Origin of the sequence: Pseudomonas sp. SJZ103, assembly GCF_007828335.1 — a bacterium.
Lineage (GTDB): Bacteria > Pseudomonadota > Gammaproteobacteria > Pseudomonadales > Pseudomonadaceae > Aquipseudomonas.
Map to the genome: position 1 here is coordinate 111,382 of NZ_VIUN01000010.1, position 56,761 is coordinate 168,142.

The window sequence follows — 56,761 nt, forward strand, 5'->3', positions numbered from 1 at the left end:
TGCTGGTGCTGGCACCGCAGAAATTCCAGGTCGGCGACTTCTGGATCACCCTGGCGACCCTGATGCTGCTGGGCGGCGCCGTGGGTAAATCCGCGCAACTGCCGCTGCAAACCTGGCTGGCGGATGCGATGGCCGGTCCTACCCCGGTGTCGGCACTGATCCACGCCGCAACCATGGTTACCGCCGGTGTCTACCTGATCGCCCGTACCCACGGCCTGTTCACCCTGGCGCCGGACATCCTACACCTGGTGGGCATCGTCGGCGGCGTGACCCTGGTACTGGCCGGCTTCGCCGCGCTGGTGCAGACCGACATCAAGCGGATCCTCGCCTACTCGACCATGAGCCAGATCGGCTACATGTTCCTGGCCCTGGGCGTCGGCGCCTGGGACGCGGCGATCTTCCACCTGATGACCCACGCCTTCTTCAAGGCCCTGCTGTTCCTGGCCTCCGGTGCGGTGATCGTTGCCTGCCACCACGAGCAGAACATCTTCAAGATGGGCGGCCTGTGGAAGAAACTGCCACTGGCCTACGCCAGCTTCATCGTCGGTGGTGCCGCCCTGGCCGCCCTGCCGCTGGTGACCGCCGGTTTCTACTCCAAGGACGAAATCCTCTGGGAAGCCTTTGCCAGCGGTAACCAGAACCTGCTGTACGCAGGCCTGGTGGGTGCGTTCATGACCTCGCTGTACACCTTCCGCCTGATCTTCATCACCTTCCACGGTGAAGCCAAGACCGAAGCACACGCAGGCCACGGCATCTCCCACTGGTTGCCACTGTCGGTGCTGATCATCCTGTCGACCTTCATCGGCGCCCTGATCACCCCGCCACTGGCCGGTGTACTGCCGGAAAGCGCCGGCCATGCCGGCGGCGCCGCCAAGCACAGCCTGGAAATCGCCTCGGGCGCCATTGCCATCGCCGGTATCCTGCTGGCGGCCATGCTGTTCCTCGGCAAGCGTCGCTTCGTGACCGCCGTGGCCAACAGTGGCATCGGCCGTTTCCTCTCGGCCTGGTGGTTCGCGGCCTGGGGCTTCGACTGGATCTACGACAAACTGTTCGTCAAGCCATACCTGGCCATCAGTCACGTGCTGCGTAAAGACCCGCTCGACCAGACCATCGGTTTGATCCCGCGCGCGGCCAAAGGCGGTCACACCGCCCTGAGCCGTACCGAGACTGGCCAATTGCGTTGGTATGCAGCTTCCATGGCGGCCGGTGCCGTGCTGGTGATCGGCGCCATCGTTGTGGTAGCGGTCTGATATGAACTTTGCGAACTTGCGAAAGGAAACGAGCCCGTCATGATTCTGCCCTGGCTAATCCTGATCCCCTTTATCGGCGGCCTGCTCTGCTGGATGGGTGAACGCTTCGGCGCCACCCTCCCCCGCTGGATTGCGTTGCTGACCATGTCCCTGGAACTCGCACTCGGCCTCTGGCTGTGGGCCCATGGCGACTATTCATTTGCTCCGGCACCGGGTGTCGATCCGACGTTCGCGCTTGAATTCAAGCACGTGTGGATCCAGCGCTTCGGCATCAACGTGCACCTGGCCCTCGATGGCCTGTCGCTGTTGATGATCCTGCTGACCGGCCTGCTGGGTATCCTCTCGGTACTCTGCTCCTGGAAAGAGATCCAGCGTCACGTGGGCTTCTTCCACCTGAACCTGATGTGGATCCTGGGCGGCGTGGTCGGCGTGTTCCTCGCCCTCGACCTGTTCATGTTCTTCTTCTTCTGGGAAATGATGCTGGTGCCGATGTACTTCCTCATCGCGCTCTGGGGTCACAGTTCTTCGGACGGCAAGAAAACCCGGATCTACGCGGCGACCAAGTTCTTCATCTTCACCCAGGCTTCCGGCCTGATCATGTTGGTGGCGATCCTGGGCCTGGTACTGGTCAACTTCAACTCGACGGGCGTGATTACCTTCAACTACGCCGACCTGTTGAAAACCAAGATGTCCCTGACCACCGAGTACATCCTCATGCTGGGCTTCTTCATCGCCTTCGCGGTGAAGCTGCCGGTGGTGCCGTTCCACTCCTGGCTGCCTGACGCTCACGCCCAGGCGCCGACCGCCGGTTCCGTGGACCTGGCCGGTATCCTACTGAAGACGGCGGCCTACGGCCTGCTGCGTTTCGCCCTGCCGCTGTTCCCGAATGCCTCGGCCGAGTTCGCGCCGATTGCCATGACCCTCGGTCTGATCGGGATCTTCTACGGTGCGTTCCTGGCGTTCGCGCAAACCGACATCAAGCGTCTGATTGCCTTCTCGTCCGTTTCCCACATGGGCTTCGTACTGATCGGCATCTACTCCGGCAGCCAGCTGGCGTTGCAGGGTGCAGTGATCCAGATGTTGGCCCACGGTGTCTCCGCCGCCGCACTGTTTATCCTGAGTGGCCAGTTGTACGAGCGCCTGCACACCCGTGACATGCGTGAGATGGGCGGCGTGTGGTCGCGCATTGCGTACCTGCCGGCGATCAGCCTGTTCTTTGCCGCCGCCTCCCTGGGCTTGCCAGGTACCGGTAACTTCATCGGCGAGTTCCTGATCCTGATGGGTGCCTTCGTGCAAACGCCGTGGATCAGCGCCATTGCTACTTCCGGCCTGGTATTCGGTTCGGTCTACTCGCTGATCATGATCCACCGCGCCTACTTCGGCCCGGCCAAGTCCGACGCCGTCCTGAAAGGGATGGATGCTCGCGAACTGATCATGGTGCTCGGCCTTGCGGTATTGCTGATCTACATCGGCGTGTACCCGCAACCGTTCCTGGACACTTCTGCCGCGACGATGCATGGCGTGCAGCAGTGGTTCGGCACCGCCTTCTCTCAACTCGCTTCGGCCCGGTAAGAGCGCTATGGAATTCACGATCCAACACTTTATCGCGCTTGCGCCGCTGCTGATCACCAGCCTCACCATCGTGGTGGTGATGCTGGCGATCGCCTGGCGCCGCAATCACTCACAAACGTTCCTGCTGTCGTGCGCCGGTTTGAACCTGGCCTTGCTGTCGATTATCCCGGCACTCAAGGTCGCGCCACTGGCGGTGACCCCGCTGATGATGGTCGATGACTTCGCGCTGCTGTATATCGCGCTGATCCTCGTCGCCACCCTCGCCTGCGTCACCCTCGCCCACGCCTACCTCGGCGAAGGCGGCACCGGCTACCCGGGCAACCGCGAAGAGCTGTACCTGCTGATCCTGCTGGCTGCGGCCGGCGGTATCGTGCTGGTCAGCGCTCAGCACCTGGCCGGCTTGTTCATCGGCCTGGAACTGCTGTCGATCCCGACCTACGGCCTGGTGGCCTACGCCTTCTTCAACAAGCGTTCCCTGGAAGCCGGCATCAAGTACATGGTGCTGTCGGCTGCCGGTTCCGCGTTCCTGTTGTTCGGTATGGCCCTGCTCTACGCCGAAGCCGGCAGCCTGAGCTTCACCGGTATCGGTCACGCCCTGGCGGCCACCAACAGCCCCGCGCCGATTGCCCAACTGGGCCTGGCGATGATGCTGATCGGCCTGGCGTTCAAGCTCTCCCTGGTGCCGTTCCACCTGTGGACCCCGGACGTGTACGAAGGCGCCCCGGCGCCGGTGGCGGCGTTCCTGGCGACTGCGTCCAAGGTCGCTGTGTTTGCGGTGATGGTGCGTCTGTTCCAGATCTCGCCTGCCGCCAACACCGGCGTGCTGAGCAACGTGCTGACCGTGATTGCCATCGCGTCGATCCTGTTCGGCAACCTGCTGGCGCTGACCCAGAATAACCTCAAGCGTCTGCTGGGTTACTCGTCCATCGCTCACTTCGGCTACCTGCTGATCGCCCTGGTGGCGAGCAAAGGCCTGGCCGTGGAAGCCATCGGCGTGTACCTGGTCACCTACGTGATCACCAGCCTCGGCGCGTTCGGCGTGATCACGCTGATGTCCTCGCCTTATAAAGGCCGTGACGCCGACGCCCTGTACGAATACCGCGGCCTGTTCTGGCGCCGTCCGTACCTGACCGCCGTACTCACCGTGATGATGCTGTCCCTGGCCGGTATCCCGCTGACTGCGGGTTTCATCGGCAAGTTCTACATCGTCGCTACCGGTGTCGAAGCCCACGAGTGGTGGCTGGTTGCGTCCCTGGTGCTGGGCAGTGCCATCGGCGTGTTCTACTACCTGCGCGTGATGGTCACCCTGTACCTGATCGAGCCAAACCTGCGCCGTGTGGATGCCGAGCTGCACTGGGAACAGAAAGCCGGTGGTGTGATGCTGCTGGCTATCGCCCTGCTCGCCTTCTTCTTGGGCGTGTACCCACAACCGTTGCTCACCCTGGTGCAGCACGCGGTGCTGGGGGTTTGATCGCTTAGCGGTATGTGAGTCAACAGAAACGGCGCCTTCGGGCGCCGTTTTTGCGTTCTGGGCTGACCTGCAATAGCTCTAAAAAAAACGCCCCGAATGTTCGGGGCGTTTTACGTTGCAACCGCGTTAAAACGCGATGCCTACCTTGACCCCGTATTCATCCCGCTTGAGCCGAGTGTTATCGGCCACGTCGGAATCACCGTCCAGCTTGTATTCGGTGCGGGTGTAGTAAAGGCCCGCCATCACCGGCAGGTCGCCCTTCTGGTTCATCAGCAGGCTGACTTCGGCGTAAGGGTTGGTGCGGTCCTTGAGGTCTACGGTGTCGCTGCCCACGCCGTCCACCTTGAGCTTCGTACGACCATCAAGGGTGCGACGCGCACCCGCTTCAAAACGCAGCGTCATGTCATCGAACTGATGGTTGTAGCCCAAGGCGGCCTTGGCGAACGGCGACTTGTTGGTGAGTTCCATGTCGTAGTCGTTCGAGTCCAGCTCATAGCGGGTCCAGCTGTAACCGCCGCCAACGATCACGTCGACAAAGTTGCGCGCATCCAGCGCGGCACGCCAGCCGAGATCCAGGTCGGCCTGGCCTTCCTTGAGTGTGTTATCACTCTTTTCACCGTACTTGGCTTCCACGCCTGCCTGGTAGATAAAGCCCGACTCGGCGGTGAGCTTGTTGCCGAAGTTGTAGAAAAGGCCGGCTTCGGGCATGTGGTCCTTATCACTTTCACTCCCGCCTTCGAGCTTGAAGTCGTTGTAGCTGCCCAGAATCCCAAAGGTAGAAATCGGGTCAGTGGACGGTGCGGCGAACACCACGGCTGGCGCGGCGACCAGCGCCAGCAGTGAGGAATGCTTGAGGAAGTTTCCGAATAGTTTGGACATCGTTTACATCTCCTTGTCTGGTGGGCAAATTATTCAGGAAACGCTTCGAACCCGGGTTGGCACCAAAGGTTCGAAAAAATTTGCCCCCTCTTGGAGGTAAAACGGTTCAGCGATGGCTCTAGATCAATACTCCTGGCGGGCAGCCATTACCAAGCCATCAAGGGTTGAATCCAGCTGAGGGTGAACCGGCACGCGAATCCCAAAAGTAGTGCCCAGCACTCCCAGCAGTTCGTCGGCGCTCTGGATCACGCGCTTGTCACTCGGCCGATCCAGGTAGTGAATCGCATAATGGGCGTTGTTCAAGGTGTGGCGTTCGCCCGCTGCCAGGCGTGCGACTTTCAATTGGCCCAGGAACGGCGAACCTGGATGGGTAGAGACGTACCAGTTACCGATTTCGTAGTCGATGTCTGCCTGCACTTGCAGGTCGAACACATACAAGCCACGCCATTCCCCCGCGACCTCGGCCCACAAGGTGTAGCTGCCCTCCTGCTCATTGAGCGTCAGGCGATACGGCTCATGGGCCGTGGCCTGAACGGCTTGTGTGTGTGCAACTGCAACGGACTGCTGGGCACCATGCCACCAAAGCCGACGTCGGTGACGTAACGCACGCCGTCCAGTGTCACCAGGCTCAGGCGATGGGTACGCGCCGTGCGCGCCTCCGGTGGCCCGCCCATCACCACCCGGCCGGTAATGCCGCGTGCATCAAAGCCCAACTCTTGCAACAGCGCCAGGAACATCTGGTTCAACTCATAGCAATACCCACCCCGCCCCTCGAACAGGACTTTCTGCTCGACGCTGTGCAAGTCGATCGGCACCGGCAGGCGCAGCAGGGTCGACAGGCTTTCAAAGGCGAAGGTGCACACATGACGCAGTTGCAAATCCCGCAGGGTCTGCAGGGTGGGCGGTGGTGGCGAGTCGTAACCCAGGCGTTGCAGGTACAGGCGGCTATGGTTCAGGAGGGTCATGGCGCGATCCTTGGGCGCGGAAGGGAGGGGTCACTATGCCGCGCAAGCATGCAGATTGTCATTTTGAGTGAACCTTTTTAAACCGTTCCCTATCCATCTATAACAAGACAGGGAGGCAACATGAGTACCGCAAAAATCTACACCATCCACTACCAACTGCACGGTCAACCGAAGTCCTTTGTGGTGCGTGCCGAAGTGATGAACAACGCCGAGGCGTGGCACTGGGCGGCCGTTGACGCTGACATTGCGCATGTCAGCCGTATCGGCCGGGTTGGTCATGAACAGGTGAAAAAAACCACGCGCCCATGGGCAGAGAAGTACGGCATCACCGACGTCACCTGGATGCCGCCAAGATAAACAAAAGCCCCGCTCAATGGCGGGGCTCAGTTCATTTTTTCAAGTCGCCCAACGGATCGTAGGGCGGCTTTTTTTTCGCCTCTTCCTTGTCCTTTTTATCCAGCGGGGCGATGGCCGGACCTACCGGATCAACCTGCGGATCTGCCACATCCGGCGAGTCCGGATCAAATCCCAACTCATCCTTGCCGCTGGCGTGTTCGTTGGAGGGGGGTCCATCCGAGCGCTTGTTCATCATGGTCTCCTGTTATAGGGGGCGAGCTTTGTCGTGGAGATTTTCCAGGTCTTCTTCGACGCGCTCCACATCATCCTGTGCATCACGCTCTTTCGGGTCATTGGGGCGCAAGGCATCGTTGTCACGCTCTTCTTCACCGGGGGTGCGATCAGGGTCGGGTGTACCGGGCGGTGGCTGCTTGTATTCGGGCATGGTGGTTCACCTCAAAGGGAGTACACCGGTTTAGAGAAACTGCCCCAGATCATGGTTCAACTTGATTGCCCCACCGCTGACCGCTGGCCATGAGAAGATGCCACTCCCTACCCGCCCTGGAGACCTGGACCGGATGTTCGAGCTCAAACCCTGCGACCCCGTCACCTACCGCCAACAGACCCGCCGCAGCACGCTGATCGTAGCCGTGCTGTTCATGGCCTTGGCCATGCTGCTGTCGAGCCTGGCGGTAATGCTGTTCGGCGAACCCGGCGGTGACAACATGCGCTTCAATGTCGGCGGCGTATTCGCCGGGGTGTTGATTACCCTCGCCCTGGTGCGCGGCCCGTTCTGGAGCCAACCCTGGCTGGCGCCGGCCGTGTATGGCTGGCAGCTCAAGCGCAACCTGATGCGCGTGACCAATGTGATGCACACCGTCACAGAGCGGGTGCAGGCCAATGACCCGACGGCGATCAAGGTGCTGCGTTTCTACCATTTGGGGCTGACGCAGATGCATGAACTGGATGCCAACTCCAGCGCCCAGGCGCAGTTGGTCGGCGAAATGAACGCGCATAAAAACAAGATGCAGGCACTGGGGATGGACACCGAGCAGACCCGTTTCGATCCCACCTGGCTGGAAGGCTTGAAAAGCGCGTAAGTCAGTCGCCAGCCACACGCGTACGCCAGCAAAACAGCGCACTCACCGCAATCGCAGCGCCTGCCACGCCAAACACCAGGGGTGCCGAGGCCACCGGCAACAGCAGGCCCGCCAGCAGCGGCCCGAGGCCCGCGCCGATATCACGCCATACCGCGTTGGACGCCAGGGCCGACACCCGCATCGAACCGGGGTTGCGCTCGGCGACCAAGGTGGTCACCAGGGGCAGTTGCAACGCGCGCAGCACCAACACCGCTGCCGCGCCGACAACCACCCAATAGCTGCCGAACGCCGTCAAGGCCAAGGCACTCATGAACGAAAACAGCAACAACATCGAGGTGGCGCCAAAGCGCTGCGCCGCGCGGCCGCCCAGGGGGCTCAGGAGCATTTCCGAGACATAACGCAGGGCCATCAAGCCGCCCGCGATCAGCACCGCGTCGCCGCCGAGCAGCTTCTGCGCCTGGATCGACAGGCCGAAAATAAACAGTCCGTCCAGCGCCACGCCTTCGATAAACGACCACATCGCCACGCTGTCGGGCCATTGGAAGCGGCGCCCGGGGGTACTGTGCAAATCATGCCCGGCGCTGGGCAGGCTGCGCGCCATCCACAGCCCCACCAGGCAACAGCCGGCGAGGATCACAAAGATCGGTCGCGGCCCGGCCCACAGCGTCAGCCAGCCACCCAACGGCAACGCCAGCATCGGCCCCCAGGCGATCAACGCCCGCGATCGCCCTGCCCGCCGCGCGGCGCCCTCCGGTTCGGAGGTGGCCAATACCTGGGTCGACAGGTTCAACGCGGCAAAACACAGGCCCCACACCAGCCGCAGCCCCAACAATGCGGCAAAACCCGACAACACCGAATTACCCAGCGCACACAGCGTTGCGGCACCGGCGGCGATCATGCAGGTCAGGCGATCACCGTTGCGTGCGTAGAAATTCAGCACATGCCGGTAACCGAAAATCCGCACCAGCCGGTTGGCCGCCAGCAACACCCCGGCCTGGGCGAGCGTGATGCCGAAGGCCTGGGACTCCATGGGCAGCAGCAGATAGAGCAACACGTCACTGGGCAGGCATAAAGCCAGGGTCAACGCAGCGCGGCGGGAATGGGTATCAGCAGTGCGGAGGGCCAGGCTGGACATAAATCTGAAACATCCCGAAATATTCAGGTCGCCACGGTAGCCCTCCCGCCGCAGGTTTTACAACGGCTTTTTCCCGTAAGGCAGCAGACGCAGGCCGCTGGCCACGGCGCCCACCAGCGCAAACACACAACCCAGCCATAGCGCATACAGCGGGCCATTGCCCAGGGACAGGTGGAAACACAACGCCACCAACGACGCCCCCAGCGTCTGCCCCAGCAACCGCGAAATCGCCACGATGCCGCTGGCCCCACCGCTGCGCGCCAACGGCGCACTGGTCATCAAGGCTTTGAGGTTGGGCGACTGGAAGAAGCCGAAACCGGCACCGCACAGCGCCATGCGCCAGCCGATATCGAAGGCCGATGCGCCGTTGCCCAAGGTCGCCAACGCGGCCATCCCCACGCTCAACATCAACAGCCCGATACCACACAGCAGGCCCAGGGACACACGGTCAGCCAGGCGACCGGCGACCAGCGCCATCACCGCCACGACCGCTGGCCACGGCGTCATCAGGAATCCGGTTTCCACCTGGCTATGCCCCAGCACCGCCTGCAACAGAAAGGGCAGCGACACAAAGGCCAGGCCCTGGGCGCTGAAGGCGCAGATCGCCGTGAGGGAAGACAAGGCAAACACCGGGCGCTTGAACAGATCCAACGCCAGCATCGGCGCCGGGTGCCCGGCCTGGCGGCGCAGCAGCAAAGCGCCACATACCAGCGCCACCGCAATCAAGCCCAGGGTCAACGCCCCCTGCGCACCATGCACCGCCGTGCCCAGCCCCAGCACCAGCAAGGCGAACAAGCCGGCACACAGCATGGCCGCGAGGCGGTCGAAGGCATGCCCGGTCATCGGCAGGGTCGGCAATGAACGCAGGCCCAGTGCCAGGGCCAGCAGCCCCAACGGCACATTGATCAGGTACAGCCAGTGCCAGGTCGCCACCGACAGAATCGCCGACGCCGCCGTGGGCCCCAGGGTAAACGCCAGCCCCACCACCAGCGAGTTATAGCCCAGGCCACGCCCGAGCATTTTTGACGGGTAGATATGCCGCAGCAACGCCGTATTGACACTCATGATCGCCGCCGCCCCCAGCCCCTGCACCACACGGGCGGCGGTCAGGCTGACCAGCGAGCCGGCCAGCCCGCAAAACAGCGACGAGACGATAAACAGCAGCAACCCGCCGAGATACACGCGGCGGTGCCCGAGCACATCGCTGAGCGACGCAAACGGCAGCACCGTGGCGATAATCGCCAACTGGTAAGCGTTGACCACCCAGATCACCGAGGCGGAATCGGTGCCAATCCCTTCGGCCAGGGTCGGCAACGCCGTGTTGACGATGGCCGTGTCCAGCGTCGCCATGCCGATTCCCAGGGAGATCGCGATCACGGCTGGCAGGCGTTTATTGAGGGGCAGCCCATCGGCAACAGAAGACATGAACAATCCGGACAGTGTGGCGAAGGCGTCTAGAGTACGGGCAGATGGGGATTTTTTCAGTGGGGGATTGCGTGGCTGTCCGAATTTTCATGTTCAGCCACGATTACCAGGCAGAGACGCTCAGCCTGCCAGCGCACTCAGGTCCAGCCGCCCAGCGAGGGTCGGCGGGCACCAGTAGTAACCACCGGTCAACGGCGTGCTGATCCGATACAGGCCATCGACAATCCCGTCTTCCAACCCGCTCATGCGGCGCAGTTGCGCTTCGAACGCATCGAAGGAATGGCCGAATGCAAGGAACATCAACCCGGCCTGGCCGTTTTCGGCCCAGGGCATCGAGCGGCGCACCACGAAGGCTTCCGGGGTGAAGCTTTCCTGGGCGGTACGCTTGGTGTGGGCGGATTCGGGAGCGTCTTCCAGCTCTTCGTTGTCGCCATGCCGGCGGCCGATGATGTAGTCACGCTCCTGGGCGGGCAACGCGGCGAAACCATCGAGGTCGTGCTGCCATTGCTGGATCGCGGCGAAACTGGCGCCGCTGTCGGTCAAGGCGGCTTCAACGGCGGCGTCTTCGTGAGGGTTTTCGGTGCCGTCTTCGTAGTCGGTGAGGTCGAAGCCCGTCTTGTAGCGGAAGCCTTCGGTCGACTGCACCAGGCGAAACGCCGGGGCCAGGGCCTTCTCGAAAGCGCGACTGCGCAGCAGCAACTCGCCGCGATCGACGCCATGCAGCCACACCCACAGTGCCTGCTGGGTGGACGGGTTGTGCGCGCCCGGCGCGCTCACGGCAGGAAAGCTGCGCAAGCCATCAATCGTTGCACCCAGCGCGTTTACCAGCGGCTCGCCAAATCCGACCACTGCCGCCGAATCGGTCAACTGCACCAGCGCGTCCAGCGCAGCGGGCACGGCTGCCAGGGTATCCACGACAAAAAACAGATGGCGTGCCTGCAAAGGCACCGGTGCGGCAAGAATGCCCGGCTGGTACTGACTCATGTGAACTCCTTCAAGAAAGGCGCGCAGTCTACTATCTCGAAGAGCAGGCCACACGCTCCGGTGCGTACTGCAAAGCGCACAAGCCTTGCCATAGAGCCCTGTGTTGGGTGACTCTCTAGTCATATTTTGCAACTATTCCAGGGGAAGTGACATGACCACCAGCAACCTGCTCGACCAGCTGTTTCCCACCAGCGTCGCCGATATTCCCGAGCAATACCGCCTGGCGGCGCCCATCGAACAGCGTGATTACCTGGTCAACGGCCAGTTGCAGGTGTGGAGCGGCCCCTTGGCCCAGGTGCAGAGCCCGGTGCAATTGGGCGACCGCCGCGTGGTGATCGGCAGCACGCCGTTGCTGGACGCCGACACCGCCCTCACCGCCCTCGATGCCGCCGTGCGCGCTTATGACCGTGGCCAGGGTGAATGGCCGACGATGCGGGTGGTGGAGCGTATCCAGCACGTCGAGGCATTTTTGCGACGTATGCGCGAACAGCGCGACGCAGTGGTCAAGCTGCTGATGTGGGAGATCGGCAAGAACCTCAAGGACTCACAGAAAGAGTTCGACCGCACCTGCGACTACATCACCGACACCATCAATGCCCTCAAGGAACTCGACCGCCGCAGCAGCCGCTTCGAGCTGGAACAGGACACCCTCGGGCAAATCCGCCGCGTCCCCCTGGGCGTGGCGCTGTGCATGGGCCCCTATAACTACCCGCTCAACGAGACGTTTACCACGCTGATCCCGGCGCTGATCATGGGCAACACCGTGGTGTTCAAGCCGGCCAAGCTGGGTGTGCTGCTGATTCGACCGTTGCTGGAGGCCTTCCGCGACAGCTTCCCGGCCGGGGTGATCAACGTGATCTACGGCAGCGGCCGCGAAACCGTCAGTGCGTTGATGGCCAGCGGCAAGATCGACATCTTTGCCTTTATCGGCACCAACAAGGCCGCCAGTGACTTGAAAAAACTGCACCCCAAGCCGCACCGCTTGCGTGCAGCACTGGGCCTGGATGCGAAAAACCCCGGCATCGTGCTGCCGGAGGTGGACCTGGACAACGCCGTCAGCGAGGCCGTCACCGGCTCGCTGTCCTTCAATGGCCAGCGTTGCACCGCGTTGAAAATCCTGTTTGTGCATGAAGACGTGGTCGACAGCTTCATCGAGAAATTCAACCGCAAACTGGAGACCCTCAAGCCCGGCATGCCCTGGGAAGACGGCGTTTCACTGACACCGCTGCCGGAAGTCGGCAAGGTGGATTACCTCCGCGAGCTGGTGGCCGATGCGCAACAACACGGCGCCCAGGTGGTGAACGCCAATGGCGGTACCCGCCGGGGTTCGTTCTTCTACCCGGCGGTGCTGTACCCGGTGAACCCGCAGATGCGCGTGTACCACGAGGAACAGTTCGGCCCGGTGGTGCCCATCGTGCCCTACCGTGATCTGGAGACGGTGATCGAGTACGTACTCGACTCGGACTTCGGCCAGCAATTGAGTATTTTCGGCACCAACGCCGTGGAAGTCGGGCGCCTGGTGGACACCTTTGCCAATCAGGTCGGCCGCATCAATATCAATGCCCAGTGCCAGCGCGGGCCGGACACGTTCCCGTTCAACGGGCGCAAGAACTCGGCCGAGGGCACGCTGTCGGTACATGACGCGCTGCGCGTGTTTTCGATCCGCACCCTGGTGGCGACCAAGTTCCAGGACAGCAACAAGGCGCTGGTCAGCGACATTCTGCGCAACCGCGACTCAAGCTTCCTGACCACCGACTATATCTTCTAAGGGCAATACCGATCTCAATGTGGGAGGGGCGGTGCGACGTTTCGACTTGTCCCCTCCCACATTTGGATTGTGTACATCTCCAAAACCGAGGCCACTTTAGTACTGATGAACCTGCCACTCTTCGCCCGGCGCCTGCTGCGCCCCCTGCTCGACCCGTACCGCCGCTATCGCCACGCCAAGCTGATCCACGCCGTGCGCGTGTCCATTGGCCTGCTGGCGACGATCCTGCTGACCACCGGCATCAACCTGCCCCATGGTGAATGGGCGTCGGTGACCATGCTGATTGTGATCGGTGGCTTGCAGCACCACGGCAATATCGGCAAGAAAGCCGTGGAGCGCGCCTACGGCACCTTGATCGGCGCCAGCGTCGGCTTGTTGCTGGTGGTGCAACAGGCCTACTTCGGCCAACCGCTGTTGACTTACCTGTTGATGTCGGTGGTGTGCGGGTTCTTTTCCTATCACGCCATCGGCAAGGGCGGCTACATCGCGCTGTTGTCGGCGATCACGGTGTTTATCGTCGCCGGGCACGGTGACAATCCGATCTCGGATGGCTTGTGGCGCACGGTCGACATCCTGATCGGTATCGTGCTGGCCCTGGCGTTCTCCTTCGCCCTGCCGCTGTATGCGGTGTACTCGTGGCGCTACAACCTGGCCAGCGCGTTGCGCGACTGTGCCGCGATCTATAGCCGGATCATCAATGGCCAATCGGTCACTGACGATGAACACCTCAAACTGCTGAACCGCTTGAATGCGGCGATGCTGCAATTGCGCTCGCTGATGCCGTCGGTGTCCAAGGAAGTGCGGATTTCCATGACCGAACTGGACGCCATCCAACGGCACCTGCGCATGTGCATGAGCACCCTGGAGATTCTCGGCAACACGCGACCGGACCCGCGCGATGAACAGGCGATGGCGCGTATGCAGGTGATGCTGAAAGCCGAGCACCGGCAGATTCGAGTGCAACTGGTGGGGATGGCGCGGGCATTGAAGTCGGGGGTCACGGAGCGGCTGGAGCGGCCCAGCCCTATCACCGGCGGCGAGCCCACGCTGGATGCGCCGGTTTACAGTGCGCTGGATGGGTATCGATTGTTAACGGTGCAACTGGCGGCGAATGTGGACGCGATGCGCCAACGACTGGCCAAGAGCGCCGGGCGTTGGAGGATCTAGAAAGGTGGCCCGTTGACCTGTTTACTCACATCAACACTTTCACACTTTCTCTTACATATTTTTCACGTTTTATTCACATCCCGAGACGTAGTGTGAAGCCTCATCCGTTACAAATGTTGCACATCAAGCCCGCCGCCCCAGCGGGCTTTTTTTTGCCTGGGATTTGAGTTAGCGCGAGGCCTTCGCGGCCGGCGCGGCCGCTTGCTCACGAATGGCGCGCTGGGTATCCAGCACCTTGGCCAGCGCGTGTTCGGCTTCCGGGCTTTGCTGCGGCACACGAATCGCCGCCGAGACCAGGGTGATCAGCTTGGCCATCACTTCAGCGTCGGTCGCCGGGCGGCCCAGGCTCATGGAGTTCATCAGCAGGCGCAGTTCGGTACCCGCCATGACCCCGGAAATGGCCTTGAGGGCAAATTGCAGGCGCACTCCCAGCTCATTGCGCGGCAAGTCCGGCAAGGCCAGCGCGAAGGCTTCGAAGAAGCGCTGGAACACCGGCTGGTAATGCACCTTGAGGTATTCCTGGATAAACGGCGAGGTGTCGCTATACACCCGCCCGAGGAAACGGATGAACGAACGCCCTTCCCCACTGGCGCTGGCCGGGTCGCTGCGCTCCAGGCCCATGGCCGGAGCGAAGAGCACACCGAGCAAGGTGTCGCAATCAAGCGGGCCATCGGACTCGGCTTCACAACGCGCCAGCAGTTCCAGGCGCTGCTCGTTGAGCGGCTCCAGGCGTTGCATCAGCAGGGTCTTCATCAGGGAATCCTTGTCCCCGAAGTGGTAGTTCACAGCGGCCAGGTTCACCTGGGCGCGCTCGGTAATCTGCCGCAACAACACCGCGTCATAACCGTACTTAATGAAGAGAGCCTCTGTCGCATCCAGCAATCGAGTCTTGGTAACGTTTGGAGCGCTGAGTTTCTTCGCGACCATAAGGGTTCCACGGCGGAAATATTGTTTTAAAAAATAATTTGATTTTTTATACCGGTGCGGCCGTTCGAAAGCAAGTAGTGACACACCGCTATGCTATCCAAAGCCTTTGCCAATGGGCACTTTGAGGGCAGTCCCAGGTATTTTGGCAGCCCACCACACCGACGGGTGAAATCATTTCAAAGCGTAAAACCGCTCTACACCCACGGCTGGCGAAGCGCGGGGAACCCGGTTAGTATTCAAACAATATTTTAAAAACAAGAAATAAAACCAGTCCGAGACGCGAACCAGCTAGCTCCCGAACTTGTTACAAAGATTTACAAAGGGGGCAGGACGGCGGCGTCGAGACTGCAGGCGTAGTCACGATGACAGATACCCGCGCGCACCCAGGCTTGATTTCCCTGCAAGGTATCGGCAAGCGCTATCAGCTCGCCGGGCAGGAACTGACCATTCTCAATGAGGTGTGCCTGTCCATCGATCGCGGTGACAGCTGCGGCATCCTCGGCGCCTCGGGCTCCGGCAAAAGCACCCTGCTCAATATCCTCGGCCTCCTGGACTTGCCCAACAGCGGCCAGTACCACTTTGCCGGCCACGATATCTTCAGCGCCTCCCCGGACGAGCTGGCGGCGATCCGTAACCAGCAGATCGGTTTTGTGTTCCAGAGCTTCAACCTGCTGCCGCGCCTCAGCGCCCTGGACAACGTCGCCCTGCCCCTGAGTTATCGCGGCGTGTCCCGGCATGAATCAGTGGCGCAGGCCCTGCGCATGCTCGAACAGGTCGGGCTGGCGGAGCGCGCCCATCATCGTCCCGCCGACCTCTCCGGCGGCCAGCGCCAACGTGTGGCGATTGCCCGAGCATTGGTGGGCAAGCCTTCGGTGATCCTGGCCGACGAGCCCACCGGCAACCTCGACAGCAGCACCGCCCAGGACATCATGGACCTGCTCCTGGCCCTGAACCGCGAGCAACAGGTCACGTTGATCATCGTCACCCACGACCCGCATATCGCCGAGCGCCTGGAGCGCAGGATCCTGGTGCGCAATGGCGTGGTACACGAGGCCGACCGCCTATGAGCCTGCGGGTCGAACAGAGCTTCAGCCAATTGCTGCATGAAGCCTTCGTCAGCCTGCGCACCCTGGGCAAGCGCTCGGTCCTGGCCCTGCTGGGCATCGTCATCGGCAGTTCGTCGGTGGTGGCGCTGATCAATATCGGCCATAACGCGGCGGTGGATGCCGCGATGATTTTCAAGGACATGGGCACCGACACCCTGGTCGCCCAGTTCCCGCCCAAGGGCAGCAGCACCGTGCCGACGCCCGCGAAGCTCGACCTGGACGCCGTGCGCCAGGCCGTGCCGGGCATTGCCCATATCGGCGCACTGACCTTGTTCAGCGGGCCCATCGTGTTCCATGGCCGCACCACCAACGCCAACCTCGTAGGCAGCACACCGGACATCCAGGCGGCGATGCGCCTGGTGGTACGGCAGGGGCGCTTCCTGTCGAGCTTCGACGCCAACGAAACCTACGGCGTGATCGGTGACCAGGTGGCCCAGGCCCTCGGAACGCCGGGCGATCCGCTGCAACTGGGCGACCGCGTGCGCATCAACGACTACCTGTTCCTGGTGGTGGGCATTCTGCAGAACCAGCCCAGGGCAATGCTGATGCCGGTACAGGCCAACGATTCGTTGTTCATTCCCGCCGAAGGCATGCGCCGCATCTATGCCATGCCGCAGATCGGCAATGTGATCATCCGCGCCGCGCCCGGCCAGGACATGGAGCGCATTGCCAAGGAAGCCGCCAGCGCCTTGCAGACCCAGCTCACCGACCACACTGTCGACATCCAGGTGCCCCAGCAAATGATCGACGGCATGACCCGGCAAAGCCGCACGTTCGCCTACCTGCTGCTGGCCCTCGGCGCCATCTCCCTGGTCGGCGGCGGTGTGGGGGTGATGAATGTGATGCTGATGAACGTGTCGGAGCGCCGTCGTGAGATCGGCATTCGCATGGCCCTGGGCGCTCGCCAGCGCGACATCCGCAACCTGTTCCTGCTCGAAGCCGTTACCCTCACCGCCGTCGGCGCGCTGTGCGGCGCGGTACTCGGGATGACCGCCGCATGGCTCTATGCCTGGCTGTCGGGCTGGCTATTTGACCTGGCCGCTGCCGCCCTGCCCCTGGGGGTGGGCAGTACGTTGCTGGTGGGCCTGTTCTTTGGCATCTACCCGGCTGTCTCGGCCTCACGGTTGCAGCCGGTGGAGGCCCTGCGTGATGAATAAATGGCTCTGGCTACTCGCGCTGATCAGCCTGCCCGTCGGGGCGGCCGATGTGGTCATCAAGCCGTCGGCGCCGAGTACCACCCGCAGCGGTTACGACCGGGGCGTGTCCTTGAATGCCCAGGTCACCACCATGACCCTGGGTGACGCCGTGTACCTGGGCCTGCGCAACAACCCGGCGATCCGCAGCGCTTACCTGCAGCGGGTCGCGCAGAAATTCGACCTGCGTGTCGCCGAAGACGTGTTCAACCCCAAGCTCACCCTCAACAGCTATTACCGCAGCACCCGCGGCTCCCAGGACAGTGCGCGCAATGCCAACGTGGCGCCGGCCACCAGTTTGCTCAGTGAGTACGGCACCCGCTTGAGCATGGCCTGGACCCAGCAATTGAACAACGCCGACCGCGCCGGCCGTTACCGCAGCGACGGCCTCGACCTGGCGATCATCCAGCCGTTGATGCGCGGTGCCGGCTGGGACGCCACCACCGCACCGCTGCGCCTGTCACGCCTGTCGGAGCAGGCCAACCGCCTGAACCTCAAGGCGACCGTGGCGCAAACCATCAGCCAGATCATCGCCACCTACCGCGAACTGCTGCGGGCCCAGGAGCAACTGAGCATCGTGCAGGACGCCCTCAAGCGCTCCGGCACGCTGCTTGAAGTGAACAAGGCGTTGATCAGCGCCGGGCGCATGGCCGAGTTCGAAATCGTGCAGACCGAAGCCGACATCGCCACCCAGCAACTGGGCGTCGAAGAAGCGCAGAACCAGCTCGACACCAACCGCCTGGCCTTGCTGCGCCTGCTGGCCCTGGACCTGTCCACACCAATTCGCGCCAGCGAAGCCCTGGAGGCCAAGCCCCTGCAGATCGACAAACGCCAGGCCTTCAACCTCGCGCAGACCCAGCAACCGGAATACCTCGCCGCCCTGCTCGGCAGCCAGCAGGCCGACCTCAACCTGGTGATCGCCAAGGACTCCGGGCGCTGGCAGGTGGACCTGGTGGCCGGCGCGAACCAGATACGCGACGCCTACAATAACGACGGCGGCAGCACCAACAACCGCACCTGGGACAGCTACGCGGGGGTGCAGGTGCAGATCCCCATCGGCGACATCAGCACACGCCAGGCCGAAGTGCGTGCGCGGGTCAACGTGGAGGACCAGGAGATCCGCATCACCGACGCCCGCCAGGAACTGGAGCGCAGCGTCAACGACGTGGTGCGCGACCTCGGCACCCGCTGGCGCCAGTATGAAATCTCCCAGCGCGCGGTGGAGTTGTCGCGGCGCAAGATCGAGATCGAACGGGAAAAGCTCAGCGCCGGGCGCTCCACCAACTTCCAGGTGCTGAGTTTCGAGACCGACCTGCGCAATGCCGAAAACGCACAGCTCAACGCGCTGATCGCTTATTTGAACGCCCAGACCCAGCTCGACTTGACCCTGGGCATGACGCTGGAAAGTTGGGAAATCGCCCTCAATGACTATTAAACAGAAAGGCCTGCTGGGCGCTGTATTGATCGTGCTGCTGGCAGGCGCCGGGCTGGCCCTGCGCAGCCCGGCCGAAGGCCCGGCTGCCACCGGCGAGCAATGGCTGGCGGTCAAACCCGACCCGCTGGTGCATCAGATCGGCTTGGTGGGCAAGATCGAACCCGACACCACCCTCACCCTCACCGCGCCGTTCGACGGCAATGTGCAGGCCAACCTGGTGGAGCAAGGCCAGCGGGTCGAGGCCGGCCAGGTCCTGCTGCGCATGGACCCGGCCACCCTTGAAGTACAATTGCGCGACGCCCTCTCCGCCCAGCTCAAGGCAAGGCGCACCGTGCAGGAAATGCAGGACTGGGACAGCGGCCCCACCGTCAGCCGTGCGCGCCGCAGCCTGCGCACCGCCGAGATGACCGCCGGCAACACCCAGCGCAAACTCACCGAAAGCGAAAATCTGTTCAAGCGCGGCATCATCCCGCGCAACGAGCTGGACGACCTCAAGCAACAGACCCAGCAACAGCAGCTGGACCTCGCCGCCGCCCGCAGCGAACTGCAACAGGCCCTTGATCAGGGCAAGGGCGAGTACCGCCAGATCGCCGACATGGAACTGACCAACGCCACGGTGAAATACGAGGCCTTGCGCACCCTGCTCGAAGGCAAAGAGGTGAAGGCGCCGTTCTCCGGCATCGTGGTGCCCGCGCCCGGCAATAATGCGCCCCAAGGCGGCAACGCGAACGCGCCCATTCAGGCCGGCAGCAGGGTCAGCCAGGGCCAGGTGCTATTCGGCCTGGCCAATATCGAGCGGCTGAAGATCGTCGCCAAGGTCTCCGAGCTGGACATCAACCAGTTGCATCAGGGCCAGGCGGTGGAAGTGCTGGGCGATGGTTTTGACGGCGAACGGCTGAGCGGCTCGGTGAGCGTGGTCAGCGGCCTGGCGATTGCCGGCGACAGCCAGAGCAGCGCGCAGTTTCCGGTGACCCTGTCGATCCCCAGGCTGACCCCGCAACAGTTGCAGCGGGTGCGGCTGGGGATGAGTGCGCGGTTGACCATCGTCACTTACAACAATGCGCAGGCGATGGTGATTCCGAGCGAGGCGATCCAGGCGGATAGGACGGTGGAGTATCGAGAAACGATGGATAAGCCGGTGGAGCGCGTGAAGGTGACCACCGGGCAATCGACGGCGCAAGGGGTGGAAGTGTTCGGCCTAAAACCCGGCTTCGTAAAGACCTCAAGATAAATAGAGATCCCCTCCCACATTTAGAAATGCGCCAACTTCGATGCCAATGCCTTGGCCTGAAGGGCAACATCCGTTACCGCCGTGCTCTCCCACCACATCCCCCTCAACGGCGGGCCCATGGCGAACAATCGCGCGCTGACCTGGCCCTGGGCATCCAGCACTGCGCCGGACGTGTCCGCCGCAATCCCCAACGCCAACGGCCCGGGCGTGATCAGCCCGCGCTTGAGCAACTGCTGCGGTAACGGCCGGGCCACGCGGCGCCAGTCGTATTCGATGCCGCTGGAGTTGATCAGCGCTGCGCCCGATACCTGGGTGATCGCCTGTTCGCCCCGATAACGCAAACGAATGGTCACGCCCTCACCCGCAGGCTCCAGCCCCTTGAACGACGCCGCACGAATCCGCAACCGCCCCTCTTCATGCAGCCTTGCCACCAACTGCGCACTCAACGGCGGCGAGCGGTGGTGATGGCTTTCCCACCAGGGCCGTACATGCCGCACGAACTGACGTTTCTGGCCCTCGCTGGACTGGCTCCACAAACGCCCGATATGGGCGCGCACCGTGTCCAGTGGCGCCTGCCAATCGATACCCTGCGCCAGCGCCAGGCGGCATTGGCGACGCACCTCGCGCAGCAGTTGTCGCGGGCTGCGCAAGGCGTGGTCAGCGGCGAGGAAATCGTCCCAGCCCGGCGGTTGCCGGCGTACATGGGGCAACAAACCGTGGCGTGAAAACACCTCGATGGGCCCACGGTGCCCGGCCTGGTCCAGGGACACCACGGCGTCCACCATGGTCAACCCGGAGCCGATGATCAGCACGGTCGCCTGCGGGTCGAGGTGGGTCATGGCCTGCACGTCCCAGGGGTCCACGGCGGCGGCGTTCAACCCGCTGGATTCGGTCTGCGGCGTGCGCGCCGCCGGGAACATGCCGGTGGCCAACACCGCGTGGGCACCGCGCAGTTGTTGGCCATTGTCGAGGGTCAGCAACACTGAGACGTCGCCAACTTGCAAGTCGACGACTTCGGCGCGGATATGCTCGACGGTGGACGCCGACAACGCCTTGGCTTCAGCCAGCCGTTGCTGCGCATACAGGCCAAAAATCCCGCGTGGCGGGAACAGTTCGCTGATGGGCACGTGCTGCTGGTCCGACTCGGGCCAACCGCCGGCGCCGATGTAGTCGGTGAGCCATTGGGTCAGGTCATCGGCATTGTCCGGGTCGACGCTCATGCGCGCGGCATTGCCGTTCAGGGTGTGGCCCAGTTCGACGGCGCTGTAGGCCTCGCCACGCCCGAGTTCGGCGCGCGGTTCGATCACCAGGATCCGGCGCTGCCCAGGCAGGCGCAGCAGTTGCACCGCCAGCATTGTGCCGCTCAGGCCGCCGCCGATGATCAGGACATCAGCGTTGCGGAGGGATTCAGTCATGCATATTCGCCTTTACTGTTTACCCAGATAAATATCGTGCAAATCGCCCCGCGCCAACAGCTCGGCGGCGCTGCCACTCAAGGCCACGCGCCCAGTATCCAGCACGTAGCCCTGGGACGCATAGTTGAGCGCGACGTTGATGTTCTGCTCGGCGATCAGGAAGCTCACCTGCTGCTCGCGGTTGAGCTGCGCGATGATCTCGAAGATCTCCTGCACGATCATAGGCGCCAAACCCATGGACGGCTCGTCGAGCAGTACCAAAGTAGGATGGGTCATCAATGCGCGGCCAATGGCGACCATTTGCTGCTCGCCGCCGGACGTCAGGCCGGCCCGGGTGTGACGTTTGGTCTTGAGCCGGGGGAACCAGGCGTAGATGCGCTCCAGGTCTTGCTCCATGGCCTTGCGACTCAGGCGCCGCACAAAGCCGCCGCTGCGCAGGTTGTCTTCCACGGTGAGCTGGCCGAATACATGACGGCCTTCCAGCACATGCACCATGCCCTGGCGCACGCGCTGACTGGGGTCGACGCCGGCGTATTCGATCAGGCCCCGGCTGACCTCGGCGCGTTCGGCACGCAAGTTGTGCCCAGTGTTGCAGGTGTTCCAGGAGGGCCGTTGGTTCGTGCACGCTCATAGGGGGTTGCTCCTATTGGGGGGTGTGCGTGCGGTGGTCCGCTGGCTTGATTATTTGGATCGATACAGGACAACTGTGGGAGGGGCGGTGCGACGATTCGACTTGCCCCCGATGGCGGTGGGTCAGTTAGAACACCTTTGACTGAGCCACCGCTATCGGGAGCAAGCCCCCTCCCACATTGGTTTTTTGTATCCCAAATAAATTGCGGTAGCCCGCGCCCGGGTGGTTCGCGCCCAACCTTGCACCGTCGCCAAACAACTTCTCGCGCAACGTGCCCTGGGCGTATTCGGTCTTGTACACGCCACGCTTCTGCAATTCCGGCACCAGCCACTCGACGGCGTCGATAAAGGTTTCATGGGTCAGCGCATAGGCGAGGTTGAAGCCGTCGACGTCAGTCTCTTCGACCCACTCCTGCAACAGGTCCGCCACGGTTTCCGGGCCACCGACGAACAGCGGTCCAAAGCCGCCGATACCGACCCAATCGGCCAGTTCGTTGGGCGTCCAGACCTTGTTCGGATCCGCCGTGGAGAAAGCTTCCACCGCCGATTGAATCGCATTGGTGTGCACGTGCTTGAGCGGTTCATCCGGCTTGAACTGGCTGAAATCGATCCCGGTCCAGCCGGAGATCAGCGCCATCGCGCCTTCGTAGCTGACGTAGGATTTGTACTCGTCAAACTTGGCCTTGGCCTTGGCGTCGGTCTCATCGACGATCACCGTCTGCAAGTTGAAGATCAGGATTTTCTTCGGGTCGCGCCCGGCCTCGGCCGCACGGCGGCGGATGTCGGCAACGGTCTTTTTCAACAGTACCTTGGACGGCGCGGCAACGAACACGCATTCGGCCTGCTCCGCGGCGAACTGCTTGCCACGGCTGGAGGCACCGGCCTGGTACAGCACCGGCGTGCGCTGCGGCGAGGGTTCGCACAGGTGGATGCCGGGCACCTGAAAATGTTTACCGACGTGGCGAATTTCGTGGATCTTGCTCGGGTCGCTGAAAATCCGACGTTCGCGGTCGCGCAGTACCGCGTCCTCTTCCCAACTGCCTTCCCAGAGCTTGTAGCAGACCTCCAGGTATTCCTCGGCGTAGTCGTAGCGTGCGTCGTGTTCGGTCTGGGCTTTCTGGCCAAGGTTCTTGGCACCGCTTTCCAGGTAGGAGGTGACGATGTTCCAGCCGATGCGGCCCTTGGTCAGGTGGTCGAGGGTCGAGAGACGGCGGGCAAACGGATACGGGTGCTCGAACGACAGCGACGCGGTCAGGCCAAAACCCAGGTGCTCGGTGACCAGCGCCATGGGCGCGATCAGTGACAACGGATCGTTGACCGGCACCTGGGTCGCCTGGCGAATCGCCGCGTCACCATTGCCGTTGTACACGTCGTAGATGCCCAGCACGTCGGCGATAAACAGGCCGTCGAACTTGCCGCGCTCAAGAATCTTCGCCAGGTCGGTCCAGTACTCAAGATCCTTGTACTGCCACGAGCGATCACGCGGATGCGCCCATAGGCCCGGCGATTGGTGGCCGACACAGTTCATGTCAAAGGCGTTCAAGCGGATTTCACGGGACATCACAGCACTCCGTTGAGGTAGTAGTTGCCGACGACCTGGTATTTCCAGCGCAACGGATCATCCAGGGTCGGTGGCAGCGCGGTGCGTTGGCCGGTGAGTTCGAATTCGGTGTTGCTGGCGAAGAGCAAGGCTTCGGCGGCGGCGATCTGCGCTTCGGTGACGGCGACCGGGCTTGGATCGGTTTCGGCGCGTTCAAGCAAGGCGGCCGCGACATCCACGCGAATCTGCCAATCGCCGAAGCGGCTGATCACGTAGGGGTCGTCGCTTTTCTCGACAGTGCGTCGAGTGCTTTCCAGCAATTGACGCGCTTGATTCAGGGCAGTCATGGATAAGGCTCCTCAGTTCCAGGCGTGGCGCGCAGGCTTGACGCCGTTAAGCACGTAATTGCCGATCAGGTGGTATTTCCAGCGGGCCGGGTCGTGCAGGGTGTGGGTCCGCGCGTTGCGCCAGAAGCGGTCGAGGTTGTGCTTGGCGGTGACCGAGCGGGTACCGGCCAGTTCGAAGAGTTTGCTGCTGGCGAGCAAAGCGGTTTCGGCCGACAGGACCTTGGCCTGGGCGACGACCAGCGAGGCCTGGGCGACGGTGTCTTCATTCGGTTCGGCGAGGGCCCGGTCGACGGCCAGACCGGCCTTGGCGAGGATCGCTTCGGTGCCGTGCACACGCCATTGCAAATCACCGATGGCGGCGATGGTGAACGGGTCCTGCCAACCGTGATCCTGCTGGCTGTCGATCCACGGACGGGCCTGGCGCGCGAAAATTTTTGCCTGCTCAAGGGCGCCGAGGGCAATGCCGGTGTCGACAGCAGCCTGGATGATTTGCGAAATCGGCCCATCGGCTGTGGGTTGGTCAAACGCCAGGTGGGCGGGAATCACCGCGCTCAAGGGTACGGTCACGCCGTCGAGTGTCACGCCGCCGCTGGCGGTGGTGCGCTGGCCGAAGCCGTCCCAGTTGTCGATGACGGTAAGGCCTGGCGCATCGCGCTCGACGAGGCCGATGAACGCCTGACCCTTTTCGTTATTACCCACGGTGGGCACGATATGCGCGAACAACGCGCCGGTGCAGTAGAACTTCTCGCCGTTGATTTGCGCGGTGTCGCCGTGAAAGCGGATCTGCGTATCGAAGGTGCCGGCGTTTTTGCTCTTGGCCTCGGAGAAGGCGTTACCGAAGCGATAACCCGCCAGGACCTTGCCGAAGTAGTGGCGCTTTTGTTCCTCGGTGGCGGTTTGCAGGAGGATGTCCACCACGCCCAGGTGGTTCTGCGGGATTTGCCCCAGGGACGGGTCGGCGGCGGAGATCAACTTGATCACCTCGGCCACCGTCACATAGGACACCTCGGCGCCGCCATAGGCCTTGGGAACGGTGATACCCCACAGGCCGCTGGCGGAAAATTCGTCAAGTTCGGCAACGGGCAGGCGACGCTCACGGTCACGCTCGCTGGCGTCGACGGCAAAGCGTTCGGCCAGGCGCTTGGCGACCTCGATGGCCTCCGCGTCCGAGCGGATGATATGGGCAGGTTGTTGAGGGTGGGCAGACATGGGCCGACTCCAGGCTCCGATGGGATACTGGAGTGTTTGCAGGAGTCGTGCCTGAATTTAATCGTCAGTAAAATCAGCCGGTTGCTGCGTAAACAGGCGCACAACTGCAGTTTCAAACCAGCAAAGTGTCCATCCACTGTTGGCTGGCAAACAGTTAGATCACCACATTGCGCACAAAGCGCACGGCGACGTCGCCGTCACTGCGATAGGCATGGGGCTGGTGGCTGGCCGTTGAGGGATGGCATATCGGAGTTAAAGCGGGACTTTCAATAAACCAGATATTCGAAAGAAATACGGGGCTAGGCGGTCAAGCCGAGAAAAAATTATCCCAATAGTGTGGCGCCGTAAGCACTTGCACCGGCTACGATCTTGTTCCGACTCATTCGATACCCAACTTTAATACTCAGGGCGATGGCCCTGAGTATTGGCACCACTGGAGCCTATAGCAATCCAAGATCATCTCGACACGCTATATGTATTCTCATCAGAGTAACCCAGTACTTCATCATTGAGCATAACAAAATAACTGGCAACGACGGACTCCGTAAGGAATACGATATCAAACTTTAAAACAGCCTCATAACAGGGCTCCAACTTCTCAACCTCAAACCAGGAAGATGCAGTACCGTTTCCTTTCACACTCCAGTAAACCTTATGCCCTACCGATATCCCTGGATACTGCGGAATAACAATCCGACCTTTGCCACCGGTCACCTCGCTGTACTTCACAGTCTTGCCATCAGAGGGTCTTATTTCTGGAGCGGGTAACAGCTGCTCCCTGAGTAGGTGTTTTGATTTCATCAGTACTTCCTCCATGAGGTGATAAAAACCACCCAACATTCACTGGTTTAGCATGAATCGACTTTATTGAGTGGCAACACCGACTCTAGTCCCCTCTCCAAAGAATGTAAGCTGTGAAATCTGACAGTTGACAGGCATAAATAACACTGATCGTCAGATCACTATATTTCTCACGAACCGCACTACCACACCCTCTGAGTTGCGATAAGAATGAGGCTGGTGGCTGGGAAACATGAAGAATTCGCCGGCATTGATGGCGTTTTCCTGCTCGCCCACCACCAACGTCAAGCTGCCTTCGAATACGAACACCTGCACGCTCCAACCTTCCGGGTCCGGCTCGGGGCTGTAGCGGTCCCCCGGCTCCAGACGCATTTCCCACAGCTCGACTTCGCGCCGGGCGTGAGCCCTGGCGAGCAACACCGCCTTGCTGCCGGGAATCTCACCCGCCCAGGCCAGTTCATTGATGCGGCTGTGATCGCGCACATCCGGCGCCTGGATCAGGTCGCTGAACGCCACATCCAATGCTTCGGCCACGCGATCGAGGGTGGACAGGCTGACGTTCTTCTCCCCCGCCTCGATGGCAACGAGCATGCGCCGGCTGACCCCGGACTTTTCCGAGAGCGCGGTCTGGCTCAGGTCGGCGGCGTGGCGCAGACGACGAACGTTCTGGCTGACGTGCTGCAGGACCGAGGCCCGTTGTGGATTTTCTTTGTGCACTATATTGCTCATTGGGTGGGTGTGCGCAGTATACTGCCCAGCGTGCGGCGCATTGTGCGGTCCGTGCCTTTCCCATGCAAGACCAGAGCCGCCATGACTGCCCCGACCTCCCCTTCGCGTTTCAACCGCTTCAGCAAAGCCGAATGCATCCTGGTGTTTATCACCATGATTTGGGGCGGCACGTTTTTGCTGGTTCAGCATGCCATGACCGTGAGCGGGCCGATGTTTTTCGTGGGCCTGCGCTTTGCGGCGGCGGCGATTGTGGTCGGGTTCTTTTCCTTGCGTACCTTGCGCGACCTGACGCTGTTCGAACTGAAGGCGGGCGTGTTTATCGGCGTGGCGATCATGTTCGGCTACGGCTTGCAGACCATTGGCCTGCAGACGATCTTGAGCAGCCAGTCGGCGTTCATCACTGCACTGTATGTGCCGTTTGTGCCGCTGCTGCAATGGCTGGTGCTGGGCCGTCGCCCGGGGTTGATGCCGAGCATTGGCATCATGCTGGCGTTTGCCGGGTTGATGTTGTTGACCGGACCGGCGGGGGCTTCGCTGAATTTCAGCCCAGGTGAAATCGCCACCCTGATCGGTGCCGTGGCGATAGCGGCAGAGATCATCCTGATCAGTGCGTTCGCCGGGCAAGTGGACGTACGCCGGGTGACGGTGGTGCAACTGGCGACGGCGTCGCTGCTGTCGTTCCTGATGGTGGTGCCCATGGGCGAAGCGTTGCCAGGGTTCTCGTGGCTGCTGCTGTTCAGCGCGGTGGGCCTGGGCCTGACCAGTGCGGTGATCCAGGTCGCGATGAACTGGGCGCAGCAGAGTGTTTCGCCGACGCGAGCCACGTTGATCTATGCCGGTGAGCCGGTGTGGGCAGGCGTAGTCGGGCGTATCGCCGGCGAGCGGTTCCCGCCGATTGCGATGCTGGGGGCGGCATTGATCGTGGTGGCGGTGATTGTGAGTGAGATGAAGACAAAAGGGCAAAAAGCCATCGAGCTGCAGGATGCGAGGGAACAGGAGCAACAGGGCTAGGGTCCGAAACACTGCCAAATGGGATTATTCGACCTATCTTGTAGGATCCTGCCACATCTTGCCGTTTGGTGATCGTCAAAGCGGCACGTATGATGCATCCCAAACTCCCGCAGATTAGAAGCCTATGTCCCTGATAGTTCTACTGCTTCTGCCGTTCATTGGCAGCTGTCTGGCGGCCTTGCTGCCGCACAATGCACGTAACACCGAATCCCTGCTGGCCGGCCTTGTGGCCCTGGTCGGAACCGTTCAAGTCGCCCTGCTCTACCCCCAGATCGCCCACGGTGGCGTGATCCGCGAAGAATTCATGTGGTTACCCAGCCTTGGGCTGAACTTCGTGCTGCGCATGGATGGGTTTGCCTGGCTGTTCTCGATGCTGGTGCTCGGCATCGGCGCGCTGGTGTCTCTGTATGCGCGCTACTACATGTCACCGGACGATCCGGTGCCGCGTTTCTTCGCGTTTTTCCTGGCCTTTATGGGCGCGATGCTCGGGCTGGTGATTTCCGGCAACCTGATCCAGATCGTGTTCTTCTGGGAACTGACCAGCCTGTTCTCGTTCCTGTTGATCGGCTATTGGCACCACCGTGCCGATGCGCGTCGTGGTGCGTACATGGCGTTGATGGTCACCGGCGCGGGCGGCTTGTGCCTGCTGGCCGGGGTGATGCTGCTGGGGCATATCGTCGGCAGCTATGACCTGGATCGGGTGCTGGCCGCCGGCGACCAGATTCGCGCGCATTCGCTGTACCCGGTGATGCTCGCCCTGGTGCTGATCGGCGCCCTGAGCAAAAGCGCGCAGTTCCCGTTCCACTTCTGGCTGCCCCATGCCATGGCCGCACCGACCCCGGTGTCAGCCTATCTGCACTCGGCGACGATGGTGAAAGCCGGCGTGTTCCTGCTGGCCCGCCTGTGGCCGTCGCTGTCCGGCAGCGAAGAATGGTTCTGGATCGTCGGCGGTGCCGGCGCGCTCACCCTCCTCCTCGGCGCTTACTGCGCCATGTTCCAGAATGATCTCAAAGGCCTTTTAGCCTATTCCACCATCAGCCACCTCGGGCTGATCACCCTGCTGCTGGGCCTCAACAGCCCGCTGGCCGCTGTCGCCGCCGTGTTCCACATCCTCAATCACGCCACTTTCAAGGCCTCGCTGTTTATGGCGGCGGGCATCATCGACCACGAAAGCGGCACGCGGGACATCCGCAAACTCAGCGGGCTGGTGCGGTTGATCCCGTTTACCGCGACCTTGGCGATGGTGGCCAGCGCATCCATGGCGGGCGTGCCATTGCTCAATGGTTTCCTGTCCAAAGAGATGTTCTTCGCCGAAACCGTGTTCATTACCTCGACCGCCTGGGTGGAGTTCGCCCTGCCGTTGATCGCAACCATCGCCGGTACGTTCAGCGTGGCCTACGCCCTGCGCTTTACCGTGGATGTGTTCTTCGGCCCGCCCGCCACCGACTTACCCCACACGCCTCACGAACCCCCGCGCTGGATGCGCGCCCCGGTTGAGCTGCTGGTATTCACCTGCCTGCTGGTGGGAATCTTCCCGGCCCAGGTGGTCGGTTCGATCCTCGCCGCCGCAGCGCTGCCGGTGGTCGGCGGCGTGCTGCCGGAATATAGCCTGGCGATCTGGCATGGCTGGAATGCGCCGATGATCATGAGCCTGGTGGCCATGTCCGGTGGCGTGGTGCTCTACCTGCTGTTGCGCAAACAACTCAAGCGCGGCCGCTTCAAGTACCCGCCGGTCATCAGCTACTTCAACGGCAAGCGCGGCTTCGAGCGCAGCCTGGTGGTGATGATGCGCGGCGTGCGCAGGATCGAGAAACGCATCAGCACCAAGCGCCTCCAGACCCAATTGTTCCTGTTGGTGATCGTCGCAGTGATCGGCGCCATGATCCCGATGATCAACAGCGGCCTTACCTGGGGCGACCGGCCGAAGATCCCGGGCTCCATCGTGTTCGTCACCCTGTGGCTGCTGGCGATTGCCTGTGCCCTGGGCGCCGCCTGGCAAGCCAAGTACCACCGGCTCGCGGCCCTGACCATGGTCAGCGTGTGCGGCCTGATGACCTGCATCACCTTCGTGTGGTTCTCGGCGCCGGACCTGGCGCTGACGCAGTTGGTGGTAGAAGTCGTCACCACCGTGCTGATCCTGCTGGGCCTGCGCTGGCTGCCTCGGCGGATCGAAGAGGTATCGCCACTGCCCGGTTCGCTGCGCAAGGCCCGCATCCGTCGTCTGCGCGACTTCCTGCTCTCCACCGTGGTGGGCGGCGGGATGGCGTTGCTGTCCTACGCGATGCTGACGCGCCAGACGCCCAACGATATTTCCTCGTTCTACTTGAGCCGCGCCCTGCCCGAAGGGGGTGGCAGCAATGTGGTGAACGTGATGCTGGTGGACTTCCGTGGCTTCGATACCCTCGGCGAAATCACCGTGCTCGGCGCCGTGGCGCTGACCGTCTACGCCCTGCTGCGGCGCTTCCGCCCGTCCAAGGAAAGTATGCAACTGCCCGCGCAACAGCGGCAGTTGGCACCCGACGTGGCCACTGACCTGGTCAACCCGCGCCAGGCCAGCGACACCGCACTGGGCTTCATGATGGTGCCGGCGGTGCTGGTGCGCCTGCTGCTGCCGATTGCGCTGGTGGTGTCGTTCTACCTGTTCATGCGCGGCCACAACCAACCGGGCGGCGGGTTTGTCGCCGGCCTGGTGATGTCGGTGGCGTTTATCCTGCAATACATGGTCGCCGGCACCCAGTGGGTCGAGGCGCAGATGAGCCTGCGGCCGATGCGCTGGATGGGCTTCGGCCTGTTCTCGGCGACGCTGACCGGGATCGGCGCGTTGTTTGTCGGCTACCCGTTCCTCACCACCCACACCTGGCATCTCAGCCTGCCGCTGCTGGGCGATATTCATATCGCCAGCGCCTTGTTCTTCGACGTCGGCGTATACGCCATGGTCGTCGGCTCGACACTGCTGATGCTCACCGCCCTCGGTCACCAGTCGGTGCGTGCGCATAAACCGAGCAACCAGGCCAAAGTAGTCGCCGCCACCGAAGGAGCCGCCTGATGGAAGAAGTCATCGCAATTGCCATTGGGGTCCTGGCAGCCTCCGGCGTCTGGTTGATCCTGCGGCCACGGACGTTCCAGGTGGTGATGGGCCTGTGCCTGCTGTCCTACGGGGTCAACCTGTTCATTTTCAGCATGGGCAGCCTGTTTATCGGCAAGGAGCCGATCATCAAGGACGGCGTGCCGCAGGATCTGCTCAACTACACCGATCCCCTGCCCCAGGCCCTGGTGCTCACGGCCATCGTGATCAGCTTCGCCATGACTGCGCTGTTCCTGGTGGTGCTGCTGGCGTCACGGGGCCTGACCGGCACTGACCATGTGGACGGCCGGGAGCCCAAGGAATGAATTGGGTCAACCAACTGATCGTCGCCCCCATCCTGCTGCCGTTGCTCACCGCCGCGCTGATGCTGATGCTCGGTGAAAAACGCCGCCCGCTCAAAGCCAAGATCAATCTGTTCTCCAGCCTGATCGGTCTGGGCATTGCCGTTTTGCTGCTGTACTGGACGCAACAAGGTGGCCCCGGCTCGATTGGCGTCTACCTGCCGGGCAACTGGCAGGTGCCGTTCGGTATCGTGCTGGTGGTGGACCAACTCTCGGCATTGATGCTGGTGCTCACCGGGATCATCGGCGTGAGTGCGCTGCTGTTCGCCATGGCCCGTTGGGACCGTGCCGGTACCAGCTTCCATGCGCTGTTCCAGATCCAGATGATGGGCCTGTACGGCGCGTTCCTCACGGCGGACCTGTTCAACCTGTTCGTGTTCTTCGAGGTGCTGCTGGCGGCGTCCTACGGCTTGATGCTGCACGGCTCGGGCCGGGCGCGGGTGTCGTCGGGCCTGCATTACATCGCGATCAACCTGCTGGCGTCGTCGTTGTTCCTGATTGGCGCGGCGATGATCTACGGCGTCACCGGTACGCTGAATTTCGCTGATCTGGCGCTGAAAATCCCACTCGTGCCCGAGGCCGATCGCGGCCTGCTGCATGCCGGTGCGGCGATCCTCGCCACCGCATTCCTGGCCAAGGCCGGCATGTGGCCGCTGAACTTCTGGCTGGCCCCCGCCTACTCCTCGGCCAGTGCGCCGGTGGCGGCGATGTTCGCGATCATGACCAAGGTCGGCGTGTACACCGTGCTGCGCCTGTGGACCCTGCTGTTCTCCGGCCAGGCCGGCGCGTCGGCGTTGTTTGGCGGCGACTGGCTGGTGTACGGCGGCATGGCTACGATCGTCTGCGCGGCGCTGGCGATGGTGGCGGCGCAGCGGCTGGAGCGCATGGCCAGCTTGAGCATCCTGGTCTCGGCCGGGATCCTGCTGTCGGCCGTTGGTTTCGCCCAGCCAAGCCTGACCGCCGGAGCGCTGTTCTATCTGATCAGCTCCACGCTGGCGTTGAGCGCGCTGTTCCTGCTGGCCGAATTGATCGAGCGTTCGCGCTCGGCCAACGACCTGCCGCTGGATGAAGAGATCGACGCACTGCCCAAGGCCATGGAGTCCCTGCATCCGCGCCCTGGCGTCAACCTGGATGACGAGCAGAAAGCCGTGGTCGGCCAGGTGATCCCGTGGACCATGGCCTTCCTCGGCTTGAGCTTTGTCGCCTGCGCCCTGCTGATTATCGGCATGCCGCCGCTGTCCGGGTTTATCGGCAAGCTCAGCCTGCTGAGTGCTCTGGTTAATCCTCTGGGCCTGGGCGTCAGTGTGGATGAACCTGTTCGTCCTGCGGCCTGGGGCCTGGTGGCGCTGTTGATCCTCTCTGGCCTGGCCTCGCTGATCGCTTTCGCCCGCCTGGGCATCCAGCGTTTCTGGACCCCGGAAGAGCGCCCATCGCCCTTGCTGCGCCGCTATGAATGCGTGCCGATCTTCTTCCTGCTGGGCCTGAGCATCCTGCTGACCTTCAAGGCCGAGCCGCTGATGCGCTACACCCAGGCTACTGCCCAGAGCCTGAACAATCCGGAGAACTACGTCATGGCGGTGATGGCGACCCGCCCGGTTCCAAGCCCCGAAGCCAAGACCGCCGCCCTGGAGGTGCAACCATGAAGCGCCTGTTGCCTGCCCCGTGGTTGTCGCTGGCATTGTGGTTGCTGTGGCTGGTGCTGAACCTGTCCGTCAGCCCCGGCAACCTGCTGCTGGGCGCGCTGCTGGGCTTTCTCGCACCGCTGCTGATGGCGCCGCTGCGCCCGCTGCCGATCCGCGTCCGCCGCCCCGGCGTGATCATCCGCCTGTTCTTCGTGGTCGGCCGCGATGTGATCGTCTCCAACCTTCAAGTGGCCTGGGGCGTGCTGATGTGCGGTTCACGCCCACCGCGTTCGCACTTCGTCAAAATCCCCCTGAACCTGCGCGACCCCAACGGCCTCGCCGCCCTGTCGATGATCACCACCGTGGTCCCCGGCACCATCTGGTCGGAACTGGCGCTGGACCGCAGCATCCTGCTGCTGCACGTGTTCGACCTGGAGGATGAAGCGGCGTTTATCGAACACTTCAAAAGCGCCTACGAGCGGCCATTGATGGAGATCTTCGAATGAGCGCCCTGCTCTCCAATGCGATCCTGTTCAGCCTGTTCCTGTTCTCACTGGCCATGGTGCTGACGTTAATCCGCCTGTTCAAAGGCCCTTCAGCCCAGGACCGGGTACTGGCGCTGGACTATCTGTACATCCTGGCGATGCTGATGATGCTGGTGCTCGGTATTCGTTATGCCAGTGACACCTACTTTGAAGCGGCGCTGCTGATTGCGCTGTTCGGCTTCGTGGGCTCGTTTGCCCTGGCGAAATTCCTGCTGCGTGGGGAGGTAATTGAATGATGCCGTTATGGATGGAAATCGTCGTCGCGGTCCTGCTGGTGTTGAGCAGCGTGTTCGCGCTGATCGGCGCGATTGGCTTGCTGCGCATGAAAGACTTCTTCCAGCGCATGCACCCGCCTGCACTGGCCTCGACGCTGGGCGCGTGGTGCGTGGCGTTGGCGTCGATCATCTACTTTTCGGTGCTCAAGTCCGGGCCGGTGTTGCACGGGTGGTTGATACCGATTTTGTTGGCGATCACCGTGCCGGTGACCACGTTGCTGCTGGCGCGTACGGCGCTGTTTCGCAAGCGCATGGCCGGTGATGATGTACCGGCTGAGGTCAGCAGCCGCCGCTGAGCCCTGGGAACGATCCTTGATGTGAAATCCCAGGCTTTAATTGAAAAATTAATTTTTTAAAATCAGCAAGTTATGGCTGTCTTCACGTCCAAGCGCACAAAAAGGAATTTTCGCCATGGATCTCAAATGCTCCGTCTTTATCGCAGCCAGCGTCGACGGCTTTATTGCTCGCCCCGACGGTGATATCGAATGGTTGCACAAACCGGAATACGAAACCGCCGAGTTGAACGGCGTGACGTATGAGCGCTTCATCGCCACGGTCGATGCGATCGTGATGGGCCGCAAAACTTTGGAGAAAGTCTTGTCCTTCCCAGAATGGCCCTATGAGGGGACGCCGGTCATTGCACTCTCCCGCCAGCGACTGGAGCTACCGGCGCATTTGGAGGGCAAGGTCGAGGTCATGGCGGCAGAGGTAACCTCACTCGTGGCAATGTTAGCCGAACGCGGTATGAAGCATCTCTATATCGACGGTGGCCAAACGGTCCAGGCGTTTCTTGAAGCGGGCCTGGTCAATGAGCTGATCATTACGCGTATCCCGGTCTTGCTGGGGCAAGGCATTCCACTGTTCGGCCAGGTTGGCAGTGAGCATGGACTACGCCATGTCGGAACCCACGTGTCGGACAATGGTTTTGTTCAAAGTCGATATCAACTGACAGCCGGCACTCGCGCCGCGTAACACGGACTGGAGGTCAGGATGGCTAAACATATTATTGCCATTGGCGGCGAGTCCGCTGAAGACATGCAGCGCATGACCCGCATCGACGAACATATCGTCGCTTCATCCGGCAAGGCCCATCCCACGGTTCTCTATATCTCCACCGCCAACGGCGACGACCGTGTAAAGATTGCCGACTTCACGGCCAAATATGAGAGCGCTGGTTGCAACGTACGCACGCTGGCATTTTTCATTCCACCCTTTCCCAGCCCAGATCATATTTCGTCGTTGATTGAGCAAGCCGACATCATCTACGTGGCAGGCGGGAATACCCGTGCCATGTTGGCTATCTGGCGTGAGTTTGGGACAGTGGGCCTTCTGAAAAAAGCATGGGAAAACGGCAAGGTCCTGTGTGGTGTCAGTGCAGGGGCGATTTGCTGGTTTGACTACGGGCACTCCGATTCAGGGGGAGCGTTCGCCCTGATTGCCGGCCTGGGTTTTCTGCCAGGAGCGCTGTGTCCGCATTTTAGTTCAGAGGCGGGAAGAGAAACTTCGTTTGTTGAGCTTGTCCGGCTCAAAGGTACACAACCCGCTTACGCAGCCGATGATGGCGTAGCCCTGCATTTCAAGGACGGCAGATACCACGAGACGATTCATAACGACGCGACAAAGAGTGCTTATGACGTCACTACGGCACCTCCGTATCTAACACAGCTTTCGCAGGTTTCCAGCGGCTAGATCCATCCCTTTTCCAGATGCAGTCCTCTGAAGAAACAGACCATGAGCCCCCCTCCCACACTTGATCACCGTTGGCAGATGGAAAGCAGCCCCGCTGCAGATCTCATGGATACCGCCAATCCCCTGTGGGAGATGTCGAGCTTTAGCGAGGCTTCGAAGACGGCGGTACTGTTGGCAGGTATGTTGGCTGACCCACCGCTATCGGGAGCAAGCCCCCTCCCACACTTGATCGTTGTTGACAGGTAGAAAGCAGCCCGGCTGTAGATCTCAAGGATACCGCCAATCCCCTGTGGGAGATGTCGAGCTTTAGCGAGGCTTCGAAGGCGGCGGCACTGTTGGCAGGTATGTTGGCTGAGCCACCGCTATCGTGGGCAAGTAGAATCGTCGCGCCGCCCCTCCCACACGGGATCGGATGAGCCGCTCACTAAAACGGTATGCAAAAAAACGCCCCGAACCAGTCGGGGCGTTTTTCATTCAGCAGCCAATCAAGCCTGATCAGCCAACCGCCATGTCGTCCCGCCCTTCCCATCTTCCAACACCACACCCATCGCGGTCAGTTGGTCACGGATACGGTCGGACTCCGCCCAGTCCTTGTTGGCACGCGCCGCCAAACGCGCCTGGATCAGCGCATCGACCTCAGCCGCATCCACACGCCCTTCAGCGCCGGCTTGCAGGAAGTCGTCGGCTTCCATCTGCAACACACCCAGCACGCTCGCCAGTTCTTTCAGGCGCGCCGCCAGACCCGCTGCCGCGTCGAGATCAGTCTCACGCAACCGGTTGATCTCGCGCACCATCTCGAACAGCACGGCGCAGGCTTCGGGGGTGCCGAAGTCGTCGTTCATGACTTCGGTAAACCGTGCCACGAACGCTTCGCCGCCCGCCGGTGCAACGGCGGGCAAGCCTTTCAACGCGTGGTAGAACCGCTCCAGGGCGCCCTTGGCGTCCTTGAGGTTGTCTTCCGAGTAGTTGATGGCGCTGCGGTAGTGGCTGGACACCAGCAGGTAACGCACCACTTCCGGGTGGTACTTTTCCAGCACGTCGCGGATGGTGAAGAAGTTGTTCAAGGACTTGGACATCTTCTCGCCATTGATGCGGATCATGCCGCAGTGCATCCAGGCGTTGGCGTAGGTCTTGCCGGTGGCGGCTTCGCTCTGGGCGATTTCGTTTTCGTGGTGCGGGAACTCGAGGTCGCTGCCGCCGCCATGAATGTCGAAGGTCTCACCCAGGCAGCAGGTGGACATCACCGAGCACTCGATGTGCCAGCCCGGACGCCCGGCGCCCCACGGCGATTCCCAGCTCGGCTCGCCGGGCTTGGTGCCTTTCCACAGCACGAAGTCGAGCGGATCCTGCTTGGCTTCGTCGACTTCGATACGCGCGCCAATGCGCAGGTCTTCGATTTTCTTGCGCGACAGCTTGCCATAGCCCATGAACTTGGCGACGCGGTAGTACACGTCGCCGTTGCCTGGGGCGTAGGCGTAACCCTTGTCGATCAGGGTCTGGATCATCGCGTGCATGCCAGGGATGTGGTCCGTGGCACGCGGTTCCATGTCCGGCTTGAGGATGTTGAGGCGCGCCTCGTCCTCGTGCATGGCGGCGATCATGCGCTCGGTCAGCGCGTCGAACGACTCGCCGTTTTCATTGGCGCGGTTGATGATCTTGTCGTCGATGTCGGTGATGTTGCGCACATAGGTCAAGTCATAGCCGCTGAAACGCAACCAGCGGGTCACCAGGTCGAAGGCAACCATGCTGCGGCCGTGGCCGATGTGGCAGTAGTCGTACACGGTCATGCCGCACACGTACATGCGCACCTTGTTGCCATCCAGCGGCTTGAAGACTTCTTTGGTCTTGCTGAGTGTGTTGTAGATCGTTAGCACGACAGTTCCTTAAAACAGAATCACTGGCCCCACGAATCACGCAAGGTCACGGTACGGTTGAATACCGGCTGACCAGGTTTCGAGTCCTTGATATCCGCGCAGAAGTAGCCTTCGCGCTCGAACTGGAAACGGTCTTCCGGCTGTGCGTCGCCCAAAGAGGGTTCGGCACGACAACCGGTGAGAACTTGCAGGGAGTCTGGGTTGATGTTGTCGAGGAAACTGGCGCTGTCTTCGGCCTTCTCAGGGTTCGGCGAACGGAACAGGCGATCGTACAGGCGCACTTCGCACTCGATGCTGGCAGCGGCCGGCACCCAGTGGATCACGCCCTTGACCTTGCGGCCTTCAGGGTTTTTGCCCAGGGTTTCCGGGTCGTAGGAGCAACGCAGTTCGACGATGTTGCCATCGGCGTCCTTGATCGCTTCGTCGGCACGGATCACGTAGCTGCCGCGCAGGCGCACTTCGCCGTTCGGCTCCAGGCGCTTGTAGCCTTTGGGCGGCTCTTCCATGAAGTCATCGCGGTCGATGTAGATTTCACGCGAAAACGGCAGCTTGCGCACGCCCAGTGCTTCGTTCTGCGGATGACGCGGCAGTTCGAGGTGGTCGACCTTGTCTTCCGGGTAGTTGGTAATCACGACTTTCAACGGACGCAGCACGCACATGGCGCGCGGCGCGTTCGCGTCGAGGTCCTGGCGGATGCTGAACTCGAGCATGCCGTAGTCGACCACACCGTCGGAGCGGTTGGTGCCGACCATCTCGCAGAAGTTGCGGATCGACGCCGGGGTGTAGCCGCGGCGGCGGAAGCCCGACAGGGTCGACATGCGTGGGTCGTCCCAGCCATTGACGTGCTTTTCATCCACCAGTTGCTTGAGCTTGCGCTTGCTGGTGATGGTGTAGTTGAGGTTCAGGCGGCTGAATTCGTACTGACGCGGGTGCGCCGGTACCGGCAGGCTGTCCAGGAACCACTCGTACAGCGGGCGATGGCTCTCGAACTCCAGGGTGCAGATGGAGTGGGTGATGCCTTCGATGGCGTCCGACTGGCCGTGGGTGAAGTCGTAGTTCGGGTAGATGCACCACTTGTCGCCGGTCTGGTGGTGGTGGGCGTGGCGGATGCGGTACATGATCGGGTCGCGCAGGTTCATGTTCGGCGAGGCCATGTCGATCTTGGCGCGCAGCACGCGGGCACCGTCCGGGAACTCACCGGCGCGCATGCGGGCGAACCAGTCGAGGTTCTCTTCTACCGAACGGTCGCGGAACGGGCTGTTCTTGCCCGGTTCGGTCAGCGTGCCACGGTACTCCTTGGCCTGCTCCGGAGTGAGGTCGTCGACGTAGGCCTTGCCGGCCTTGATCAGCTCGACGGCCCAGTCGAACAGCTGGTCGAAGTACTTGGAGGCATAGCGCACTTCACCGGACCACTCGAAGCCCAGCCACTTGATGTCGCTTTCGATGGCGTCGATGTATTCCTGGTCTTCCTTGGCCGGGTTGGTGTCGTCGAAACGCAGGTGCGTGACGCCACCGAACTCCTGGGCCAGGCCGAAGTTCACACAGATCGACTTGGCGTGACCGATGTGCAGGTAGCCGTTGGGCTCTGGCGGGAAGCGGGTGACGATCTGCGTGTGCTTGCCCGAATCCAGGTCCGCCTGGATGATCGGGCGCAGGAAATTGACCGGGACGGCAGGTCCGGCCTTGGAATTCGAGGTAGGGTCGACAGTGGGCTTGCTCATAGGATCCTTGAACAGACAGGTTCGTGGCCGGTTGGGGCCAGATAAAACAAAGGCGATATCATAGCTGATGCTGTCAAGACACTGACAGGTCACGACCAAAAACTGCTGCTTTAATTAACCGGGCGGTAAAAAACCACCTCGAAATTCCTGCCGGGCACGCTAAACTGCGCGCCTTGGCCGCCGTTTAGCCAGACAGGTAAGGCGCCCCAGGCGTCCAAACCCACGAATTCCCTGAAAAGAGTAGTGAACATGACCCAAGTCAAACTGACCACCAACCACGGTGACATCGTCATCGAGCTGAACGCCGAGAAAGCGCCGATCACCGTCGCCAACTTCATCGAGTACGTTAAGGCCGGCCACTACGAAAACACGGTTTTCCACCGTGTCATCGGTAACTTCATGGTCCAGGGCGGCGGTTTCGAGCCGGGCATGAAAGAAAAGAAAGACAAGCGCCCAAGCATCCAGAACGAAGCGGACAACGGCCTTTCCAACGACAAGTACACCGTCGCCATGGCCCGTACCATGGAGCCGCATTCGGCCTCCGCGCAGTTCTTCATCAACGTGGCCGACAACGCCTTCCTGAACCACAGCGGCAAGAACGTACAGGGCTGGGGCTACGCCGTGTTCGGTAAAGTCACCGAAGGCCAGGACGTTGTCGACAAGATCAAAGGCGTGTCGACCACCTCCAAGGCCGGTCACCAGGACGTTCCGGTCGAAGACGTGATCGTCGAGAAAGCCGAGATCGTTGAGTGATATTACTGATTTCAGATTTGCATCTGGAAGAGGAACGCCCGGACATTACCCGGGCGTTTCTGGATCTGCTCCACACCCGCGCCCGTGGCGCCCAGGCGTTGTACATTCTGGGGGACTTCTTTGAAGCCTGGATTGGCGACGATGGGATGACGCCCTTCCAGCGTTCGATCTGCGAGGCTCTGCGCGAGCTGAGCGACAGCGGTACCCCGATTTTTATCATGCATGGCAACCGCGACTTCCTGCTCGGCAAAGCGTTCTGCAAAGCGGCAGGCGCCACGTTGCTCAAGGATCCGAGTGTCGTGCAGCTCGCAGGCGAACCCGTGCTGTTGATGCACGGCGACAGCCTCTGCACCCGCGACCTTGGCTATATGAAGCTGCGGCGCATCCTGCGTAACCCGATTGTGCTGTTTATCCTGCGTCACTTGCCGTTGCGCACCCGCCATCGGCTGGCGCGCAAGCTGCGCAGTGAAAGCCGTGCGCAAACGCGCATGAAGGCCAACGACATTGTCGATGTCACGCCCGAGGAAGTGCCGCGGGTGATGCAGCAGTTCGGCGTGCGCACCCTGGTCCACGGCCATACGCACCGCCCGGCGATCCACAAGTTGCAGATTGGCGACCAGGCGGCCAAGCGCATTGTGCTGGGAGATTGGGACAAGCAGGGCTGGGCGTTGCAGGCAGATGAGCAAGGCTTTCAGTTGGCGGCGTTTGACTTCGTCAATCCGCAGCTGGCGTTGCCTGGCAACTGATCCTCGAATCCCACTGATCCAATGTGAACAGAGATCAAAATGTGGGAGGGGGCAAGCCCCCTCCCACAATTGATTGCATTTCAGTCTTTGCCAATCAGTGGCCGGACGCTTCCGGCCCTGCCTTGGCACCAAACGGCGGCTTCGCCAGCCACACCAGCAGCATCAACCCCATGAACATCCACCCCAGCAACGTGAAGTAATCCACGGTGGACATCATGTACGCCTGGCTGGTGAGGATCTGGTCCAGTTGCGCGTAGGCCTTGTGCCCTGCCCCACCGAGCGCCTGCAGCGCGTCGCGGGTGGCGGAGTCATAGGTGGTCATGTTCTCGCTCATGTACGCATGGTGCTGGTCTGCCCGGCGAATCCAGATCCAGGTGGTCAACGAGGCCGCAAAACTGCCGCCCAGGGTCCGCAGAAAGGTCGCAAGACCAGCGCCGTCGGCAATCTGATGCGGTGGCAGGTCGGACATCAGGATGCTCAAGGTCGGCATGAAGAACAGCGCCACGCCGATGCCCATGAACAACTGCACCAGGGCGATGTGGGTGAAGTCCACCTCATTGGTGAAGCCCGCGCGCATAAAGCAGCTCAGGCCAATCGCCAGGAACGCCAGGCCTGCCAGCAGGCGCAGGTCGAACTTGTGCGCGTACTTGCCCACAAACGGTGACATCAGCACCGGCAGGATGCCGATCGGCGCCACCGCCAGGCCGGCCCAGGTGGCGGTATAGCCCATCTGGGTTTGCAGCCACTGCGGCAGGATCAGGTTGATGCCGAAGAAGCCCGCGTACCCCAGGATCAACACAATCGTGCCGATGCGAAAGTTACGGTAGGCAAACAGCCGCAGGTTGACCACCGGGTGCTTGTCGGTCATTTCCCAGATGATGAACACCGCCAGGGCAATCACCGAAATCGCCGCACCCACAATGATGAAGTTGGATTCGAACCAGTCCAGGTCGTTGCCCTTGTCGAGGATGATCTGCAGGGCGCCGACACCGACGATCAGGCTGAGCAGCCCGACGTAATCCATCGGTTGGTAGCTGGTCTCCACCGGGCGTTTCTTGAGCTGCGAACGCACCACCATCACCGCAAAGATACCGATGGGGACGTTGATAAAGAAGATCCACGGCCAGCTGTAGCTGTCAGTGATCCAGCCACCGAGGATCGGCCCCGCAATCGGCGCCACCACCGTGACCATCGCCAACAGCGCCAGGGCCATGCCACGCCTGGCCGGCGGGTAGACCGCGATCAGCAAGGTCTGGGTCATCGGGTACAACGGCCCGGCCACCAGACCTTGCAGCACCCGGAAGCCGATCAACTCGGGCATCGAGGTGGAAATACCGCAGAGGAACGAGGCCAGCACAAACAGAATGGTGGCCCACAAAAACAGCTTCACTTCGCCAAAACGCCGGCTCAACCAACCGGTGAGCGGCAAGGCGATGGCGTTGCTCACCGCAAACGAGGTGATGACCCAGGTGCCCTGCTCCGAACTCACGCCGAGGTTGCCGGAAATGGTCGGCAACGCCACGTTGGCGATGGTGGTGTCGAGCACCTGCATAAAGGTCGCCAGCGACAGGCCAATAGTGGCCATCAACAGGCTGGGCGGCGTGAAGGAGGCGTTATTGCTCATCAGCGTTGCACAGCCTTGGGCGCGGCGATGCTGTTGTCATGGATCAACTGGGTGATCATGGCGTCAGCCTCGGCCAATTGGCGGTCATACACGTTGGTGGTGAACGAAGCCTTCTGCGGCGCCTGTTGCGCCAGCACCGGGCCGCTCTGGTCATGCAGGTCCACATTCACGACGGTGCTCAAACCGACCCGCAGCGGGTGCTTGGCCAGTTCTTCGGCATTGATGTGGATGCGTACCGGCACCCGTTGCACGATCTTGATCCAGTTACCGGTGGCGTTCTGCGCCGGCAGCAGGGCAAACGCGCTGCCGGTACCGGCGCCGAGGCTATCTACGGTGCCGCTGTACTTAACATCGCTGCCATAGATGTCCGACTCGATGTCCACCGGCTGGCCAATGCGCATATCGCGCAGCTGGGTTTCCTTGAAGTTGGCGTCGATCCACAGCTGGTTCAGCGGAATCACCGCCATCAGCGCAGTACCCGGCTGCACACGCTGGCCCAGTTGCACGGTGCGCTTGGCCACATAGCCGGTGACCGGTGCGATCAAGGTGCTGCGGGCATTGGCCAGGTACGCCTGGCGCAGTTGCGCAGCGGCCGCTTGCACGTCCGGATGGGACGAGATCACGGTGTCATCCACCAGCGCGTTGCTGGTCTTGAGTTGTTGCTCAAGGTTGGTCAGGGCGTTCTTGGCGGCGGTCAGGCTGTCACGGGCGTGGGACAGTTCTTCCTGGGAAATCGCGCCGCCCTGGGCCAGGGTCTTACGGCGGTTGAAATTGTCCTGGGCGGTTTGCACGTCGGCTTTCTGTGCGTTGACCTGGGCTTTCATGCCATCGACGTTGCTGTACAAGCCACGCACCTGGCGCACGGTGCGGGCCAGGTTGGCCTGGGCACTTTGCAGGCCGACGGCGGCGTCGTTGGGGTCGAAGTTGATCAGCACCTGGCCTTCGTGGACCAGGTCGCCATCGTCGGCGCCGATGCTGACCACGGTGCCGGTGACCAGCGGGGTGATTTCCACCACGTTGCCGTTCACATAGGCGTCATCGGTGCTTTCGTTGAAGCGACCGTACAGCTCATACCAGCCCCATACGCCCACCACGCCGAGGATGACGATCAGCGCCAGGCCGATCAGCATGACTTTGCGTTTGCGTGGGTTGTTGTCTTTGGGTTGTTCTGTAGCGTTGGTGTTTTCGGCAGTGGCCATGACAAATACCTCAAATTATTCCGTGCGAGTGGCTGGGGTGGTCGACGCCACGTTGTCGGCGTTGTATCCGCCACCCAGGGCCTGCATCAATTGAATCGACAGATCGATTTGCCCGGCATTCAGGGTCGCCAGCTGACGCTGGGCCTGCAGCAATTGCTGCTCGATGCTGAGCACGTCCAGGTAGTTACCGACCCCTGATCCGTAGCGCTGAACCACGGTGTCGTAAGACTGCTGGGCAATGTCCGTGGCGTGTTGCTGGGCCTGGATCTGCCGACCGGTTTCGCGCAGTTGCGAAAGGGTGTTGCCGATATCGCCCAAGGCCTGCACCAAGGTCTTGTTGTACTGGGCTACCGCCAGGTCGTAGTCGGCATCGCGCGCATCGAGGTCGGCGCGCAGGCGGCCGCCATCGAAGATCGGCAGCGAGATCGTCGGCGCAATATTGAAGAAGCGGCTGGCCGAGCCGAACATCGCATCGCCCAGCAACGACTCGGCCCCGGCGCTCGCGCTGAGGTTGAGGTTGGGGTAGAAGCGCGTCTTGCTGGCGGCGATGTCCTTGCTCGCCGCCTCGACTCGCCAACGCGCGGCGATCAGGTCCGGGCGACGGCCCAGCAGTTCGGCGGGCAGCACCGAAGGGACGGCGACGGCGGCGGGTTTCAACACGCTGGGGCGCGCCAGCTCATTGCCGCGGTCCGGGCCTTTGCCAAGCAACACCGCCAGGGCGATCTTGGCGCTCTGCAGTTGTTTTTCCGCGTCGATCAGTTGCGACTGGGAGCTGGCTTCCAGGCTCTCGGTCTGCTGGTACTGGTACTGGCTGTCGATGCCCGCGCTGAGGCGACGCTTGCTCAAGTCGAGCATTTGCCGGGTGCGCTTGAGGTCATCGCTGGCCAGGTCTCGCACGATATGCGCCTGGCCCAGGTCGCTGTAGGCCTTGGCCACATCGGCGGCGAGGGTCAGGCGCGCGGCCTGCTGGTCGACTTCGGCGGCGCGGGCCTGGCCCAACGCGGCTTCCCAGGCGGCGCGCTGGCCACCCCAGAGGTCGAAGTTGTAATTGAAGCTGGCACCGCTATTACGCACGGTCGAATAGGCATCGCCCTCGCCGCGCGGGTCCTGGTCCTTGGCCAGGCGTGAACGGCTCACGCCGGCGCTGGCATCCAGGGTCGGCATGCGCGCGGCATTCGCGGCATAGGCGGCGGCTTCGGCCTGATGGGCACGGGCGCTGGCGACTTGCATGTCGGGACTGTTTTGCAGGGCTTCCTGGATCAGGCCGTCGAGCTGCGGGTCGCCGAGGCTTTTCCACCAGTCGGCGCTGGGCCAGGCAGCATTCGACAGGGTCACGCCGCTCAGGGATTTGCCGGTTTGCAAGGTGTTGGCGTCGAGGCGCTTGCCCTGGGTGTCGAGGCCGCTGAAGTTGGCGCAACCGGCCATGCTCATGGCCGCAAGCACCAGGCATAGGGCACGTGTGTTCATTCTTTACCTACCCGCTGCAGGGTGATGGGATCACCGGCAGCTATCAGAATTTTCTTGAGGATCCGTTCCAGGGTTTGCAGCTCGCCGGGCTCAAGTACGCCCGCCAGCTGGTTCAACGCTTGGGCGCCTATGTGCGGCAGCATGTCTGCCAGGCGCTGGCCGTCGGCAGTCAGCACCAACTGCACCTGGCGACGGTCCAGTTCGGAACGCTGGCGGCTGAGCAATTTTTTCTGCTCCAGCCGGTCGAGCATGCGGGTCATCGAACCGCTGTCCAGGGACAGGTTGCGGCACAGCTCCGCCGGGGTGTCGACGCCGAACTGGGCCATGATGATCAACACCTTGAACTGCGCGGCAGTGATGCCGTGGGGTTCCATGTGGGTGTCGATGATGCGGTCCTTTAGGATCGCCGCGCGGCCCAGCAACAGGCCAAGGTGGCAGTTGTGGAAGTTTTCGGGGGTGAAATGAGGCATCGGAAGTCACCTTATTACTGCCTAGGCAGTGAATGTATGACGAGATGTTACTGCCTAGGCAGCGAAAGTCAAATGGAATAATTAGCTTGCTTGCTAATGTGGGAGGGGGCTTGCCCCCGATAGCGTTGGGTCAGTCACTGATGTGTTGACTGAACGACTGCTATCGGGGGCAAGCCCCCTCCCACATTTTGTACTGCGAAAGGATCTAGAAATCGCGCTTGTAGAAGATGTCGAGGGAACTGGCCACACCACTCGCCACTTCCAGGTACACCCTCTTGCTCAGCAGGTAGCGCAAGGCGATGGTGCTGGCCGGTTCGAACACCCCCACGCCGTAACGCAGGCTGAGTTTCTCGGTGATCTTGCCGCTGGCCACCACCGCCGTGGTGGTGCCGCTGCCCTGGGTGTCGAGGTCGAAGTCCTGGATGCCCAGCTTGTTGGCAAGATCCGAGGTGACCCCGGCGCTGCCCATCAGGCCCAGGCCAAGGGCGGCCTGGGCGAGCATGTTGTTGTCTTCGCCCGTGGTGCTCAGCGGGCGACCCAGCACCAGATAGGACAGCGCCTGCTCCTGGCTCATGGCCGGTTCCGAGAAGATCTGTGTGGTGGGCTGCTCGGCGCTGCCGCTCAGGCGGATGCCGGCCACCACATCGTTGGTCTTACGAATCGCCTCAATATCCAGATAGGGCTGGTCGAGCGGCCCGGCGAACAGCAGGCGTGCACGGCGCACATCGAGCCGTTGCCCGTAGGCACGATAGCGACCGTCGTTGAGCCACAACTCGCCACGGGTATCCATGTTGTCGCCGATGTGCACATGGCCCTGCACCTTGGCGGTCAGGCCAAAGCCCGAGAAGTTGAGCTGGTCTTCGCCCACCGCCACGTCGATATCCATGGCCATGGCCATCGGCGGCTTGCCCTCTTCGGTCTGGCTGCCGACGATCACGGTGTCATCCGAGACCTTGACGGTGGAAGGCGGCAACTCACGCACGGTAATGTCGCCGCGTGGGATCCGCACCTTGCCGGCAATCGCCAGTTTGTCGTTCTTCAGGCTGATTTTCAGGTCCGGCGCCACTTCCAGCGTGGCGTAGGGTTCCACCGTGACCGGCAGTTGCGACCCTTGCAGGCTGAGGTCCACCGCCAGGGCCTGGTCCCAGTCGATCTGGCCCTTGAGGCTGCCCTGCCCGGCCTTGCCACTGCGCCATGCGCCGTTCAACTGCACGCGTTCACCGGCAATCAGCGCCTGCACGTTCAGGCCTTCAAGGCTGATGGGCAGCTCCGGCCCGGAGACTTCGCCGCCCACCAGGTTGAGGTTGCCGTTGACCTGTGGCGCCAGCAATCCTCCGGAGATCCGGCCGCTGCCGTTGAGCTTGCCGTTGAGTTTCTCGACCATTGGCACAAACGGCCGTGCCACGGCGAGATCGAGGCCGGTCAGGCTGAAATTGCCGCTGATCGGCTTGTTTTTCGGCAACGGGTTGATCTGCGCCTGCAACAGCAACTCGCCGAGCTTGCCGCCACGGAAGTTCAGCTGGGTGTCGATACGCTTAGGGTTGAGGGTGGTTTCCAGCTTGAGGGTGTCGTAGGGGAAATCCAGCCACTGGTCCTTGTCCTTCACGCGCAGGGTGCCGCCACTGGCATCCACCGAGACCACGCCTTTGGGGCCGCTGTCGGGCAAGTCCAGTTGGATGTCGGCGTTGAGCTTGCCCTGCCAGGCGAAGTCCTTGGGCAAAAACACCGCCAGGCTGTCGATGGGGAATTGCTTGAGGTGGTAGCGCAACTTGGGTTCGGGCATCAGGCGCTGGTCTTCACCGCACAGGCTGGCGGCGCCGGAGACCCAGCAGTGGGCCGCGAAGGTCAGCTTACCGTCGGCCATGCGCTCGATTTTTGCCGGCGCTTGCAGCCTCCAGTCCTGGCCACCCGCCTGCACATCGCCACTGGCCAGGCGGCCGCGCCAGTTGCCTTTGTCGAGGTTGCCATCCAGGGCCAGGGCCAGTTTGACCAAGGGGCCGGCCAGGTCGAGTTGGACCTTCTGGCTCCTGATGTCGCCCTGGGCGCTGGCGGTGAGCGTGCCGACCTGGGTGTCGCCGCTTTGAATGCCGCTGCCCTTGAGGTCGATTTTCGCGCGCTGGGCACTGTCCAGGTTCGCGTCCAGGCTCAGGCTTTGCAGGCGATTATCGGCGAACGCCAGTTGCTGGCCCTTGAGGTCGAGTTTGCCTTGGGGCGCCTTGAGGCTGCCGGCCACGTCGAGTCGGCCATTCACCTGCCCACGCAGCTGCGGCCACAGCTGGGCCAGGCGCGCCAGCTTGATGTCGATCTGCCCGGCCAGGCGTTGCTGCAGGCTGCCGCTGCCGTTGATGCGGTTGTCGCCCAGGCGGATATCCAGGTTGGCCAGGGTCCATTGCTCGCCCGCGCCTTCGGCCTTGGCCGCCAGCACTGCGGTTTGCCCGCGCAGGCGGCCCTTGAGGTCGAGATCGGCGTTGAGTTTGAGCCGTTCGTTTTTGAATTCACCTTGGCTGCGCAGGGGGCCAGCCAGCGTGCCCGGCAATTCCGCCACCCAGTACGCCGGGTTCAGCGCCGACAGGTCCAACGCGGTATCCCAGGCAATGCCATCGGCAAATTGCAGGTTCAGATGCCCTTCGGCCTTGCCTTGGCCGGCGGTCAGTTTCAGCTCCGGCAGGAAGATTTGCGTGAGGTCGCCACTGAACGGCGTGACCACATTGAATTTGCCGGCCGGGCCGTCGAGGTCGGCCTTGAGGTTGCCGAGGTAGTTGCCGTCTTTGTAGGAAATCTCACCGTTAAAGGTGCGCACTACCACCTGTGGCTCGTCGATCAGCGGATAGAGGCGATGCCAGGGAAAATCCAGCCAATCGATCTTGGCCTCGGCGCTGAAGCCTTGTTGCCAATCCAACTGCGCCGTGAGCTTGAGGCTTTGTTTGTCGCCGGCATTCAGGTCCAGGCCAGCGATCTGCGCGCCCTTGGCGTCGACCTTGCCTTGCAGCAGCAGGTCCACCGGGCCTTTTTCCGCCGGCAGCACAGCCTTGCCCAGCAGTTGGTAACCGCTGCCCAGGTCACCCTTGGCGGTGAGGTCCAGTTGATTGAGTTGCAAGGTGTCGGGCAGATCGGCGCTGGGTTTGAAGCCATCGGCGGTGATATGCACCTGGGCCGGGAGGTTGTCCGCCAGGGGTTGCAGCTCGCCCTTGAGTTTGGCCGGCAGGTAGCCGCTACTGTCGGCGTCGAGCCTGAGGGTCTTGAGCAGGTCGCCCTCGACCTTGAGCGCGACCGTCCACGGCGCGCCGCCGGGGGCGTAGGGCAGGCTCAGATTGCCGCTGGCGGTCAGCGGCCAGTCGCCACTGGGTTGCAACAGGCCGTTCAGGTCCAGCACCAGGCCGTCCCGTTGCAGGTGCACCGCGTCAATCTGCATGCCGGCGGCGGTCCAGTGCGCGCCCAGTTGCAGGCCCTTGAGTTCTTCGCTGCCGTTAAACAGCAGGCTGCCGACACGAACGTCGCCCAACTGAATGGAAACGGGCAGCTTCAGGTCGGGCAATTGAATCGGCCCGCTGCTCTCTTCGGTGCTCGGCGCAACGTCCAGGCGGACTTGCTCCACGTCCAGGCGATTGATGCACAGGGTCATGCGCAGCAGGCACGCCGGTGACCAGTCAAACGTCGGGGCATCGAGTTCGACGCGACTGCCGTCTTGCGCCCACACCAGATGATCGGCGCTCCACTGGCCGCCCAGACGGCCCTGGAAATTCTCCACGCTCAACCCCGGTACACGCCCCAGCGCCCAGCGACTGCCCGCCTGGGTACCGAGGACCGCCCACAGGGCCAGCAACAGCACCGCAAGGATGGCCAACACGGCCAGCCCCGCTATTTTCACACCACGCATCACAGCTCAGGCCCCATGGAAAAGTGCAATCGAACGCCGCCCGGGTCTTCCAGGGCATGGGCCAGGTCCAAGCGGATCGGACCGACCGGCGAGACCCAGCGAATGCCGACGCCGACGCCGGTTTTCAGGCTGGGCAAGTCCAGGGAGTTGAACGAGTTGCCCTGGTCGATAAACGTCGCGATCCGCCATTTTTCGGCGATGGAATATTGATACTCGGCGCTCAGGGCCACCATGTAGCGGCCGCCGATACGGTCGCCCCGGTCATTCTCGGGTGACAGGGTCTGGTACTCGTAACCGCGCACGCTCTGGTCGCCACCGGCGAAGAAGCGCAATGACGGCGGCACCGACTTGTAGCCGTTTGTCGCACTGCCGCCGACCTGCGCCCGTGCCAGGAAACGGTGGTTGTCCCACAGGGTGGTCAGGCCCTTGACCATGGCCGTGCCGTAAAGCAGGTTGGTGTCGGACCCCAACCCCTCCTTGGCCACCTTGCTGTCGAATTGCAGGCGGTAGCCGTTGTGGGGGTCGATGCGGTTATCGCTGCGCAGGTAGGAATAACTGATCCCCGGCATCACCAGGTTACTCAGGCCCGAGTCATTGCCCAGGCGATATTCTTCGCGCTGGTATTTGAGCGAGATCACCCGCGTCCAGCCACTGGGCAACTTGCTGTGCCATTCGGGCCCGAGGGTGAGCAATTTACTCAAGGTGTCGGTGTTGGCGATTTCTTCATTCTGGTAACCGCCGGCAAAACGCAGCTTATCGGTGAGCGGCGGGTCGAGCGGGATGTCGTACCACAGCCCAACGTTCTGCCGTGGCGCCGACAACTCGGCTTCCCAGCCATAGCTGTGGCCCTGGGGATTGACCCAGTGGCGCGTCCAGTTGGCCTTGCCGCGCGGGCCGACGTCGGTGGAGAAACCCAGGCCCAGGCCCATGGTGCGGGGCTTGCGGGTCTCCAGGTTGACGGCCACCGGAATCACATCATTGGCCGAAGCCGCGGGGGCCGCGTCGACGCGCACGCCTTCGAAAAAGCCGCTGGCTTGCAGGTTCTGGTTAAGTTCGGCGATCAGTTCGGAATCGTAGGGGGCGCCACTTTTAAACGGCACCATGCGTTGCAGCAGCTCTTCGTCAAAGGGCGTATCGCCGGCAAAGCTAACCTTGCCCAACGTGTAGCGCGGGCCGCTGTCATAGATGAGTTCGATATCGGCGACGCCGGCCTGGGGGTCTACCGAGAGTTTCTGACTGGTGAAGCGCCCGCTGAAAAAGCCGTAGCGCGAGGACTGGTTCTGGATAAGACGCTTGGCGTCTTCGTAGTGGCCGTGATTGAGCACGGCGCCGGACTTGAGGTCATCGCTGGCGGGCACGCGAAAGGCCTTGAGGTTCGCGGCAGGGCCGTCGACCCGAATGTTCACGTTGCGCAAATGCACCGGTTCGCCGGGGTCGATGGTGAGGATCAGGCGCGGGTTCTCGCCGCCCTTCACATCGCTTTCGATCCGGGGCTGATAGAAACCGAGTGCCTGGGCGGCTTTGCGCGCCTGCTCTTCGGCACCACGGCTGAACCGCAGCAAGGCCTCTTCATCACGCTCGCCCACGCCACCGATATAGCCTTCGATGTTGGCTTTCAACGCGTCGTTTGAAGGCTTGATCCGCACGTCCAATTCGCTTTGCGCGAATGCGCCGCAGCTTGTGAACAGCAGAACCAAGCCGCTGGTAAATCTTCCTGGAAACTTCATAGGCGCGGATGCTACACGAGCTGGGGAGAAACTTAGAACTCAGACGATTCTGAAAAATTCTGCGCTAAGCCGTTGCAGCATGTAACACCTGCGGATTGGGGTGGAAAAATACGTGTTCCAGAATCGGTCCTACCGCCACTTCGCCGATCTCTTCATAGCCCTGGCGCTTGTAGAACTCCAGATAGCGCGAATTCCCCGTATCCAGTACCACACCGGATGAGTGCGGGTCTTCCGCGCACCAGTTGTGCACCGCTCCCAGCAGCTGTTCACCGTAGTGCTTGCCCTGGAATTGCGGGTGAATGCCCATCAGCGGCAACACATGCACCGACTCGTTAGGCAAGCAGGCCATTACCGCATAGTGGTAGTCCAAGTAGCGCCGGGTGCCGCGCACGCCGGTGCTCAACCACATGCGCAATTGCCAGGCCCAGCTTTCGGTAATCCCCAGGCGCCGCTGTGGGGGCGCGATCAGCGCGATGCCGATCAGGCGGTCGTTGATGAACAGCCCAATCGCCGGAAGTTTCTGGAAGAAATGCTGCTTGACCAGTTCGCGCACCGTGGCGCGTACCCGTTGTTCATAGCCTGCGCGTTCAGCTTCAAAGATGTAGGCAAACGTCGGCTCATGCCGATAGGCCTGGTACAGCAGGGAGCGGGCTTCGCGGGAATAGCCGCTGTTGAGCAGGCGAACTTCGCCAATGGCAGTGTCAGTCATACAGTCAATCTCCCTGGGCGCCACTCAATAGATGGCGTTCTTATGGGTACGAACCTACGCAGCACCAGTCGTTCCCAGACATTAGCAGTGCATCTGTCCTACCGCCACGCTGGCCCCCGTCCGACTTGTCCGCTAGCATCGCCCTTTTGCCAGACTGGACCGCCGACCATGAAAATCGTCTCCTTCAATATCAACGGGCTGCGCGCCCGCCCTCATCAGCTGGCGGCACTGATTGAAAAACACCAACCCGACGTCATCGGCCTGCAGGAAACCAAGGTCCACGACGACCAGTTCCCCCTGGCCGAAGTGCAGGCCCTGGGCTATCACGTGTACTACCACGGGCAAAAAGGCCACTACGGCGTGGCACTGCTCTCGCGCAAAGAAGCATTGAGCGTGCACAAGGGCTTTGCCAGCGATGAAGAAGACGCCCAGCGCCGCTTTATCTGGGGCACCTTCGCCGATGAAAACGGCCAGCCGATCACCATCATGAACGGCTATTTCCCACAAGGTGAAAGCCGCGACCATCCGACCAAGTTTCCGGCCAAGCAGCGCTTCTACGCAGACTTGCAACACCTGCTGGAAAGCCAGTTCAGCAACGACCAGGCCCTGGTGGTGATGGGCGACGTAAATATTTCCCCGGAAGACTGCGACATCGGCATCGGCGCCGACAACGCCAAGCGCTGGCTGAAAACCGGCAAGTGCAGCTTCCTGCCCGAAGAGCGCGAATGGATGGCGCGCCTGAAGAATTGGGGCCTGGTGGACAGTTTCCGGCACCTCAACCCCGAGGTGGCCGACCGTTTCAGCTGGTTCGACTACCGCAGCCGTGGGTTCGAGGATGAGCCCAAGCGTGGGCTGCGCATTGACGTGATCATGGCGTCAACCGGCCTGGTGCCGCGGGTCAAGGATGCGGGCGTGGATTATGACCTGCGGGGTTTGGAGAAACCGTCGGACCATGCACCGATCTGGCTTGAACTCAGCTGATCGCCCTGACTGTGCTCGGACCAAATGAGGGAGGGGGCTTACACCCCGATCGCGGTGTATCAGTAACAGATAAGCTGACTGTCAGTCACATTACTGAAATCCAACTGACTTAATCTCGCAGCACTCCCTTTGGCTTGAGAAGGTGCCGGCATGATGCTGCGCGTTCTGTTCCTGTTGTGTTGCGCATTTTCCTTCTCCGTTGTGGCTGCCCCCCTACCCGTTCCCGACCAAGGCCCGGCTTTGCGCATCCAGGGTTCCAACACCATTGGCGCGGCGTTGGGGCCGGCGCTGGTCAAGGGCTTGATGGAGCATCAGGGCCTGCAGGCGGTGCACAGCGAACCGACCGAGGGCGCCAATGAACAGCGCGTGGTCGGCAAGACGCGCCAGGGCAAGACAGTGACCGTCGAGGTGGCGGCCCATGGCTCCAGCACCGGGTTTGCCGCGCTGAAAAAAGCCAGCGCCGACTTGGCTGCGTCTTCCCGTCCGATCAAGGACAGCGAACTGGTGGACCTCGAACCCCTGGGCGATCTTAAAAGCCCCGAGGCCGAACAGGTGATCGCCATCGACGGCCTGGCCATTATCCTCAACCCGCGCAACCCACTGAATACGTTGAACACCGAGCAACTGGCGCAGATCTTCAACGGCGAGATCGACACCTGGGAAGCGCTGGGCGGTATCGGCGGTGCCATTCATTTGTACGCGCGGGATGACCAATCCGGCACCTATGACACCTTCAAGGAACTGGTGCTGCGCTTGCGCGGCAAGCCCCTGGCCGCGTCCGCCAAGCGCTTCGAGTCCAGCGAAGCGTTGTCCGATGCGGTGAGCCAGGATCCCCAGGGCATCGGCTTTATCGGCTTGCCTTACGTGCGCCAGGCCAAGGCGGTGGCGATTGTCGATGGCGACTCGCAACCGATGCTGCCATTGAACAGCCTGATTGCCACCGAGGATTACCCGCTGTCACGTCGGCTGTTTTTCTACCTGCCGCCGTCCTCCAGCAACCCGTGGGCCAAGGCGCTGGTGGACTTTGCCCAGAGCAGCAAAGGCCAGGCGATTGTGGCGGCCAACGGGTTTATCGCCCAGCAGGTGCAGGCGATGACGGTGCAACCCCGTCCCTCGATGCCTGACGACTACCAAGCGATTGCCCGTGACGCCCAGCGTTTGACGGTGAATTTTCGCTTCGAGGAAGGCAGCGCCAGCCTGGACAACAAGGCGCGCCAGGATGTGCAGCGCGTCGTGGCCTATATAAAGAGCCACGCCAAACTCGACAAGCAGGTAACGCTGGTGGGATTCGGCGACGCCAAGAATGACCCGCAACGGGCGGCGCTGCTGTCGAAGCTACGGGCGATGGCGGTACGCCGGGAGCTGGTCAAGAACGGCGTAGTATTGCGCGATATTCGCGGCTTCGGCGCACAGATGCCGGTGGCGGCGAACACGGCGGATGAGGGGCGGATCAAGAATCGGCGGGTGGAGGTTTGGGTGTACTGAGGGCTTAGCCTTGCGGTGTTCGGAATGGCCTCATCGGGGGCAAGCCCCCTCCCACACTTTGAATGTATTCCCAAATCAAAATGTGGGAGGGAGCTTGCCCCCGATGCGGGCGACGCGGTGTTACTGCCCGCTGCGCATCAACTCTTTAGGCACATACTTGCCGATCTCGAACTTGCCGATTGCCGCGCGGTGCACTTCGTCCGGGCCGTCGGCCAGGCGCAGGGTACGTTGCATTGCGTACATGTAGGCCAGCGGGAAGTCGTTGGAGACGCCGGCGCCGCCGTGGATCTGGATCGCGCGGTCGATCACCTTCAACGCCACGTTCGGCGCCACCACCTTGATCTGGGCGATTTCACTTTTCGCCACCTTATTGCCCACGGTGTCCATCATGTACGCCGCTTTCAGCGTCAGCAGGCGCGCCATGTCGATTTCCATGCGTGAGTCGGCGATTTTGTCGATATTGCCGCCCAGGCGCGCCAAAGGCTTGCCGAACGCGGTGCGGCTGACGGAGCGTTTGCACATCAGTTCCAGCGCGCGCTCGGCCATGCCGATGGAGCGCATGCAGTGGTGGATACGGCCTGGGCCAAGCCGGCCTTGGGCAATCTCGAAGCCTCGGCCTTCACCCAGCAGTACGTTTTCGTACGGCACACGGACATTGTCGAACAGCACTTCGGCGTGACCGTGGGGCGCGTCGTCGTAGCCGAACACCGGCAGCGGGCGTACGATTTTCACCCCAGGGGCGTCCACCGGCACCAGGATCATCGAGTGCTGCTGGTGGCGCGGTGCATCCGGGTTGCTCAGGCCCATGAAGATCAGGATCTTGCAGCGCGGGTCGCAGGCGCCGGAGGTCCACCACTTCTTGCCGTTGATCACCCACTCGTCGCCCTGGCGCTCGGCGCGGGCGGCCATGTTGGTGGCGTCCGAAGACGCCACATCGGGCTCGGTCATCGCGAAGGCCGAACGGATCTCACCGCGCAGCAGCGGCTCGAGCCAGCGTTGTTTCTGCTCTTCGTTGGCGTAGCGCACCAGCACTTCCATGTTGCCGGTGTCGGGGGCGGAGCAGTTGAACGGCTCCGGGCCCAGCAGCGAGCGGCCCATGATCTCGGCCAGGGGTGCGTATTCAAGGTTGGTCAGGCCGGCGCCCAGTTCGGATTCGGGCAGGAACAGGTTCCACAGGCCTTCAGCTTTCGCCTTGGCTTTCAGCTCTTCCATGATGGCGGTGGGCTGCCAGCGGTCGCCTTCGCTGACTTGGCGTTCGAACACCGGCTCGGCCGGGTAGACGTAAGCGTCCATGAACGCGGTGACGCGTTCACGCAGTTCCTGAACCTTGGGCGAATAGGCGAAATCCATGAGCAGCTCCCTTCTTTGAGAGGTTGTTTAGGTCATGCAATCGATGCTAGAACAGCGCTGATAATTTACCTAGCCTATTCTCGGCGTGTATTAACATTCATCACCGATATATGATCGACATATGGCCACCTAACAATAAGAGCGCAACGAAATGAATCTGAGCAAGGTCGACCTCAACCTCTTTATCGTCTTCGACGCGATCTACACCGAAGCCAACCTGACCCGTGCCGGGCAGATCGTCGGCATCACCCAGCCGGCGGTGTCCAACGCTCTGGCCCGCCTGCGCGAGACGTTCAACGACCCGCTGTTCGTGCGCACCGCCCAAGGCATGGTGCCCACGCCGATGGCGCAGAACATCATCGGCCCGGTGCGCAATGCGTTGTCGTTGCTGCGGGTGTCGGTGCAGGAAAGCCGCATCTTCAACCCACAGCAGGCGGCCAAGACCTACCGCATCAGCATGACCGACCTCACCGAAGCGGTGATTCTGCCGCTGCTGTTCCAACGCCTGCGCCGCCTGGCGCCCACCGTGGTGATCGAGAGTTTCCTGTCCAAACGCCGCGAAACCACCAAGGAACTGGCGGCCGGGCGCCTGGATTTTGCCGTGGATGCGCCGCTCAACACCGACCCGCAGGTGCGCCACGTCAAGCTGATGGAAGACCGCTACGTGTGCGCCATGCGCAAGAGCCATCCCATGGCGGGCAAGGACAAATTCACCCTGGATGACTACCTGTCGCTGACCCATATCCATATCTCCAGCCGCCGCAACGGTCTGGGCCACGTCGACCTGGCCCTGGGCAAGATGGGCATCCAGCGCAAGATCGCCCTGCGCTCCCAGCATTACCTGATGGCCTCGCAAGTGTTGCAGCAGACCGACATGGTCATGACCGTGCCCGAACGCTTCGCCCGCCGCCATGAACTGCACTGGTTCCACCTGCCGGTCAATGACGTGCCACCGGTGGAAACCCACCTGTACTGGCACGAAAGCACCGACCAGGATCCGGCCAACCGCTGGATGCGCGAGCAGATGATCGAGTTGTGCCAGCAAGTCACCGCCCACGAAAAGAAGCTGGATAAACAACAGGCCTGAGGTTCAAGAACGCTACCTGTGGGAGGGGGCTTGCCCCCGATGGGCTGCGCAGCGGCCCTTGACGTTCACGTCAACCTGCCATTAGCTTAGCGCCAAGACCCTCTTGAGCGCCCCCATGAGCACGACCTACAGCATCTCCGACCTCGCCCGCGAGCTCGACATCACTACCCGCGCCATTCGCTTCTATGAAGAACAAGGCTTGCTGGCCCCGGAACGCCGGGGCCAGGAGCGCATCTATTCGGCACGGGACAAGGTCAGCCTGAAGCTGATCCTGCGGGGCAAACGCATCGGTTTTTCCCTCGCGGAATGCCGCGAGCTGATCGAACTCTACGACCCCACCGGCGGCAACCAGATTCAACTCAACAGCATGCTGGCCAAGATCGCCGAGCGCCGTGAGCAGTTGGAACAGCAACTGCTGGACATCGAACAAATGAAGCTGGAACTGGACACCGCCGAAGAGCGTTGCACCCAGGCCCTGGCCCACACCATGGGCCAGGTTGGCCATTGA

The 56,761-nt window shown here is 62.0% G+C and carries 49 protein-coding genes and 2 pseudogenes (1 of these 51 cut by a window edge); 26 read left to right on the plus strand and 25 right to left on the minus strand.

The window, feature by feature from the left end; genetic code table 11:
• The 3 genes in view from nuoL to nuoN are tightly spaced (at most 39 nt apart) and all read left to right on the plus strand, a layout consistent with a single transcriptional unit that may run on beyond the window.
• Positions 1 to 1,250, plus strand: partial view of an NADH-quinone oxidoreductase subunit L gene (gene nuoL, locus FBY10_RS20970; RefSeq protein ID WP_145337656.1) — the 3' portion only. It extends 604 nt beyond the left edge of the window; 1,250 of the gene's 1,854 nt are visible here — the last part of the coding sequence; the start codon falls outside the window, past its left edge; the stop codon is at positions 1,248 to 1,250.
• Between the two features lie 39 nt (positions 1,251 to 1,289).
• Positions 1,290 to 2,822 (plus strand): NADH-quinone oxidoreductase subunit M, encoded by a 1,533-nt coding sequence (gene nuoM, locus FBY10_RS20975; protein ID WP_048728604.1) that lies wholly within the window; start codon positions 1,290 to 1,292, stop codon positions 2,820 to 2,822.
• 7 nt (positions 2,823 to 2,829) lie between these two features.
• Positions 2,830 to 4,293, plus strand: a complete 1,464-nt coding sequence (gene nuoN, locus FBY10_RS20980) for an NADH-quinone oxidoreductase subunit NuoN (protein WP_003174731.1) — start codon at positions 2,830 to 2,832, stop codon at positions 4,291 to 4,293.
• A 126-nt stretch (positions 4,294 to 4,419) separates the two neighbouring features.
• Here the strand turns inward: nuoN and FBY10_RS20985 are convergent, their stop codons facing one another.
• Together FBY10_RS20985 and FBY10_RS20990 are read right to left on the minus strand one after the other, a co-directional pair.
• Complete coding sequence (locus tag FBY10_RS20985) at positions 4,420 to 5,172, minus strand: outer membrane beta-barrel protein (RefSeq protein ID WP_145337655.1); 753 nt, start codon at positions 5,170 to 5,172, stop codon at positions 4,420 to 4,422.
• A gap of 123 nt (positions 5,173 to 5,295) precedes the next feature.
• Positions 5,296 to 6,137, minus strand: a pseudogene (locus FBY10_RS20990) (arylamine N-acetyltransferase).
• 120 nt (positions 6,138 to 6,257) lie between these two features.
• Between FBY10_RS20990 and FBY10_RS20995 the strand changes: the two are divergent.
• A complete protein-coding gene (locus FBY10_RS20995; protein ID WP_027606320.1) occupies positions 6,258 to 6,494 on the plus strand; it encodes a DUF6555 family protein in 237 nt (78 codons plus the stop codon).
• Between the two features lie 31 nt (positions 6,495 to 6,525).
• On the opposite strand, the gene FBY10_RS21000 is transcribed toward FBY10_RS20995, so the two are convergent.
• Together FBY10_RS21000 and FBY10_RS21005 are read right to left on the minus strand one after the other, a co-directional pair.
• A complete protein-coding gene (locus FBY10_RS21000) occupies positions 6,526 to 6,726 on the minus strand; it encodes a DUF6021 family protein (RefSeq protein ID WP_131698071.1) in 201 nt (66 codons plus the stop codon).
• A gap of 12 nt (positions 6,727 to 6,738) precedes the next feature.
• Entirely contained in the window at positions 6,739 to 6,918 is a 180-nt protein-coding gene (locus FBY10_RS21005) for a hypothetical protein (protein ID WP_065940075.1), read from the minus strand.
• Between the two features lie 133 nt (positions 6,919 to 7,051).
• Between FBY10_RS21005 and FBY10_RS21010 the strand changes: the two genes are divergently transcribed.
• The gene (locus FBY10_RS21010) at positions 7,052 to 7,573 is read left to right on the plus strand and encodes a DUF3087 domain-containing protein (protein ID WP_145337713.1); all 522 of its coding nucleotides are present in this window, start codon (positions 7,052 to 7,054) and stop codon (positions 7,571 to 7,573) included.
• Between the two features lies 1 nt (position 7,574).
• Here FBY10_RS21010 and FBY10_RS21015 read toward each other — a convergent pair whose 3' ends face one another.
• The 3 genes from FBY10_RS21015 to FBY10_RS21025 form a co-directional block, all read right to left on the minus strand.
• Complete coding sequence (locus FBY10_RS21015; protein WP_131698074.1) at positions 7,575 to 8,708, minus strand: MFS transporter; 1,134 nt, start codon at positions 8,706 to 8,708, stop codon at positions 7,575 to 7,577.
• A gap of 57 nt (positions 8,709 to 8,765) precedes the next feature.
• Complete coding sequence (locus tag FBY10_RS21020; protein ID WP_145337654.1) at positions 8,766 to 10,133, minus strand: MFS transporter; 1,368 nt, start codon at positions 10,131 to 10,133, stop codon at positions 8,766 to 8,768.
• A gap of 120 nt (positions 10,134 to 10,253) precedes the next feature.
• On the minus strand, positions 10,254 to 11,117 hold the full coding sequence (locus tag FBY10_RS21025; RefSeq protein ID WP_145337653.1) for a Dyp-type peroxidase: 864 nt from the start codon (positions 11,115 to 11,117) through the stop codon (positions 10,254 to 10,256).
• A gap of 151 nt (positions 11,118 to 11,268) precedes the next feature.
• Between FBY10_RS21025 and FBY10_RS21030 the strand changes: the two genes are divergently transcribed.
• Both FBY10_RS21030 and FBY10_RS21035 read left to right on the plus strand, forming a co-directional pair.
• Positions 11,269 to 12,885, plus strand: coding sequence for an NADP-dependent glyceraldehyde-3-phosphate dehydrogenase (locus FBY10_RS21030; protein WP_145337652.1), 1,617 nt, complete (start codon positions 11,269 to 11,271; stop codon positions 12,883 to 12,885).
• Positions 12,886 to 12,990: 105 nt separating this feature from the next.
• Positions 12,991 to 14,052, plus strand: a complete 1,062-nt coding sequence (locus FBY10_RS21035) for an FUSC family protein (protein ID WP_145337651.1) — start codon at positions 12,991 to 12,993, stop codon at positions 14,050 to 14,052.
• 168 nt (positions 14,053 to 14,220) lie between these two features.
• On the opposite strand, the gene FBY10_RS21040 is transcribed toward FBY10_RS21035, so the two are convergent.
• A complete protein-coding gene (locus FBY10_RS21040) occupies positions 14,221 to 14,979 on the minus strand; it encodes a TetR/AcrR family transcriptional regulator (RefSeq protein WP_131698079.1) in 759 nt (252 codons plus the stop codon).
• A gap of 362 nt (positions 14,980 to 15,341) precedes the next feature.
• Here FBY10_RS21040 and FBY10_RS21045 point away from each other — a divergent pair, with 362 nt between their 5' ends.
• The 4 genes from FBY10_RS21045 to FBY10_RS21060 are packed head-to-tail and all read left to right on the plus strand — an operon-like array spanning position 15,342 to position 19,944.
• Entirely contained in the window at positions 15,342 to 16,046 is a 705-nt protein-coding gene (locus FBY10_RS21045) for an ABC transporter ATP-binding protein (RefSeq protein WP_131698080.1), read from the plus strand.
• Positions 16,043 to 17,242 (plus strand): ABC transporter permease, encoded by a 1,200-nt coding sequence (locus FBY10_RS21050; RefSeq protein ID WP_145337650.1) that lies wholly within the window; start codon positions 16,043 to 16,045, stop codon positions 17,240 to 17,242. The genes FBY10_RS21045 and FBY10_RS21050 overlap by 4 nt, the downstream gene beginning before the upstream one ends.
• Entirely contained in the window at positions 17,235 to 18,713 is a 1,479-nt protein-coding gene (locus tag FBY10_RS21055; RefSeq protein ID WP_131698082.1) for a TolC family protein, read from the plus strand. Before FBY10_RS21050 ends, FBY10_RS21055 begins: the two co-directional genes overlap by 8 nt.
• Positions 18,703 to 19,944, plus strand: coding sequence for an efflux RND transporter periplasmic adaptor subunit (locus tag FBY10_RS21060; protein WP_145337649.1), 1,242 nt, complete (start codon positions 18,703 to 18,705; stop codon positions 19,942 to 19,944). Before FBY10_RS21055 ends, FBY10_RS21060 begins: the two co-directional genes overlap by 11 nt.
• Positions 19,945 to 19,964: 20 nt before the next feature.
• On the opposite strand, the gene FBY10_RS21065 is transcribed toward FBY10_RS21060, so the two are convergent.
• From FBY10_RS21065 to FBY10_RS21100, 7 genes and pseudogenes are all read right to left on the minus strand, one after another.
• Positions 19,965 to 21,359: an FAD/NAD(P)-binding protein gene (locus tag FBY10_RS21065; protein WP_145337648.1), complete on the minus strand. Its 1,395-nt coding sequence runs from the start codon at positions 21,357 to 21,359 to the stop codon at positions 19,965 to 19,967.
• Between the two features lie 12 nt (positions 21,360 to 21,371).
• Positions 21,372 to 21,935 (minus strand): annotated as a pseudogene (locus tag FBY10_RS21070) (ABC transporter ATP-binding protein); the annotation flags it as partial.
• Between the two features lie 181 nt (positions 21,936 to 22,116).
• The gene (locus FBY10_RS21075; protein ID WP_145337647.1) at positions 22,117 to 23,550 is read right to left on the minus strand and encodes an LLM class flavin-dependent oxidoreductase; all 1,434 of its coding nucleotides are present in this window, start codon (positions 23,548 to 23,550) and stop codon (positions 22,117 to 22,119) included.
• A complete protein-coding gene (locus FBY10_RS21080) occupies positions 23,550 to 23,876 on the minus strand; it encodes an acyl-CoA dehydrogenase (protein WP_145337646.1) in 327 nt (108 codons plus the stop codon). The genes FBY10_RS21075 and FBY10_RS21080 overlap by 1 nt, the downstream gene beginning before the upstream one ends.
• Before the next feature lie 12 nt (positions 23,877 to 23,888).
• Complete coding sequence (locus FBY10_RS21085; RefSeq protein WP_145337645.1) at positions 23,889 to 25,085, minus strand: SfnB family sulfur acquisition oxidoreductase; 1,197 nt, start codon at positions 25,083 to 25,085, stop codon at positions 23,889 to 23,891.
• A 456-nt stretch (positions 25,086 to 25,541) separates the two neighbouring features.
• The gene (locus FBY10_RS21095) at positions 25,542 to 25,886 is read right to left on the minus strand and encodes a hypothetical protein (protein WP_131698088.1); all 345 of its coding nucleotides are present in this window, start codon (positions 25,884 to 25,886) and stop codon (positions 25,542 to 25,544) included.
• 153 nt (positions 25,887 to 26,039) lie between these two features.
• Positions 26,040 to 26,603, minus strand: coding sequence for a helix-turn-helix domain-containing protein (locus FBY10_RS21100; protein WP_131698089.1), 564 nt, complete (start codon positions 26,601 to 26,603; stop codon positions 26,040 to 26,042).
• 93 nt (positions 26,604 to 26,696) lie between these two features.
• Between FBY10_RS21100 and FBY10_RS21105 the strand changes: the two genes are divergently transcribed.
• The 9 genes from FBY10_RS21105 (at position 26,697) to FBY10_RS21145 (ending at position 35,183) form a co-directional block, all read left to right on the plus strand.
• Positions 26,697 to 27,626, plus strand: a complete 930-nt coding sequence (locus tag FBY10_RS21105) for a DMT family transporter (protein ID WP_131698090.1) — start codon at positions 26,697 to 26,699, stop codon at positions 27,624 to 27,626.
• Positions 27,627 to 27,750: 124 nt separating this feature from the next.
• On the plus strand, positions 27,751 to 30,672 hold the full coding sequence (locus FBY10_RS21110) for a monovalent cation/H+ antiporter subunit A (RefSeq protein ID WP_145337644.1): 2,922 nt from the start codon (positions 27,751 to 27,753) through the stop codon (positions 30,670 to 30,672).
• Positions 30,672 to 31,016 carry a Na+/H+ antiporter subunit C gene (locus FBY10_RS21115; protein WP_003192163.1) on the plus strand — a complete coding sequence of 115 codons (345 nt, stop codon included), beginning with the start codon at positions 30,672 to 30,674 and terminating at the stop codon, positions 31,014 to 31,016. Before FBY10_RS21110 ends, FBY10_RS21115 begins: the two co-directional genes overlap by 1 nt.
• Positions 31,013 to 32,695, plus strand: a complete 1,683-nt coding sequence (locus tag FBY10_RS21120; RefSeq protein ID WP_145337643.1) for a monovalent cation/H+ antiporter subunit D — start codon at positions 31,013 to 31,015, stop codon at positions 32,693 to 32,695. Before FBY10_RS21115 ends, FBY10_RS21120 begins: the two co-directional genes overlap by 4 nt.
• Positions 32,692 to 33,180: a Na+/H+ antiporter subunit E gene (locus tag FBY10_RS21125; RefSeq protein ID WP_145337642.1), complete on the plus strand. Its 489-nt coding sequence runs from the start codon at positions 32,692 to 32,694 to the stop codon at positions 33,178 to 33,180. Before FBY10_RS21120 ends, FBY10_RS21125 begins: the two co-directional genes overlap by 4 nt.
• Complete coding sequence (locus FBY10_RS21130) at positions 33,177 to 33,455, plus strand: K+/H+ antiporter subunit F (protein WP_005789171.1); 279 nt, start codon at positions 33,177 to 33,179, stop codon at positions 33,453 to 33,455. The genes FBY10_RS21125 and FBY10_RS21130 overlap by 4 nt, the downstream gene beginning before the upstream one ends.
• Positions 33,452 to 33,790, plus strand: a complete 339-nt coding sequence (locus FBY10_RS21135; protein ID WP_027606290.1) for a Na+/H+ antiporter subunit G — start codon at positions 33,452 to 33,454, stop codon at positions 33,788 to 33,790. The genes FBY10_RS21130 and FBY10_RS21135 overlap by 4 nt, the downstream gene beginning before the upstream one ends.
• 115 nt (positions 33,791 to 33,905) lie before the next feature.
• A complete protein-coding gene (locus tag FBY10_RS21140; protein WP_145337641.1) occupies positions 33,906 to 34,466 on the plus strand; it encodes a dihydrofolate reductase family protein in 561 nt (186 codons plus the stop codon).
• 18 nt (positions 34,467 to 34,484) lie between these two features.
• Positions 34,485 to 35,183 (plus strand): peptidase E, encoded by a 699-nt coding sequence (locus FBY10_RS21145; protein WP_145337640.1) that lies wholly within the window; start codon positions 34,485 to 34,487, stop codon positions 35,181 to 35,183.
• A 485-nt stretch (positions 35,184 to 35,668) separates the two neighbouring features.
• Here the strand turns inward: FBY10_RS21145 and cysS are convergent, their stop codons facing one another.
• Positions 35,669 to 37,057, minus strand: coding sequence for a cysteine--tRNA ligase (cysS, locus tag FBY10_RS21150; protein ID WP_145337639.1), 1,389 nt, complete (start codon positions 37,055 to 37,057; stop codon positions 35,669 to 35,671).
• A 20-nt stretch (positions 37,058 to 37,077) separates the two neighbouring features.
• A complete protein-coding gene (locus tag FBY10_RS21155; protein ID WP_131698096.1) occupies positions 37,078 to 38,778 on the minus strand; it encodes a glutamine--tRNA ligase/YqeY domain fusion protein in 1,701 nt (566 codons plus the stop codon).
• Positions 38,779 to 39,027: 249 nt separating this feature from the next.
• Between FBY10_RS21155 and FBY10_RS21160 the strand changes: the two genes are divergently transcribed.
• Both FBY10_RS21160 and lpxH read left to right on the plus strand, forming a co-directional pair.
• Positions 39,028 to 39,531 carry a peptidylprolyl isomerase gene (locus FBY10_RS21160; RefSeq protein ID WP_065927032.1) on the plus strand — a complete coding sequence of 168 codons (504 nt, stop codon included), beginning with the start codon at positions 39,028 to 39,030 and terminating at the stop codon, positions 39,529 to 39,531.
• On the plus strand, positions 39,528 to 40,277 hold the full coding sequence (lpxH, locus tag FBY10_RS21165) for a UDP-2,3-diacylglucosamine diphosphatase (RefSeq protein WP_145337638.1): 750 nt from the start codon (positions 39,528 to 39,530) through the stop codon (positions 40,275 to 40,277). The genes FBY10_RS21160 and lpxH overlap by 4 nt, the downstream gene beginning before the upstream one ends.
• A gap of 94 nt (positions 40,278 to 40,371) precedes the next feature.
• On the opposite strand, the gene FBY10_RS21170 is transcribed toward lpxH, so the two are convergent.
• The 7 genes from FBY10_RS21170 to FBY10_RS21200 all read right to left on the minus strand — a co-directional run bounded on the left by FBY10_RS21170 (position 40,372) and on the right by FBY10_RS21200 (position 51,350).
• On the minus strand, positions 40,372 to 41,901 hold the full coding sequence (locus tag FBY10_RS21170) for a DHA2 family efflux MFS transporter permease subunit (protein ID WP_131698098.1): 1,530 nt from the start codon (positions 41,899 to 41,901) through the stop codon (positions 40,372 to 40,374).
• On the minus strand, positions 41,901 to 43,100 hold the full coding sequence (locus FBY10_RS21175; RefSeq protein WP_145337637.1) for an efflux RND transporter periplasmic adaptor subunit: 1,200 nt from the start codon (positions 43,098 to 43,100) through the stop codon (positions 41,901 to 41,903). The genes FBY10_RS21170 and FBY10_RS21175 overlap by 1 nt, the downstream gene beginning before the upstream one ends.
• A gap of 15 nt (positions 43,101 to 43,115) precedes the next feature.
• Positions 43,116 to 44,567, minus strand: coding sequence for an efflux transporter outer membrane subunit (locus FBY10_RS21180; protein ID WP_145337636.1), 1,452 nt, complete (start codon positions 44,565 to 44,567; stop codon positions 43,116 to 43,118).
• Positions 44,564 to 45,037 (minus strand): MarR family winged helix-turn-helix transcriptional regulator, encoded by a 474-nt coding sequence (locus tag FBY10_RS21185; protein ID WP_145337635.1) that lies wholly within the window; start codon positions 45,035 to 45,037, stop codon positions 44,564 to 44,566. Before FBY10_RS21185 ends, FBY10_RS21180 begins: the two co-directional genes overlap by 4 nt.
• Before the next feature lie 205 nt (positions 45,038 to 45,242).
• Positions 45,243 to 48,914: a translocation/assembly module TamB domain-containing protein gene (locus FBY10_RS21190; protein WP_145337634.1), complete on the minus strand. Its 3,672-nt coding sequence runs from the start codon at positions 48,912 to 48,914 to the stop codon at positions 45,243 to 45,245.
• Positions 48,914 to 50,641, minus strand: coding sequence for an autotransporter assembly complex family protein (locus tag FBY10_RS21195; protein ID WP_145337633.1), 1,728 nt, complete (start codon positions 50,639 to 50,641; stop codon positions 48,914 to 48,916). Before FBY10_RS21195 ends, FBY10_RS21190 begins: the two co-directional genes overlap by 1 nt.
• Positions 50,642 to 50,705: 64 nt before the next feature.
• A complete protein-coding gene (locus FBY10_RS21200) occupies positions 50,706 to 51,350 on the minus strand; it encodes an N-acetyltransferase (RefSeq protein WP_131698104.1) in 645 nt (214 codons plus the stop codon).
• A 168-nt stretch (positions 51,351 to 51,518) separates the two neighbouring features.
• On the opposite strand from FBY10_RS21200, the gene xthA reads away from it, so the two are divergent.
• Entirely contained in the window at positions 51,519 to 52,331 is an 813-nt protein-coding gene (gene xthA / locus FBY10_RS21205; RefSeq protein WP_145337632.1) for an exodeoxyribonuclease III, read from the plus strand.
• Positions 52,332 to 52,481: 150 nt separating this feature from the next.
• A complete protein-coding gene (locus FBY10_RS21210) occupies positions 52,482 to 53,816 on the plus strand; it encodes a substrate-binding domain-containing protein (RefSeq protein WP_145337631.1) in 1,335 nt (444 codons plus the stop codon).
• Between the two features lie 120 nt (positions 53,817 to 53,936).
• On the opposite strand, the gene FBY10_RS21215 is transcribed toward FBY10_RS21210, so the two are convergent.
• Positions 53,937 to 55,166 carry an acyl-CoA dehydrogenase gene (locus FBY10_RS21215; protein ID WP_029298342.1) on the minus strand — a complete coding sequence of 410 codons (1,230 nt, stop codon included), beginning with the start codon at positions 55,164 to 55,166 and terminating at the stop codon, positions 53,937 to 53,939.
• A gap of 151 nt (positions 55,167 to 55,317) precedes the next feature.
• On the opposite strand from FBY10_RS21215, the gene FBY10_RS21220 reads away from it, so the two are divergent.
• A complete protein-coding gene (locus tag FBY10_RS21220; RefSeq protein WP_145337630.1) occupies positions 55,318 to 56,253 on the plus strand; it encodes a LysR family transcriptional regulator in 936 nt (311 codons plus the stop codon).
• Between the two features lie 115 nt (positions 56,254 to 56,368).
• Positions 56,369 to 56,761: a MerR family DNA-binding transcriptional regulator gene (locus tag FBY10_RS21225; RefSeq protein WP_090402693.1), complete on the plus strand. Its 393-nt coding sequence runs from the start codon at positions 56,369 to 56,371 to the stop codon at positions 56,759 to 56,761.

What these genes read in the sequence shown, in the direction of transcription:
- nuoM (WP_048728604.1), top strand. Translation starts at nt 1,290, where the DNA reads ATGATTCTGCCCTGGCTAATCCTGATCCCCTTTATCGGCGGCCTGCTC.
- nuoN (WP_003174731.1), top strand. Translation starts at nt 2,830, where the DNA reads ATGGAATTCACGATCCAACACTTTATCGCGCTTGCGCCGCTGCTGATC.
- FBY10_RS20985 (WP_145337655.1), bottom strand. Translation starts at nt 5,172, where the DNA reads ATGTCCAAACTATTCGGAAACTTCCTCAAGCATTCCTCACTGCTGGCG.
- FBY10_RS20995 (WP_027606320.1), top strand. Translation starts at nt 6,258, where the DNA reads ATGAGTACCGCAAAAATCTACACCATCCACTACCAACTGCACGGTCAA.
- FBY10_RS21000 (WP_131698071.1), bottom strand. Translation starts at nt 6,726, where the DNA reads ATGAACAAGCGCTCGGATGGACCCCCCTCCAACGAACACGCCAGCGGC.
- FBY10_RS21005 (WP_065940075.1), bottom strand. Translation starts at nt 6,918, where the DNA reads ATGCCCGAATACAAGCAGCCACCGCCCGGTACACCCGACCCTGATCGC.
- FBY10_RS21010 (WP_145337713.1), top strand. Translation starts at nt 7,052, where the DNA reads ATGTTCGAGCTCAAACCCTGCGACCCCGTCACCTACCGCCAACAGACC.
- FBY10_RS21015 (WP_131698074.1), bottom strand. Translation starts at nt 8,708, where the DNA reads ATGTCCAGCCTGGCCCTCCGCACTGCTGATACCCATTCCCGCCGCGCT.
- FBY10_RS21020 (WP_145337654.1), bottom strand. Translation starts at nt 10,133, where the DNA reads ATGTCTTCTGTTGCCGATGGGCTGCCCCTCAATAAACGCCTGCCAGCC.
- FBY10_RS21025 (WP_145337653.1), bottom strand. Translation starts at nt 11,117, where the DNA reads ATGAGTCAGTACCAGCCGGGCATTCTTGCCGCACCGGTGCCTTTGCAG.
- FBY10_RS21030 (WP_145337652.1), top strand. Translation starts at nt 11,269, where the DNA reads ATGACCACCAGCAACCTGCTCGACCAGCTGTTTCCCACCAGCGTCGCC.
- FBY10_RS21035 (WP_145337651.1), top strand. Translation starts at nt 12,991, where the DNA reads ATGAACCTGCCACTCTTCGCCCGGCGCCTGCTGCGCCCCCTGCTCGAC.
- FBY10_RS21040 (WP_131698079.1), bottom strand. Translation starts at nt 14,979, where the DNA reads ATGGTCGCGAAGAAACTCAGCGCTCCAAACGTTACCAAGACTCGATTG.
- FBY10_RS21045 (WP_131698080.1), top strand. Translation starts at nt 15,342, where the DNA reads ATGACAGATACCCGCGCGCACCCAGGCTTGATTTCCCTGCAAGGTATC.
- FBY10_RS21050 (WP_145337650.1), top strand. Translation starts at nt 16,043, where the DNA reads ATGAGCCTGCGGGTCGAACAGAGCTTCAGCCAATTGCTGCATGAAGCC.
- FBY10_RS21055 (WP_131698082.1), top strand. Translation starts at nt 17,235, where the DNA reads ATGAATAAATGGCTCTGGCTACTCGCGCTGATCAGCCTGCCCGTCGGG.
- FBY10_RS21060 (WP_145337649.1), top strand. Translation starts at nt 18,703, where the DNA reads ATGACTATTAAACAGAAAGGCCTGCTGGGCGCTGTATTGATCGTGCTG.
- FBY10_RS21065 (WP_145337648.1), bottom strand. Translation starts at nt 21,359, where the DNA reads ATGACTGAATCCCTCCGCAACGCTGATGTCCTGATCATCGGCGGCGGC.
- FBY10_RS21075 (WP_145337647.1), bottom strand. Translation starts at nt 23,550, where the DNA reads ATGTCCCGTGAAATCCGCTTGAACGCCTTTGACATGAACTGTGTCGGC.
- FBY10_RS21080 (WP_145337646.1), bottom strand. Translation starts at nt 23,876, where the DNA reads ATGACTGCCCTGAATCAAGCGCGTCAATTGCTGGAAAGCACTCGACGC.
- FBY10_RS21085 (WP_145337645.1), bottom strand. Translation starts at nt 25,085, where the DNA reads ATGTCTGCCCACCCTCAACAACCTGCCCATATCATCCGCTCGGACGCG.
- FBY10_RS21095 (WP_131698088.1), bottom strand. Translation starts at nt 25,886, where the DNA reads ATGAAATCAAAACACCTACTCAGGGAGCAGCTGTTACCCGCTCCAGAA.
- FBY10_RS21105 (WP_131698090.1), top strand. Translation starts at nt 26,697, where the DNA reads ATGACTGCCCCGACCTCCCCTTCGCGTTTCAACCGCTTCAGCAAAGCC.
- FBY10_RS21110 (WP_145337644.1), top strand. Translation starts at nt 27,751, where the DNA reads ATGTCCCTGATAGTTCTACTGCTTCTGCCGTTCATTGGCAGCTGTCTG.
- FBY10_RS21115 (WP_003192163.1), top strand. Translation starts at nt 30,672, where the DNA reads ATGGAAGAAGTCATCGCAATTGCCATTGGGGTCCTGGCAGCCTCCGGC.
- FBY10_RS21120 (WP_145337643.1), top strand. Translation starts at nt 31,013, where the DNA reads ATGAATTGGGTCAACCAACTGATCGTCGCCCCCATCCTGCTGCCGTTG.
- FBY10_RS21125 (WP_145337642.1), top strand. Translation starts at nt 32,692, where the DNA reads ATGAAGCGCCTGTTGCCTGCCCCGTGGTTGTCGCTGGCATTGTGGTTG.
- FBY10_RS21130 (WP_005789171.1), top strand. Translation starts at nt 33,177, where the DNA reads ATGAGCGCCCTGCTCTCCAATGCGATCCTGTTCAGCCTGTTCCTGTTC.
- FBY10_RS21135 (WP_027606290.1), top strand. Translation starts at nt 33,452, where the DNA reads ATGATGCCGTTATGGATGGAAATCGTCGTCGCGGTCCTGCTGGTGTTG.
- FBY10_RS21140 (WP_145337641.1), top strand. Translation starts at nt 33,906, where the DNA reads ATGGATCTCAAATGCTCCGTCTTTATCGCAGCCAGCGTCGACGGCTTT.
- FBY10_RS21145 (WP_145337640.1), top strand. Translation starts at nt 34,485, where the DNA reads ATGGCTAAACATATTATTGCCATTGGCGGCGAGTCCGCTGAAGACATG.
- FBY10_RS21155 (WP_131698096.1), bottom strand. Translation starts at nt 38,778, where the DNA reads ATGAGCAAGCCCACTGTCGACCCTACCTCGAATTCCAAGGCCGGACCT.
- FBY10_RS21160 (WP_065927032.1), top strand. Translation starts at nt 39,028, where the DNA reads ATGACCCAAGTCAAACTGACCACCAACCACGGTGACATCGTCATCGAG.
- FBY10_RS21170 (WP_131698098.1), bottom strand. Translation starts at nt 41,901, where the DNA reads ATGAGCAATAACGCCTCCTTCACGCCGCCCAGCCTGTTGATGGCCACT.
- FBY10_RS21175 (WP_145337637.1), bottom strand. Translation starts at nt 43,100, where the DNA reads ATGGCCACTGCCGAAAACACCAACGCTACAGAACAACCCAAAGACAAC.
- FBY10_RS21180 (WP_145337636.1), bottom strand. Translation starts at nt 44,567, where the DNA reads ATGAACACACGTGCCCTATGCCTGGTGCTTGCGGCCATGAGCATGGCC.
- FBY10_RS21185 (WP_145337635.1), bottom strand. Translation starts at nt 45,037, where the DNA reads ATGCCTCATTTCACCCCCGAAAACTTCCACAACTGCCACCTTGGCCTG.
- FBY10_RS21190 (WP_145337634.1), bottom strand. Translation starts at nt 48,914, where the DNA reads ATGCGTGGTGTGAAAATAGCGGGGCTGGCCGTGTTGGCCATCCTTGCG.
- FBY10_RS21195 (WP_145337633.1), bottom strand. Translation starts at nt 50,641, where the DNA reads ATGAAGTTTCCAGGAAGATTTACCAGCGGCTTGGTTCTGCTGTTCACA.
- FBY10_RS21200 (WP_131698104.1), bottom strand. Translation starts at nt 51,350, where the DNA reads ATGACTGACACTGCCATTGGCGAAGTTCGCCTGCTCAACAGCGGCTAT.
- xthA (WP_145337632.1), top strand. Translation starts at nt 51,519, where the DNA reads ATGAAAATCGTCTCCTTCAATATCAACGGGCTGCGCGCCCGCCCTCAT.
- FBY10_RS21210 (WP_145337631.1), top strand. Translation starts at nt 52,482, where the DNA reads ATGATGCTGCGCGTTCTGTTCCTGTTGTGTTGCGCATTTTCCTTCTCC.
- FBY10_RS21215 (WP_029298342.1), bottom strand. Translation starts at nt 55,166, where the DNA reads ATGGATTTCGCCTATTCGCCCAAGGTTCAGGAACTGCGTGAACGCGTC.
- FBY10_RS21220 (WP_145337630.1), top strand. Translation starts at nt 55,318, where the DNA reads ATGAATCTGAGCAAGGTCGACCTCAACCTCTTTATCGTCTTCGACGCG.
- FBY10_RS21225 (WP_090402693.1), top strand. Translation starts at nt 56,369, where the DNA reads ATGAGCACGACCTACAGCATCTCCGACCTCGCCCGCGAGCTCGACATC.